This is a genomic window from Micromonospora sp. CNZ296 (assembly GCF_007827635.1).
Genome location: NZ_VISW01000024.1, coordinates 1 through 54,825 on the forward strand (window position 1 = coordinate 1; position 54,825 = coordinate 54,825).

Here is a 54,825-nt window from a genome sequence, read left to right on the forward strand (position 1 = left end):
GCTGGCATTTGAACAGGGCGAGGTTCATGACGTCCTGGTCGAGCCAGGGCCGCAGTTCCAGGTATCCGTCGCGGACCTCGATGACGCGGCGGTAGACCCGCCAGTCGTCGCCGGAGATGAGGGTGCGCAGCACCTCGCCTGCGGAGTCGGCTCCTCGGGGCCGGTCGAGGGCCAGGCCGGGGTTTCCGTCGAGGACGGCCTGCCACAGGGGCCGTAGTTTTTGGGCGGCTCGGGCGCGGCGGACGCGACGGACGCCGGCGGCGATCCTCGGTCCGGCGGTGGGGAGGACCGCGCCGACGGCGAACAGGGCGCAGGCAGTGAGGATCAGGGACTCGGTGGCGGCGAGCAGCTGCGAGCTCACCTCGAACAGGCCGAGTCCTTCGGCGGCGGCGTCGATACCGGACAGCAGCGCGAAGGGAAGGGCCAGCCAGCCCGCGACCGCGAACGCCGTCAGGCCCCACCAGCTGTACGGGTAGTCACGCAGCCAACGGCGGTAGATGCCGGACTGTACGGCCAGGTCTGTTGTGGCGGCGGCGAGGAGCAGCGCGTACACGCTCTCGTGGATCGCGACAGTTGGCGTCGCCCGGTAGTAGGCGCCCTCGGTCGCGGGGCGGGCGTCGGGGCCGCCGAGCAGGAACAAGCCGACCATGCCGACCGCGACGCCGAGGGCGAGGATGTAGCGCCACTGGCTTTCGCTCCGGGCCGCTTCCGGCGGCAGATGCCAGTGCAGCAGCATGACTTCCAGGGCGGTCAGCGAGGCGATGATGGCGAGGTGCTGGCTGAGTTCGGAGGTGCCGGTCCAGCCGGTGAGCCTGTTGAGAGCGTCGTCTGCCTGGTAGCCGGCCCACACGCCGATGGTGAGGAACGCCATGCCGAGGATGAGTGCTTGGCGGGCCGGTGACCGGCGGGGCGGCTCAGGTGTACTGCGCAGCGGCGCCCAAGCCACGTACGCGGTGGCGGCGCACAGCAGCAGGATCAGCAGTGTGGGCGGCACGGGCGGGTCCTATCGCGTTGAAGGTAGCGAGGATGGCCACGGCCTGCCGCGACGGCGGGGCTGGGCGTTTCTGGCCGGCTCGCTGGAGCACCTCGGTGGCGAACACCTCGGCCTGTTGTTCCTGGATGTCCGGGTAGCGGGAGCGGGAGCCGGTGTGGGCGAGGGTGCGGCCGTCGTGGCCGAACAGGATGTGTCCCAGCTCGTGCAGGATGATCAAGTCGCGGTGGGGGCCGGAGGTGCCGCGCTCGTAGGCGATGTAGTCGGCCTGGTCGGTGGCGACCCATAGGCCGCAGACGCCGCCGGCGGTGTCGGTCGGCAGCAGCTGGATGGGTCGTCCGCGTCGGGCGCTGATCGTCTCGACGTAGCGGGCGATGTCCCAGGGGGCCGGTGGTGAGAACCGGTCCACGAGGGGGGTGATCTGTCGGCGGAGCTGGTTGATCGGCATGGGGCGGGGCGCTCCGGTGGATCCAGTACCGGTGGGGGTCCACCACGCTGCATGAGGGAGGGCTTTCTGGCAAGGATCTTCACTCAGGGATGAAATTCCCGCCGATGAGTGCCAGCGTGGTCGATCCCGTTAACGGGACTTTAGCCCCGATCGGGTGTTGACTGCCACTATTCACCTCGGTGTTCGAGTCGGCGGACCTGTTCGAGGACGTTCAGGACCATCTGCTGGCTCTGCTCGGTGAGGCCGGCCGCGCGGGCGGCGATGTGCCGCACGCCGGCGTCGGCCATCGCGGCACGCAGCTCGGGGTCGATGGTGTCGTGCTCACCGAAGAAGTAGCCGGGCGTCACACCGAAGAAGCGGGCCAAGCCGTAGATGGTCTCCAGGGTGGGGTTGCTCGACTGGCCGGTGCGTAACGCCCAGACGGCGGTCTTGGAGATTCCGACGGCTATGGCGACCTCGGCGTCGCTGTAGCGGCGCCGGGTTGCTGGGTTCGGATGGGTGACGAAGAGATGTTCGAGGAGTTCGGCGAAGGTCTGCCGCGGGGGGGTCGACATTTCCACCATGCTTCCCTCGGCCATCCGGCCAGTCAAGTCAACCGGACGGCCTGGCGTTAGATTCGTTCACTGTAGTTGACGCGGGGGCGGGTGATCACCGTATGCTCGGGCATCACAGCAGCCAGCGACATCGACCGGTTTTCGCTGGTCATCGACATACTTCGCTACGCGAGCCGGGGAGGACGGCGGGCCGCAACCCTGCCCCAGATGTCGCCGAAACAAGCAGATCCCTCCCCTCGTGCTTGGAGGTCACCCCCTTGCCAGCAGCGGTCTTCAGCCCCGAACACCAGTGGTACGCGGCAGCAAACGTCACCATCGAACCCGAGTCCGCCGAACAGGCCCTCGAAGACGGGTACATCGTCCTGACCGCGGGGGTCAGGGTAGATGTGCTCGACCTGCGGTGCGCTCAGTGCCAGGGCTGGTACGACGCAGTGCGCGGACAGACATGCTCGGCCGCGACCGTCGGCACCGCTCACCTGCGCGGCGGCCCGGACGGGCGCCGCAAGCGCAAGTGCCCCACTCACCTGATGCCCTGGGACGCCTGCGAGCACCTGCACGAGGAGCCCCACAACTACGGCCGGCCTCCCATGCCCGCGATGGCGGTCGCCTGACCACGCGCCCGGGGGACGCTAGCCCTTCGGTGGGCCTACCGTCCCGGCCGTGAGCCGCCGACTTCTGACCAGCCGCCGCGCCCGCGACATCACCGGCGCCGTCCTGCTCGCCGCCGGGGTCCTGACCGTCGCGGCTGCCGCAGTGGTCGCCGCGTTCGGCTGGCATCCGCTCGCCGGTGCCGCGCTGGCCGGCGGCCTCACCGCCGGAGTCGGTTTCCTGCTGGGTAGGGAGTAACCGGGTGCCGCTGTTCCCCAGCCTCCGCCTCGGCCGCCGCGCCGACGACGTGGAGACCAAGACGGTCGATACGATCCGGTGGTCCACCGACAGCGGGCAGATGCCCGACTGGCTCGGCGGGAAACGCCGCCAGCAGAAGTGGGACGTCGAGCGGGCCGTCTACCAGGCGTATGAGCGGACCGTCTGGCTGTGGCGGGGCACCTCCCTGATGGCCGGGCACTTCTCCCGGCTGCCGTTCCGGTACAAGGTCGCCGGGACCGACGAGTACGTGGACGACCACCCCGTGGTCCGGCTGCTCCAGCCGCACGCTCAGACCAACCCGTTGGAGAAGGGCCGCGCGTTCAAGCGGCGCCTGTTCATCCAGGTCATGTACTCGCCGCGTGGCGCGTTCGTGGAGTTCACCCGTTCCCGTGGCGGGGACATCATCCGCCTGGACCTGCTGCCCCCAGGCCGCACCGTGCCGGTGCCCACCGAGAGCGCGAAGAGTGGGCGGGTCGTGGCCGGTGACCGGCTGATCTCCCACTTCGAGACGAAGATGCCCGACGGCTCGGTCCGGACCGTGCCGTTCGACCGGGTGTGGTGGATCCGCGAGCCGCACCCGCTGGACCCGTTCCGGGCGGACACGGTGATGTCGGCGCTCGGCGCGTCCGTCGAGATGGACGACCTGGCCCGGCAGATCAACGTGCACTGGATGCTCAACGACGGGCACGTACGCGCGATCGTCGGCATCAAGGGCGGCCTCAACGGCGAGGACACCACGAAGCTGGAGCGCCGCTTCGGTCGGGGTCCGGTCGACGCCGGCAAGGTCACCATCGTCAACTCCGACCAGGTGAGCTACGCCGACCTGTCGGCCCGGCCGAAGGACATGCTGTACGAGCAGCTGACCCGCAACGCGCGGGAGGAGATCCTCGGCGGCATCGGTGTACCCGAGAGCCTGCTCGGCATCTCCAAGGGCTCGACGTTCGACAACGCCGCGCAGGACAAGTACAACTTCTGGACCGAGACCATGCCGCCGCCGCTGGAGCTGATCGCAGCGGAGATGGTCGACCCGTTGGACGAGCGCGACCTCGAACCGGAGTTCGACCTGTCCGGTGTCGAAGCGCTGCGGCTACCTCAGCGGGCCGTCCGCGAGGAGGCCCGGCTGGAGGTGCAGCAGGGCCTCCGCACCATCGAGTCGTACGCGGAGCTGGCCGGCTACGAGGTGCACTCCACGCCCGAGACCCGGGCGCTGTGGCTGCCCAACACCGGGAAGGCACAGATCCCGCAGACACCGGAGGACGTCGAGGAGGCCGAGAAGCGCCGCGAGGAGATGGCCGCCCAGATGGCCCCTGCGGCCGACGGCGGCGACGAGGAGCAGCCCGGCGACAAGCCCCCCACCGGGAAGAAGCCGGACGAGAAGCCGGACAGCGAGACGAAGCCACCTGCCGGCAGGAAGCCACGCGACGCCGCCGACCGTGAGAAGCCAGCCGGCGAACCGGCCGGCAAAACCGCCCTCGGGGTAGCCCGGTACGGGCTGAAGGCCGCCGCCGCGCCAGCCCGCACGGTGAGCAGCGAGCAGGTGGGCGGCGAGGCAGCCGAGGCCGCGGTGACCGCGGCACTGACGGCTCTGACGGCCCGATGGGCGGCGCGGACGTCGGCGCGGCTGCGGTCCCCGAAGGCCCGCAAGGGCACCCGGCACTGGACGGCCGACCCCGATATGGAGGTGGACCGGCGGGTCGGGCTGAAGGCCCTCGACACCACGGCGGCCGTCGACCCCGACGTGTGGGCGCAGGACACCGAGGATGCCTTGAGCCCGCTGATCGCGGCCGCAGCTACGGGCGCCGCCGTCACCGCGGTGGGGCTGCTCGCCGGTCCGTCGGCAGGCACGGCCGCCGCAGGCCGGGAAGCGGCGGCCGTGGCCACCGCAGCGGTCACGGCCGCCGCTGACGCCGCCCGCGCGGCCGGCCTCAAGCTCGCCGCGTCCCTCGCCGCCGGGGAGGCCGCCGGAGAGACCATGGAGCAGCTCACCGCCCGGGTCGACGCCGGGTCGCTGCTCAGCTGGGCGAAGAGCGTCGCCGGTCACGCCGTCCGCACGGCTGTCACCGGCGGCATGTACGCCGCGGCGCGGGCTGCTGCCGCGCTCGGGCTGGAGGTGACCGCGACGTGGCGGGACCGCCGTGACAGCGCCGTCCGGACCACCCACCGCAACGCCAACGGGCAAGCCCGACCGGTCGGCAAGACGTTCTCCGTGGGCAAGGCGCAGCTGCGGTACCCGCGCGACCCGGACGGCCCGCTGGAGGAGACGATCGGCTGCCGGTGTCGGCTGACCCTCAGCGCCAAGCGGGCCACACGAGCGGGACGCTAACCCGGCGGCGGAGCGACCATGCCGGGCAGACTCTGCCCGCCCATCTGGAGGCACGCTCATGGGAGCATCTGCCGGCACCGCCGACCTCGACCTGTCGGCTCCGCCGCCGCAGCTGGAGTACAAGGCCGCCGGCGCGTCCGGTGTGCTGCTCGACCACGACGACGAGCACGGCATCGTGGAGTGCCTGGTGTCGATCACCGGCATCAAGGACGACCAGGGCGACATCATCACCCCCGGCGCGTACGCCGACACGCTCGCCAGGCGCAAGAGCAAGGGTGTCCGGCACCACGACTGGGCTCGGATGGCCGCGAAGACCCTCGTCCAGGAGGAGTGGCTGCCGGGTGACTCCCGGCTGCCGAAGACCCTGCCGGACGGCTCCCCGTGGCCGAAGGAAGCCGGGGCGCTGTACATCAAGGGCCAGTACAACCTGGACACGAAGGACGGCAAGGAGGGCTACTCGAACGCGAAGTTCTACGCGGACGAGGGCCAGTGGTCGATCGGCTACCGGGCGGTGCCGGGGCACGTCACCCGCCGCAAGGGCGACGGCGCGCGGGTGATGGCGAAGGTCGACTTCTTCGAGTGGTCCGATGTGCTGCACGGCGCGAACACCCAGACGTCCACCCTCGGCGTGAAGGACGCGACGGGCGGCGGGTTCGGTGCCGCCTTGGACCAGCCGGACGAGCTGGAGGCCAAGTTCGACCCGTCGCAGCCCCGCGACGCCTCCGGCCAGTGGACGGCCGGCGGGTCCGGCGGCGCGGCCCCGGCCGGGCCGGGCGGCGACCCGAACGCCAAGCTCGGCCCGGACTGGCTGAAGCGGGTCCTCGGCGGCGACCGCGCGCTCGTCGAGGGCAGCGGTGGTTCGGGCAGCTCCGGGTCGGGCGACGGGGCGGCGCGGAAGAAGGAACGCGACGCCGAGGCGGCCCGGCGGGACAAGGTGCAGGCCGCGTTCGACCGGGAGCGGGCCGCCGAGCGCATACGGCGCGCGGACGCCGACCGGACGGTCGAGGCCGCGACCGGCGAGACGAAGAAGGAACTCCAGGCGGCGGAGCGGGAACGGCGCCGCCAGTGGCAGGAGGCGTTCGACTCCGCGCGGGACGCCGAGCGGGAGCGGCGCCGCAAGTGGTCGGCCGCGCAGCGAGGGAAGAAGACCGCCGAGGTGTACCCGGAGCTCGATGGGGACCTGGAGCTGGCGGTGGACGACGATGCGCTCACCGACGAGGTGGGCGACGAGGAGACCGCCGGTGACACCGGCGAGAAGGGCGCTTCGGTGACGCTGGAAACCAAGGTCAGGGACGTGCTTCCCGGCTCGTACGAGGAGCGGCGGGACGCGCTGCGGGAGGCCGCCCGGCAGGCACTGGCCGGGCCGAGGGATCAGCACGGGCAGCCGGAGTGGTGGGTGTACGTCGTGGGTACCTGGGACGACCACGTGGTCGTCAACCGGTCGCCCCGCGACGACGGGGAGACGCAGACCTGGCAGATCCCCTACACCGTCGGCGAGGACGGGACGATCAGCTTCGGGGAGATGCTGCGGGTGCAGCTGGTCGCCCAGGTGGTGCCGGCCACCAAGTCCGGCGACGTGCCGGAGGTGTCGGGGGCGACGGTCGCGTCCGTGGCCGAGCTGCTGGCCGACGCGACCGCGCAGCTGTCCCTGGCGGTGGCCGCCGACGCGGCCGGGGTGAAGGGCGCCCAGGTTGCCGATGGAGGGTCTGAGCGGCTCGCCGCGTCGGTCGGTCAGCTGCTGGACGCACTCACCGAGGCGGGCGTGGATCTCGACGCGGTGCTCGACCCCAACAGCACGGCGGGTGAGAAGACCGGCGGCCAGGTGGAGGAGAAGACCGGCGAGCCGGACGACAGCATGGTGCTCGACTTCGAGCAGATGCAGGCCGACCTGGCGGCGCTGCGCGACTGACCGAACGGGTAACGGGCGGGCCGGGGACGTTAACCCCGGCCCGCCTCTACGTTTCCGGGCAGCCACGGGCGCACGGCCTGCGGGCGTTCCCGGCGGTGGCCGGGCCGACGCGACGCCTCCCGCCCGGGCACGACAACGAATCCGTGCCCATCTGGGAGACCACCATGACCACCAGCACGAAGGTGCGCGACGAGATCACCGGTCTCAAGAACGCGCTGAAGGAGAAGACCGCCGAGATCGACGCCATGACCGGCGCGTTCGAGGTGAAGGACGGCAAGGTCAGCCTCCACGGTGACCAGGCCAAGGCGTACCTCGCGGCCACCGAAGAGGCGAAGACGCTGAAGGCGCTGATCGACGCCAAGGCCAGCAACGCGGGCCTGCGGGAGTGGCTCGACGCCCCCGAAGGCGGGTCGGTCGCCGGTGCCGCGAGCGCCGCCCACCACGCCATGAACGGCGGGCAGAGCCTCGGCGAGCAGTTCCTCGCCTCGGAGTCGTGGGCCGAGTACAAGGGCCGCGGCTACCGCGGCCGGATGACCTTCGAGGTCGACGGCGAGTCGATGTTCCGCAAGGGCGTGGACGCCGGGGAGATCGGCGCGAAGGACGTCTTCTCCGCGATGGCCGGCAACCTGACCGGCGTGCAGGCCCTCGGCACTCACCAGCAGCGGCCCCTGGTGGAGAAGCTGCCCCGGCTGATGCACGTGCGGAACCTGTTCCCGCCGGACGAGACCACCGCCGCGATCCTCTACGGCATCCGGCAGACCGGCTTCGTGAACAACGCCGCCGCCGTGCGGGAGCGCGCCGCCGCTGACGGCGTGTCCGCGCCGACCGGCGCAGACACCGACGTGTTCGGGCGTGCGCCGCGCAGCAAGCTCACCCTCGCGGTGGTCACGTACCCGCTGGCCACGATCAGCCACGTCATGTACGCCCACCAGCAGACCCTGGACGACGAGCCGCGCATGCGCGGCCTGATCAACCGGCAGCTGATCGAGGGTGTGCGGCTGGAGGAGGACGACCAGATCCTCTTCGGCGACGGCCAGGGCGCCAACATGCGCGGCATCCTCAACACCGCCGGCGTGCAGACCTACAACCAGCCGCTGACCGGCGGCAACCCGACGGAGAAGAAGACCGTCACGCTGCGGCGGGCGATCACCCGTGTCCAGCTGGCGGAGATGGCCCCCACCGGGATCATCATCAACCCGCTGGACTGGGAGGACATGGAGCTGGAGACCGACGACAACGGTCGCCTGACCCTGGTCACCTCCATCGCCGTCGGCGCCGAGGAGCGGGTGTGGCGGCTGCCGGTCGTCGCGACCACCGCCATGCCGGAGGGCCGGTACATGCTCGGCGCGTTCGGGCTCGGCGCGCAGCTGTTCGACCGGCGCTCCGTTCAGGTCGACGTGTCGACCGAGAACCTGGACCTGTTCGAGCGGGACGGCGTGACCCTGAAGGGCCACGAGCGGGTCGGTCTGACCGTGGACCGGCCGGAGGCGTTCGTGCAGGGCTCTCTGCACGTCGGCTGACCAGGCGCGTAAGGCGGGGCCGCAGGACGTTTTCCTGCGGCCCCGCCTCATACCGGCCCTGTCCCCTGCCTCGGTGAGGAGCACCATGCTGTCGACGCGGGCCCGCTACCGGGTGGTGGCACCCCTACTCACACCGCTCGGCTACGCCCGGTACGCGGTGAAGGTGTGGCGGGCCGAGGATCACCCTCGTGACCCGCGCACCGGCCGGTTCATTCCGAAGCCGGGCGGCCCGAAGCGGCCCCGCCGGCCGTCGGCCCGTAACCATGTTGCGTCCACGCGGGCGTGGGAGGCGGCGCAGCGGGCCCGGCAGGCGATGCCCGCCGATGAGGCCGGGTGGCGGTCCGCGGTACGCAAGGAGATCCGCCCGGCGGAGCGGGCCATCGATCGGCGGGTCGCTGAGCTCGAAGCGGAGCTGACCGCCGTCCGGGACACTCTCGCGACGCGGCGCGCCGAGCTGGACGCCGAGTTCCGGCGCAAGCGCACCCCGAAGGCGAAGCGGGAGAGCATCGCCAACGAGCGGCTCGCCGACGAGATCCGGGACGTGGCCATGGCGGAGTCCCAGCTGGCCTGGATGCGTGGCATCGCCGACAACCCGGAGGAGCTGGCGAAGCCGTCCAACCGTGGTCTCGGCAGGATGCTCGCGCCGCAGGTCGAGATGACCTACCCGAAGGATCCGGTGGGTCGGGCGCTGCCGCCCGAGGAGTACCAGCGGGCACTCGACCATGTGCTGGAGGCCGGGAAGGCGCTGCACGACGATTTCTTGGACGCGAAGCGCCGCGACAAGGAGTACAACGACCTGCAACGCAAGCTCGACGGGGAGCTGGGCCCCGAGGCGATCCGGAAGGCGTTCGCCGCCCAGGACCCGGGCCGGCATGATCTGATGGCTCGCCGCAACGTCGCGCAGAAGGCGCAGACCCGCCGGGAGCATGAGCTGCTGAAGCAGCTGCTCGCCTCGGTGCGGCCGTTCGGCGGCGTGCGGCACACCGCGGCACCGGCCAGCGAGACCAGCCGCCGCGTGTATGGCGCCGAGGCTGCCCGCCCGGACTGGGAACAGCGGCTGCGGGAGGCGGAGGCGTACTTCCCGGATGACTGGCTGAGCCTGTCGTCCAAGGCGGAGCTGCGGGTCGCATCCAGCCAGCGGGCCTTCCACGCCGGTAGCCGGGGCGGCGACTCGTCCCTGCTGGCCATGCCGGTCACAGCCCGCGATCAGGACGTCTACATCGGGGCGTTCCGGGACTACACCCACGAGGTGACCGTCCACGAGATGGGCCACCGCATGGAGATGACGGTCCCGGGGTTGCAGGAGCTGGAATTCACGTTCGTGCGGCGACGGTCCATGCGCGGCACCAGTCTGGAGCCGCTGGCCCGGCTGAAGGACATGGTGCGGCACAGCGGCTACGACGAGCGGGAGGTGGCGTTCCCGGACGACTGGCGCAACCCTTACGCGGGCAAGTCGTACGAGCAGGTCGGACGCGTCAACGGTCGGCCGTTCGTGCAGGATCCCGACCCGGGCGCTCGGCCGTGGGAGGTGTTCCAGGTCGGGTTGCAGGACACCTTCGGCCGGAACCCTCGCTTCGGCGACGACGAGTTGCAGCACTTCACGCTGGGAGTGCTGGCTACCCTCGCGCGTACCGAGGCGAAGCCGAAGAGGAAGCGGAGGAGCCGGTGACCTGGCGTGTGGAAGGCCGAGACGGCCGGTGGGCGGCGCTCGGCGAGAACGGGCAGCTGGACTGCGACGACGCGACGTTCGCCGACCTGACCGCGTTCGAGGGGCGGGCGGTGCCGATCACCCCAACCGGGCCGGCGTACGCGCCGCTGAGCGCCACGGACCCCGTGTGGCAGTACCTGGTGGTGCTGCACGTCGTACCCGGGCCACTGACGATCACTGGTGACCCTCCCTCGGTGCCGCCGCCCGGCCCCACGCCAGAGGACGTGGTGTTCTAGCCGGGGACGTTAGCCGGTTGCGGCCGTACGGTGCGGGGCGATCCGTCACCCGTCAGCAGGAGATCCTGATGAGCCGCAGCACCGCCAGGAAGGCCACCGCGCCGGCCGCGCCCAAGGAGACCGCCGAGCCAAGCGGCCAGGCGGAGGGCGCCGCCCAGCCGTCCGCGCCGCTGGCCCCGCCGGCCGAGCAGCCCTCGACCAGCACGCAGACCCCGACCAGCACGCAGGCCCCGACGACCGCGCAGGCCCCGGCCGCCGAACAGGCCCCGAGCAGCACGTCGGGGCAGTCCGCGCCGCTGGCCCCGCCGGTCGCGCAGGCCCCGGCCGCCGCGCCTCAACCAGCCGCCGCTCCGCTGGCCCCGCCGGCGAGCCCGAACACCGCTCCCGCGGCACCGCTGGTCGCACCGGCCCCGGTGGCGCCCGCCGACGCGGACGCCTTCCTGGGCTACGTGGACGACGCCGGCGCCCCGATCGACCCCGACGACCTGTTCGACATGTCCGGGGTCGGCACGATCGTGGTGGCGAAGGTCCGCGCGAACGCGCTGATCCGGCGCGGCAACTCCCGGACCGAGCTGATGTCGCTGGCGTTCCCGCAGGGCACGGAGGTCAACCGGGCGACCGCGCTGGAGGCGATCGCGCTGGCCCGCGCCGCCGCCCCAACCGAGGGCTGATCGGTGACGTCGCCGCTTCCCCCGCTGATCGTGCCCGTCGACCAGGTGGCCCGGCTGGCCGGGCTCGACCCCACCGAGGAGCAGGTGCAGTTCGCGGTGGAAGCGGCGATCCGGGCCGCCACTGCGGCGGCCGAGGGCTACCTGCGGCGCATGGTGGTGCCGGTGCAGCTCACGCAGCGCGGGGTCCGGCCGCTCGACTCCGGATGGCCGCTGGAGCACCCGCCCGCCCGGATCGTGTCGGTGACGCCGGAGACCGACCCGACCGGGTGGGAGACCGGGTTTTTCACCGTCGTGTACGAGACGGGCCTCGACGGCCGGGAGCCGCAGTACGCGGCGATCCGGGAGTGGGTGACTGCGGCGGCGCAGGTTCACCCAGCGGTGCGCCGGCTCTCCGGGTCGGCCGGGCGCGAGGTGAGGTCGGTCAGCGCCGAGGGACAGTCCGTGTCGTACGAGCCGATCCCGGGGGCTAGTGCGGCGCCGACGGCGGGCGTGCCGCCGCTGACGTCGCTCGACTTCTGGCGGTCGGCCGACGGCCTGGCGTGGCAGCGGTCGGATCGCGTGGGAGCCGTTCCCGGCGCGGACTTGACCTGGCCATACGTCCTTTGATCTTGGCCGGGGACGCTATGCCCGCCAGGTCGATACTGTGCGCTCGCGATCCGGGGGGGTCGTTCCTCCGCTCGGGGGTGTTGGTGGCGGGTCCGGCGATCACGGGCGCCGGGCCCGTCGTCCAGCAGGCGCGTCCTACCGGTAGGTAGCGGCTTGGTGCCGGGGCGGGCGTCATGTGACGCAGGGCGCATCGTTTACGTCGTCCTAGGACACACCTTTGCCCAGGTGAGACCGTTTTCCCTGCTCAGGCGACTAAGACCCCAGCCGTTGGGTCGGGAATTTGGACTGCCCCCGGGGGTTCCGTGAACCGACACCCTGTGCCAAACTTCGCTCCTGTCAGGCTCCGCAAAACTCCGGAGTAACCTGCCGGGGTAAAACCGAGCCGTAACATGGCCCGTAAATAGGAACAAGCGGACCCGGTTCCACTGGGTGGCACCCCAGCGGGGATCCGCTTGCCCGCACTGCACGGAACCGTGACCCTGCCGTTTAGGTGGGGTCACACCCGTTTCGGGCTTCGGTGACCGTCACGGTCACATCAGCCCGGCGTCGCGAGCGACCTGGTGCGCCGCTCCGACGATCACGGCGAGCCTCGCGAGGAGGTTCGCCGCTCGCTCGGCGTTCCGCCACCGATCGGTGGCCTTCCGCCGAGCTGTGTTGCAGTGCCGGCAGCATCGCCGGCGGTTGGGTGTTCCCACCACAGTCCTCTCCGTCGTACTCCTGGTGGTTCGGGAGCGTCCTTGCCCCCCGGGGGACAGCAAGGCGAGACGGATCAGCGTGGTGCGACCCATAGCGTAGACCGTGACGCAGACCAAAGGTCCGCCGCTGTGGATCGGGGTACACCCTATGCCGCGTATGGTCATCCTCCGCAACCTTGCACGCGTAGTGTTCGGACCACGGAGGGTCACCAACCGGGTACCTAAGTGGATATATGCGGAGCAAAGTGGTTCGTTGAGCACGGAAAGTGCCAGAAAAGTCAGCCTTTCGCGTCGAACGGCTGTGCGAACAAGATGACATGCAGCGGTAAAAAGTCGCTTTTGGAGCCCCCCTCCAGGACGCAACTCCACCTCTCCCGGCACCATGCAGGCGGAGGTGGTGACTGTGGCGGTGCTGCTCGCGGACGGCTTGTACCTGCTCCTCCAGGAAGTCCACCCGCAACCTCGCGACGCGCACGGCACCCCCATGCCCGGACCGCCACCGACACCGGTCGGCCCGGCCGACGGGGCGGCGACGCGACAGGTCGACGGATCCTGGTCGCTGCGCCTCGACCCGGCACTCTGGCCGGTCGCGGCCGGGGACGTCATCACCCGGGTCGCCGACGATCGGCGGTGGGTGGTGACCGGCACTCCTCTGCGCCATCAGGTCGCCGGGCACTCGGACGTGGATTACGTGGCGGTGACCGCGGTGCAGGACCCGCCGGACGTCGACCGGGGCTACCCGGTGAGGAGCGTGACGTGACCCGGTACCGGCCCCGTCCGGGCCTGGAGGCGGCGATCGCGCGCCTGATCGCGCCCCGCGTGCAGCGCATCACCGATGACGTGGCCGACGCGGCGCAGCGCAACGCCCCGCCGACGAAGACGTGGGTGTCCAAGGGCGACGCGGTGGTCCGGCCCGAGCACCGGGAGGCCCACGGCCAGGAGCAGCCCGACAACCTGCGGTTCGTGCTCCAGTCCCCGGAGTACGACCAGCACCACTACGGCGCCGGTCCGCACCAGCAGCTGCGGGAGCCCCGCGACCGGGAGGGCACGCCGGGGCTGACGGAGAACTGCCGCTGCCAGGCGGTGAAGGACCCGGACGGCATCGCCCGGAACATCCACGCCCACCCGGTCCGGGTGGCCGGGTCGCGGGTGGAGGGAACGGTCACCTGCCACGGCCACCGGGTGGTGGAGTCGGAGTTCGGCACCGACAAGGACGAGGCAGCCCGCTTCATGGGCCGGGCCGTGTCCGAGGTGGCTCGCCGGCTGCGCGCCAAGTAGACGGGCGGTCCGGGACGCTACCGGCTCTGGCCGCCTATCGTGCGGGCCGTCGAGCACCTGGAGGCAGCGATGGCACGCAGCAACCCGGCACCAGCCGAGGAGACCCCGACCGAGACGCAGCAGGCCGCCGAAACGGGCGTCAAGGTGGTCCTGTCGCACTTCCACGACTACGACGGCAAGAGCTACAAGCCGGGCGACAAGTTGACCGTGCCGGTCGACGTGGCGCAGTCGTGGGTCTGGGCGGGGTACGCCCGCCTGGAAGAGCCGGACAGCGACACGCGGCCGTGACCGAGCCGGTGGTCGACGTCGACCCGGTGGCCATCGCGCTCGCCGAGCTGACCTCGGCCACCGAGATGCTTGCCGAGTACGGCTCCGGCGGCGCCGAACATGTGTCCGGGCTGAACGAGGGTCCGTATCCGCATCTTCAGGTCCGACCCTCCCCTGGCGGTGACGACGGCCGGCTGGTGTGGACGGTGACCGGCGAGGTCGTGTTGCTGACCTGGGCGGGCCCCGACGGGCGGCCCGGGTCGGCGGCGCTGCGCCGGCTGCTGTACCTGGCGGTGCACCACCTGGTGCGGGCGGCGGACCGGCCGCACGTGCCGGGCCGTCCGGTGGTCACGGACGCTTACACGGTGGGTTCCGGCCGCCTCCAGCCTGACCCGGCGACGGGGCAGCTGTGCTGGGCTCACACCGTCCGGATCGTCGCTCACCCGGACAACGCCTGACCGGCCTGGGACGTTAACTGTCGCCCGGCCCTAGCGTGCGGTCGTCCTGATCGACCAGCACCGCGAGGCGTGAGATGACGCAGCCCAACCAGCTTGTCCAGGCCAAGACCATCGCCCTCTACCTCGGTGTGGTCGGCTCCACCCTGCCGGCGGACCTGTCCGCGCCCGGGAGCGGGTTCTTCAACGTCGGCCTGACCAACCCGGAGTCGTGCCGGTTCCGGGTGTCGCCGGAGTTCGAGCGGGTGTTCGCGCACCAGTCGAACTACCCGGTGAAGATCCTCCAGACCTCGGACGCGGCCGGCATGGACGTCGACCTGCTCCAGTGGAACGGCGCGAACTTCAAGGCCGTGTATGGCGGCGGCAACATCACCGCCATCGAGGGGTCGCCGAACCTCTACAAGTTCGTGCCGCCGAGCTTCGGTAACCGGGACGAGCTGGCCGCGATCCTCGACGTCATGGACGGGGCCAAGAAGTACCGGTTCATCGCCGCCCGGGTGTTCAACGAGTCCGAGGTGGAGCTGGAGCTGAACAAGAACCCCGAGGCGAAGCTGCCGCTCCGCCTGTCGATCTTGGGCGGTGACTCCACGGACGCCTGGTACATGGTCACCAACGACGCGGCGTTCGACCCGGAGCCCACCCCCTGACCTGCGATCCCTTCCCTACCGAGAGAGGCGGCCCCCCTGTGGCCCGTGTGATCGACCTCGACGTCAACGCCCCGGCCCGCGAGGGGGCCGGGGAGCCGATCGTCGTCTTGCTCAACCGGCGGGAGTGGACGCTGCCGCCGGAGTTCCCGGCCAGCGTGCTGGACCCGCTGTTCGAGGGCGAGCTGGACGACCTGCTCGCCCTGCTCATCGAACTCATCGGCGACGGCGACACCGAGAAGGTCGACTTCGACCCGATGAAGCTGCTGCCGATCCTGGCCCGCAACCCTGCCCTGCTGTCGACCACCCTCCGGGCCATCCGGCGGGCGTTCTCCGAACTGCTCGGCGAAGAGCAGTGGGCGCAGTGGCTCGCCGGCCGGCCCGGCCTCGGTGACTACTTCCGGCTCGGCCGCGCCGCGTTCGGCGAGTACGGGGTGAGCCTGGGGGAAGCGTTGGGCTTGTCGCCCTCTGCCGACACCGGTGGGACGACCTCGAAGCCGACCTCGAAGCCCGCGGGTACGACGCGCGGCGGATCTGGCTCCCGGCGTGGCACCCGGAGCTGATCGGCGTACGCCGCGTCCGGGCGCTGATCCGCAGCCTGCCCCCGGACGCGGCGCTCCGCCGACGGCCCGGCGAAGCGCCGTGGAACGAGGGCAACGAGCTGCTCGCGCTGCTGCTGGAGGAGCTGTCGGTGCTGTCATCGGACCACCGGCGCAAGGAACCGCTCCGCATTCCCCGACCAGGTAAGAAATCCACGCCTCCCCCCGGCTCGGTCGGTATCGCGCAGATGGCCAAGGCAATGGCCGCTGCCGGCAGAGTGAGGGTGGTCAGGGACGGTGACGCAGCCGGGGCGGGGTGAAGACGCCGGCCAGCTCGACCTCTCGGTCGTAGCGGACCTACGCGGGTTCGTGACGGACCTTCGCCGCCGTGTCAACGCCGCGGCGGCGAAGGTCACGGCCAAGGTGCAGGTCAAGGTCAAGACGACTGGTCTGCGGACCGAGCTGCGGACGGCGGTCAAGGAGGCCGCCGAGAAGAGCAAGGTCACCGCGAAGATCGGCGTGCGGATCCCCGTCGCGGACTTCCGGCGCGCCGTCAAGGAAACCGCCGAGAAGGCCAAGGCCCTCGCGAAGATCGGCGTGCGGATCCCGGCCACCGAGCTGCGCCGGGCGGTCAAGGAAGCCGGCGACAAGGCCGCCGCGAAGGTCCGGGTCGACGCCGACACCAAGCCGGCCCGCCGCGCGATCGAAGGGCTGAAGCACCAGCGGGTCCAGCTCAACGTCGACACCCGTAGCTTCCAGGCCGGGCTGAAGAAGGCCGCAGCCAGCGCGCTGTCGTTCGGGGTGACCATCGCCAAGGGCGTCGGTCTGGCCGTGATCGCGGCAGGTGCGGCGTCGGCCGCCACGAACCTCCTCGGGTTCGCCGCAGCGGCGGGGACCGCCGCACAGTCGGCGGGGCTGCTGCCCGCCATCATCGGCGCGAGCGTCGGCATCCTCGCCACCTTCAAGCTGGCCTTGTCGGGCGTCAGCGATGCCATCTCGGAGACGTTCTCCGCCTACTCGAAGCTCGCTGCCGGCGGGAAACTGACCGCCGCTGAGCAGGAGAAACTGAACGAGGCGCTGGCGAAGCTGTCGCCGAACGCCCGCTCATTCGTGCAAGAGCTGGCCCGGATAGCGCCAGCTCTCAACGGCCTGCGCCTCGACGTGCAGGAGAAGTTCTTCCGCGGCCTCAACGGCGCGGTGCGGGATCTGGCCGACCGGTACCTGCCGTCCCTGAAGACCGGCCTCGGCGACATCGCCACGAACATCAACGGCGGGCTCCTTCAGTCGCTCACCTGGCTGGACAACGCCGCGTCGTCGTCGGCTCTGGCGGGCCTGCTCGCCAACACTGGGCAGGCGGCGTGGGATCTGTTCGCCGCGCTTGGTCCGATCGGGCAGGCGCTGCTTCAGATCGGCCAGGTTGGCAGCGCGTTCCTGCCCGGTCTCACGTCGGGGCTGGCCGAGTGGGCGACCACGTTCGCCGACAAGATCAGCGCGGCGGCGTCCGACGGCCGGCTGCACCAATGGATCTCCGACGGTCTGTCGATGCTCGGCGACCTGGCCCAGATGGGTCAGGACGTCATCGGGATCCTGCGCGGGGTGTTCGCCGCCGCGAACGAGGCCACCGGCGGCGGCGCGTTCACGCTCGTCAAGCAGGCCCTCGACACCCTGAACAAGGCGGCCAACAGCGCCGAGGGCCAGCAGGCCCTGATCGCCGTGTTCACCGCCCTGTCGCAGGTCGGATCGGCCCTGGCGCCGGTGCTCACTGCCGTAGTCGGTGGGCTCGGCCCCCTCGCCAAGATCGTCGGTGATCTGGCGGTCGCGCTGTCGCCTGGACTGACCGTGCTGGTCAACGCCCTCGCCGAGGGTCTGCGGCTGCTCGCGCCAGCCGCCGCGCCGGTCGGACGTGCGCTGTCGGACGTGGCCAAGGCCGTCGCGCCGCTGCTGCCACTGATCGGCGCGCAGCTGGCCAACGTCCTCACGATCGTCGCCGGTGCCCTGTCCGTCGTGGCCCGCCAGGCCGGGCCGCTGCTCGGCGTCTGGGCGCGGATGGGCGTCCAACTCGCCACGACCCTCCTGCCGGTCTTCCAGCAGCTCGTCGCCGGCGGCTTGGGCCCGGCCACGACCGCCGGCCTGGCGATCGCCAAGGCATTCATGCCGCTGGTCCCGGTGATCGTTCAGCTCGCCCAGGTCATCGCGTCTCAGCTACTGGAGCACCTGCCGGAGCTTCAGGCGCTGCTCACCGGGCAGCTGGTTCCCGCCGTCATCAAGATCGCCAAGGCGTTGTCCGGGGCGCTGCTGGAGGCGCTGCTGGCGCTCGCCCCGCAGCTTCCCGAACTGGTCGACGCGGGCCTCCAGCTGGCCCTGGCGATGACGCAGCTGCTCGTCGCCGCGATCCCGCTGGTGCCGTACCTGGTGCAGATGGGCTTGATCGCGGTCAAGCTCGCGGTCTGGGTGTTCCAGCTCTCCAAGCCGATCTCGATGCTGGCCGGCTGGCTCACCACCGCGCTGAACGCCAGCCAGGCGTTCGGGCGGATGCTGCTGGGGGCTGCGGTCGCCGTCGGGCGGTTCTTCGCCGACGCCTGGGGTGTGATCAAGGGCGTCGGCGCGTCCATCGGACAGTTCTTCACCGTCACCCTGCCCGGCTGGTTCTCCAGCGTGGTGACCTGGTTCCAGGAGCTGCCGGGCAAGATCCTCTCGTTCCTGGCTGCCTTGCCCGGCCAGCTCGCCTCGTTCTTCATGTTCCTGCTCACCCAGGCGGCCTACTGGGTGGGCTTCGGCATCGGGTCGATCATCAAGTTCTTCATCGACCTGCCGGGCCGGGTGATGGCTGCCGCGACCGCGCTGGGCGTGCTCGTCGGCAACGCGGTGTCCGCCGTGATCACCTGGTTCCAGCTGCTGCCGGGCCGGGTAGCCGCGATCGTCACAGACCTGTGGGCGCGCGCCCGGGCGCTGTTCTCCGCCGGAGTCGCCGCGGTGATCGCGTTCGCGTTGCAGCTGCCGGGCCGGCTGTCGGGCGCGGCGTCGGACGCGAAGTCGCGGGTGACGGGCGCATTCTCGGCGATGTGGTCGGCCGTGAAGACCGCCGTGTCCAACGGGGTGTCGAACACGGTCTCCACCGTCAAGGGCATCCCGGGCAAGCTCGGCGACCTCGGTTCCATGCTGGTCGGCGCCGGGAAGGATCTGGTCCGGGGCCTGATCAACGGCGTGAAGTCGATGGCCGGCGCCGCCGTCGGCGCGGTCAAGGACGTGATCAACTCCGGGATCCGCGGCGCGAAGGACGCCCTCGGCATCAAGAGTCCGTCCCGCGTGTTCATGGGGATCGCCCGCCAGCTGGTGGCCGGCTACACGGTGGGCCTCGACAAGAACGCCCCCACTGCGGTGAAGGCCGCCGAGCGGCTCGCCGCGGCCGTCACCGGCGGGGCGAGCGCCGGCAACCCGGTCGCGCCGATGGCCGGCGTCCCGGTCGGCGACGGTGTGGTGGGCGCGTCGCCGCTGATCGGGCAGGTCACGTTCCAGGGCAGCGAGGGCAGCTTCAACGACCAGCTGGACGAGCTGATGTTCCGGCTGCGGGTGATCCGGAGAGGTGGAGTCGTTGCAGGCACCTGACGAATGGACCCTGACCTACCCGGGCCGGTCGCTGACGTGGGGGCCACGCGCTTCCGGGGTCATGCTCGCCACGGAGCCGCAGATCGGGGCGGTGGAACTGCTCACCGACGACGCGCCCCGGCCGCGCGGCGACGGCCGGCTCTTCGGCCAGGACTTCCGGGGCGGGCAGACGATCACCTTCGAGTTGCTCGTGCTGGGCGACAGCGAGCTGGCGGTCCGGCAGCGGCAGACGGATTTGGCGTTGGCGTGGCGGGCCGACGCGGTGCGCTCCGTGCCGGGCATGGTCGCCGAGCTGTCCACGGTGATCGCCGGGCGGCCCCGGGTAGCGTACGGGCGGCCCCGCCGCTTCGCGCCCGCCGCGAAGCAGCCACGGCAGGGCGTGATTCCCGTGGTGTGTGACTTCGCCGCCGTGGACGACTGCTGGTACGACCCGGTGCTCGAGCAGGAAACGGTGTCGCTGGTGCCGCCGCCGTCCGGGGGCTTGGTGTCGCCGCTGATCACCCCGCTGACGACCGTGCCGACGGGCGCCGCGCCGGGCGGCATCGTGGTGGGCGGCGAGTTGCCGGCGTGGCCGGTCATTACGCTGCGGGCCGTGTCGGCGCCGCTGACCAACCCGGTCGTGCAGGTCACGGGCTTGTGGACGATGGCCCTGAACGTGACGATCCTGGCCAGCCAGCACCTGACGATCGACACCCGGCCGTGGCGGCGCAGCGTGCTGCGCGGTGACGGGGCGTCGTTCGCTGGGGCGCTGACCCGCACCGGGGTTCGCCTGGCCGACGCGGCTGTGCCGCCCGGCACGTACGAGGTGGTGATGCGCGGGCAGGACGTTAGCGGCACCGCTCAGATGCAATTCGCCTGGCAAAAGACGTACGGCGGGCTGTAGGAGGCACAGTGGGCTGGGACTCTCAACCCACAGAACTATGCTCGTCGGTGCCGTGGGTTATGATCAAGTCATGCCACCAAGCACTGGTAAGGGCTGCGACTTCGACGGCTGCCCCCGGCCGCACTACGGCCTCGGCTATTGCAGGCCGCACTACCGACAGCACCGCAGGGGCGTCAATCTGCACGAGGTTGGCCGCCAGAACAACCCAAACCCCCGAGGTCGCACACAGGCACCTGCTGGTCATCGCCGGTACAAGAGCGGCTACGTCATGGTCGCGCGTGGCGGCGGACTCTGGGACTTCGAGCACCGCGTCGTCATGGAGGCCAAGCTCGGACGCAAGCTCCTGCCGGGTGAGAACGTGCACCACGTCAACGGCATCAAGGACGACAACCGGCCCGAGAACCTTGAGCTGTGGGTCACCGGGCAACCGTACGGCCAGCGCGCTCAGGACCTTCTGGCATGGGCGAAGCAGATCGTGGCGACCTACGAGCCGATCGAGGATCGCCTATGACGTGAGGGTGGGTGGCTGAAACGTGCCGTGGGATGGTGTGCCGTGGATGGTGGGCGGTGGGGCGCAGCACTCCGCTGAGGTAGCCCGGATGCTCGCCTTCGTGGCCTTCCGAGGTAACGAAGGCGTCGTCGGGCCCGACGACCTGAAGGTCAAGGCGTTGACCGTGCCCGGCGCGGGCGTGACCGTCGATCCGGGTGCCTGCTCGATTCTCTGCCGGGCGGCCGGGCAACTGCACCAGGCGTACGCGGGCCGATGTGCCACCCAGGACACGGCGGGCATCGCGGCGACCGGCGCCGGCGCGGGCCGGTCCGACCTGGTGATCGCCCGGGTGGAAGACCCGTGGCTCGCTGGGGAGCCGTGGTCCGACCCGGCCGACCCGGCGGTCGGCCCGTACATCAACACCGTCGTCATCCCCGGCGTCCCGTCGACCACGAGGCGGCTCACCGACCTGGGCCTCGGCTACTCCGGAATCGCGTTGGCGCGCGTCGACATCCCGCCGTCCACGGCCACCATCACCCAGGCGATGATCACGGACCTGCGGCGGATCGCGAACCCGCGCCGCGAGCGGGACCTGCTGGTGAAGTACCCGGGGGGCGACAACAACATCTCCGGCACTGCGTACGGGGTGTGGCCGGCGGCGTCGCAGGTCAGCGTGGAGGTGCCGGCCTGGGCGACCCACGTGCGGGTCAACATCACCTTGCAGGGCATCGAGCACATCCCCGGCGCCACCACCCCGACGGTCGCTGGGCTGAAGACCGTCTACAACGGCAGCGACTACTCGTCGGAGAACGGCATCCTGGTGGAGACGGTCGCCGGCCGCGGCTACTACTCCGTGGCCGGTGAGCACGCGATCCCGGTCGGGCATCGCGGCACCACCCGCACCCTCGCCGCCGCCGGGGTCCGCTCCAGTGGCTCTGGCACCTTCCAGGCGGACTATCAGTCGATCATCACCATCGACTACGAGTTCGTGGAGAAGCCGACGTGACGTGGCGGTACATCGCCCGCCGCGCGGTCACCGGCGAGATCCTCGACTGGGACCTGCCGTTGCACCGCGATGAGCTGACCTGGGGGCTGCGCCGCTCCGGGTCGCTGCGCGGCAGCATCGACCCGGACGTCGGGCAGCTGCGCGCTCCTGATGGGCGGCTGCTGCTGGAGGAATGGGGCACCGAGCTGTTCGCCGAGGCGGACGGGCAGCTGCGCTGGGGCGGCATCATCGTGTCGTCCCGGTTCTCCGGCTCCCAGTGGAGCATCGAGGCTGCTGGTGTGTCCGCCTACCCGCGCGGCATCCCCTACCTCGGCGAATACTCCCGCGTCGGCGTCGACCCGTTGGACGCGGCGCGGGAGATCTGGGCGCACCTTCAGTCCTTTCCCAACGGCGACCTGGGTGTGGTGCTCGACGGCACGAAGAGCCCGGCCCGGCTCGGGAAGCCGGGCGTGGCCGCCTTCGAGGAGGTGTTCCTGGGCGGCAAGTGGGTGCGGAAGGACTCGGTGCCCGCGTCCTCGGTCGAGCCGTCAGCGTCGGCGAAGCTGAAGACCGGCATCGACTCCAACGACAGCAGTCTCACCCTCGCCGCGATGGGCCTGTACGACCAGCTGGCACCCCCGTATCTGATCACGGTGGGCGCGGAGACGATGCGGGTGACCGGCCGGACCGGCACGAAGCTGACCGGCCTGGAACGCGGCTACGGCACCAGTTCGGCGACGTCGCACCGGGAGGGCACCCTCGTCAAGCACGCGGGTACGCAGACCCGCACCGTGGCGGCGCAGCCCGCCGAGCCGTACCTGCTGGCCTGGTGGGACGCGAAGGACTGCGGGGGCGAGTTCGAGCAGCTGGCCAACCAGACGCCGTTCGATTGGGCGGAAGACGTCGCCTGGGGTGCCGGGGACAGCATCGTGCACCGGATTCGGCTCGGCTATCCGCGGCTCGGCCGCCGCCGCGACGACCTGGCGTTCGTGCAGGACGACAACGTGGTGTCCGTGGTGCCGGTGCAGATCGACGGGGACGACTACGCCAACGAGGTGTTCGGGCTCGGCTCGGGCGAGGGCCGGACGCTGGTGCACACCCGCCTACCGATCATCGACGGGCGGCTACGCCGGGTGGCGGTGGTGTCGAACAAGGCGGTCACGTCCGGGTCGCGGCTGGACATGATCTGCCGGGACGAACTGGTCCGCCGGCGTGGCCTGGTCGAGATCACGGAGATCGAGGTCGTCGACCACCCGAACGCGCGGATCGGGTCGTGGCAGGTCGGTGACGACATCCTCGTGCAGGCCCGGGTGCCGTGGCTGGGTGACGTGCCGCTGTGGTCGCGGGTGATCGGCTGGTCCCTGACCGGTGAGCACCGGGCGAAGCTGGCGCTCCAACGCGCCGACAGGTACACGTACGGGAGCACGGCATGACGACGGCGGTCGATCAGGCGATCACGCAGCTCGCGAAGCGGCTCGCCGAGACGGAGGCCCGGCTGGCCGCTGTGGAGCGGGGTTCGCAGCTGGGGCACTCCTCCATCGAGGGCGGGCAGCTGACCGTCTCCGACGCGGACGGCAACCCGGTGCTGGTGATCGGCGACCAGGGCGACGGCACCTACGCGGTGGCCGGCGTCAACGGCGGTGTCGTCGTCGCCGGTGACCTGGACCTGCCAGCCGGCACGATCACCGAGACGGACATCTCCGACGACGCGATCAGCACGCCGAAGCTGACGGCGAACGCGGTCACCGCCGACAAGATCGAAGCCGGGTCGGTCACAGCAGACAAGATCGCCGCGAACGCGGTCACCGCCGGAAAGATCGCCGCCGGCTCGATCAGCACCGACAAGCTCACCGTCGGCAGCCAGGGCGCGATCGCCGCCCGGGTGTACGACGCATGCGGGGACCTGGCCGATTGGGCGGCGGCCGGTGTGGCGGGGACGCTGACCGTGCAGCAGGTGGTGGACTCGGTGACCGGCGGCACGGTGTTCCGGGCCGCCGGAGCGGTCACCGGTCTGGTCCGGACGCCGGTGATCCCGTTCGACCCAACCGCCCTGTACCGCATCAAGATCCGGGTCCGGCAGACCGTCGCTCCGACCGGTGACACCACCGCGTCCAAGGTGTCCGCCGGGTTCGCCGCGGTGATGGCCGACGGCGCGACGTACGTGGACGTCACCGGCACCGCGACGCCCGGGCCGACGAACGCCCACTACGTCGCCGCCGCGAACGCGGTCCTGGTGGCCGGGGCCGGGTGGCAGGAGTTCACCGGTTACCTGCGCGGCACCGCCACCACCGGCACGAGTACGGCCCGCCCGGACCCGAACAACCCGGGCGCCGCCGTCACCGGCACCCGCTACCTGCGGCCGGTGCTGAACCTCAACGCCGTGGCCGGCAACGGCACCGCCGAGGTGGACCTGGTGGCGGTCGACGTCATCCCGGCAGGGGCGATCAGCGCGGTCAGCATCGCCGACGGTGCGATCACCGCGGACAAGCTGTCCGCGAACGCCATCACCGGCAAGGTCATCACCGGCGGCACGTTCTTCACCCGGTCGGCCGCGCCCCGGGTCGAGATGGGCGAGACCGCGTACGAGGGCGGCGCGGTCGCCTCCATCAAGTGGGACCTGCTCGGCCGGGGCTGGGACGAGCCGGTCATCCAGGCCAACCAGATCGGCACCGGCTCCAACCGTCGGTTCACGATCCGAGGCCCGGCCGGCACCCTCGGCGCCGCCGGCACCAGCATGGTCGCGGAGGACACCGACTACGCGTGGCAGATTTCCTGCTGGACCGACCCGATCACCGCGATCTCGGTCTACCGGTTCACGCCGTCCGGCGGGCTGGAGCTGTCCCTGCCCCACTCGGCGGCGTCGAAGGCAATCACGTTCAACGAGGGCTACTCGATCTACGTGGACAACGCCGGCGCGGGCGGGTCGAACAACCGGTGGTGGCTGGACACCCCCGGCAACGGCGAGGTGATCCTCGGTCCACGCGCCGGCAGCGCGTTCATCGGATCCCTGCGGCTGCGGACGAACGCCACTACCACGTCGGCGCCGAACTGCTTCATCGACTCCGCGACCCACAAGATCAGCCGGTCGACGTCCTCCCTGCGGTACAAGCAGGACGTGGAAGACCTGACCTACGACCCGGCGGTGCTGCGGCGGCTGCGCCCGCGCCGGTTCAGGGACCGCGCCGAGGTCGCCGAATTCGGAGACGACGCCCGCTGGTACGCGGGGCTCGTTGCCGAAGAGGTCCACGACCTGGGCCTGTGGGAGCTGGTGTCATACCTCGACGGCGAGCCTGACGCCTTGCAGTACGACCGGTTCTGCGCTGCTCTGCTGCTGCTGATCCGCGACCAGGATCAGCAGCTGGCCGACCTGTCCCGCCAGCTCACCGAGCTGACGCGGCGTACCGCCGGCTAGCCGTCCCACTGGCATGAGGCGACCGACGACGGCCCAGACTGGTCGACCACCTTGCCGTCGATGACGATCGCGCAGTACGCGGCGGTCGCGCGAAGCGGCAGGTCCACACCCGGCTGCGACACCTCGACTCCACCCTCCGGCGCTCGAAGGAACACCTGCACCCCGACTGGACGGCCGCTCAGCTGGATCTCCCGGCCGATGGGCGCTGGGGTGACGGTGCTGCCGTCAGCGCGGTGGATGGCGGCCGCGGCGCTGACGGTGGGCTGCGCAATCAGCAGGACGGTGGTCGGGCGGGCGGTCGCCCGCACCGGTTCGGGAGCGACGGCCACGAGCGCGACGGCGCCGGCGGCCAACACGGCTGCGGTCACGCCGTGCCAGGACCGCCCGGGCCGGGTCGGAGGGTTGGTTGCCACCGGGCGATTATGCGGGGTGCCGGCCCGCCATACGGTCCGTGAGGACGCAAGGGACGGAACGGCCCTACGGTGGCGCGGTCCGGGTTGCGGGGGTAGCGGGGGGATCGGGTGGACACGTCACAGCTGGAGACGCTGATCCCCGGCTTGGGCGCGTTCGGCACCTTCGGCACCGCTGTGATCATCCTCGCCAGGATGATTGGCCACGACCGTGGGCAGCTGGTGGCCGCCGACGAGCGGTACAAGCAAGAGGTGAAGGACCACGCCGAGACGCAGGCGGAGCTGGACCGGGAACGGGATCTGCGGCGCAAGGCGGAGGACTCGGTGGCCGAGCTGGGCCGCAAGGTCGAGGCGCTTACCGAGCAGGTCAGCAAACAGACGAACCAGATCGCCCACCTTGAGCAAGAGGTGGCCAGGCTGAACGGAGCGGCGGCATGAGGCACGGTGAGCAGGCGACGACGCTGCGGCGGTGGCCACGCGGCCGGGCGGTCGCCCTGGCGGCTCTGATCGCGCTGACCGGCGTGATGATGGGCTGGGCGTTGCGAGCCGCGACGGTACGCACGGAGACGGCGGAGCGGCGTGCCACCACGGCGGTGTCGGTGGCGCAGCAACTGTGCGACCAGGTGCGGCAGGCCGGCATGACGTGTGTCGAGGACCCCGAGCAGTTGCGCGGCGATCCGGGGCCGGCGGGTGCCGACGGCAAGGCCGGTCCGAGCGGCCCGCCCGGCCCGCGCGGGTGGCCGGGTGAGCCGGGTCCGTCTGGACCGCCTGGTGAGGACGGCGCGGATGGTGCTGGCCGGAACGGCCCCGCCGGCGTTGCAGGGCCGGTCGGCCCGCCGGGCCCGGCGGGTCCGGCGGGGGCTCGTGGACCGGAAGGCCCGGTGGGCCCGCCGGGTCCATCGGGCCCGTCCGGACCGCCCGGTGAGGACGGGCCGGCCTGCCCAGACGGCTATCACCCGCAGGAGGCGACGGTGCTCACCACCGGCGGCACCCGGCAGGCGACCCTGTGCGCCCGCGACGAGGAGTAGCTGCCACGGGACGCTAACCCCTCGCGGGGCCGATCGTGGCGGGCATGGACACCACTCTCTTCGCTTGGGTGCTCGACACCCCGTCGTGGGCGCTGCTGCTCGGCGTCATCAACCCGCTGCTCGTCTCGATCGTCAACCAGCCGCAGTGGTCGAAGTCGACCCGGCAGGCGGTGGCCATCGCGGTCGCCGTCGCGCTGGGCGTCGTCGGCTGCCTCGCCGACGGTTCGATCAGTGACGGCCAGACCGTGCTCCAGGTGGTCGCCGTCGTGGCGGTCGCGTCGCACGCCGCCTACAAGACCATCTTCTCCAAGGTCGCCCCGGTGGTGGAGGAGAAGACCAGCCGGCGCCAGGACTACGACCTGGCGTCCTGATCGCCGCTGGACTCGCCGCGCGTCCGCTCCTCCCGCAGCAGCTCGATCATGCGGACGGGGTGACGCGCGGCGATCTGTTCGAGGAGGCTGCGGCGTGCGTTCTTGGCGACCGGGCCGGCGCGAAGTGCCTTCAGCTCGTCTGGGTGTTCCTGGCCGAGGCGTTCCAACGCTCGCCGGCGCGGCCCGGCGCCCTCGGGTGGCAGGGCCTGGAGGGCTTCTCGCTCGGCGCGGGCGGCGGTCCGTACTGCTCGCCACTTCGCGCGGGTCTGCTCGGGGGCGCCCTTGCGGTCGTGTTGGTCGGCCATCTTCAGTAGCTCGCCGACGGCGGCGCGGGTACGGCGGCGGAGTACGTCGCCGCGGAACATGGCGATCGTGTCGGGGGTGGGCCGGTCCAGGTGCCGCAGCAGCTCCATGAGGAATCCGCTGTCGTCGGCGGCGGCGATCTCGGCGAGGCGCCTGGGGTCGCTCAACCCGGGCACGTCCTTTCGTCGGCGTTCGCAGGTCCGATCAGCGTAGTTGTGTCGGTGGGGGTGCCGTAGCATGGGTGGTGGATAGGCCAACTGGCGTGGGAAACGCGTCCGTCTGCGGCACCTTTGAGCCCTTCGGGCAACGGGGTCTCCACCGTGACGGCGTGCGAGGTCTGAGCGGTTCGCTCCCGCGATGACGATCTCAGCTCGCGGGGTTGGCCTTCCGTTTTGCAGGGCCGCGCACCAGGTGCGCGGCCCTGCTCCATGTCTGCTACACTTTGGGGTGTCAGGACGTTATGGTCCTGGCCGCGTTCCGCTTGGCCCGTGAGCGACGGGCCGGACGAGGAGACCCCTGACGATGACTGCTGTCATCCCTGATCGTGATGCGGGTGCCGGTCCACCGGCCGATCCCGCGCCTCCTTCCAGACCGTGGTGGGCATCTGGCCCTGCCGTGGAGGTGCTGCCGTACGGCGCGCCGATGCCGGACTGGCACGCCATCCGCTTGACGGGCCTCGGCGGGAGTGATGCTCTCGCGGCGCTGAACCTGTCCCCCTGGTCGACGCCGTACAAGCTGTGGCTGGACAAGTCCGGACGGCTGCCGCCGACACCGGCGAAGGGACGGCTGGCATGGGGGCACCGGCTGGAGCCGGTCGCAGCCGATTGGTTCGCCGAGCTGCACGGCAAGCAGCTCGGGGTGACCGGTACCTGGCGGCACCCGATTCCGCTGTTCGAGGTGGACGGCTTCGCCCGTTACATGCTGTGCAACCCGGACCGGTTCGTCGTCGGCGAGCCGGCCGGGGTTGAGATCAAGACGGTGGACGACCATTCCCCGGACGTGAAGCTGTGGCTGGGTGGCTCCGTGCCGGACTATCCGCAGGCCCAGGCGCAGTGGTGCATGGGAGTGACCGGGGCGCTCGGCTGGTACGTCGTGGCGGTGGTCGACGGCTGCGACGAGCCGGTCGTGGAGTACGTCGCCCGCGACGACGACCTGATCGGTGAGCTGCGCGAGGCCGCCGCCCAGTTCTGCCGCGACCACCTGTGGCCGGACGTGGCACCGCCCGCCGACGCGCGAGCGGCCACATCGGAGGCGCTCGCCGTCGCCGCGCTGGCGAGCATCACCGAGGCCAAGGAAGTCGACCTGGCCGAGCACACCGCGGACCTTCTCGCCCGCCGCCGGGACCTGAAGGCCCGGCGCAAGGCGCTGAAGGTCGAGCTGGACGAGGTGGAGAACGAGATCAAGGCGCAGCTGGTGGAGGCGGGCGCCGAGTACGGACGGATCGGCGGGCGCCGCGCGGTCCGGCTCGCCCGCCGATCCCGCGCCGGTTACACCGTCAACCCCTGTGAGTACGTCGAGTTGCGAGAGGTGAAGAGATGAGCTTGCGAGACCGAGTGAGCGCGGCCCGCGCCGGACAGACCGCCGGACAGCCCGGCCCGGCCGTCGAGGGCACCGTCATGCCCGCACAGCCGGACCAGCGTGCCGTCGTCCAGGTGTCCGGGTACGGCAGTGCCGTCGAGGCGCTGAGGCAGCGTGAGGAGCTGTTCAACCGGGCGGCTCCGGACGGCGGGCCGACCGGCGTGCAGCTGATCACCGATACCGTCACTGCGCTGTCGACGGTCAAGGGGCTGGACGAGTGCGACCCCCGCACGATCGTCGGGGCGGTCATGACCTGCGCGCAGCTGGGCCTTCGAGTCGGCGGGGCGACCGGGCAGGCGTACGTGCTGCCGTTCTGGAACACCGACCGTGGCCGCCGGGAGGCGACGTTCGTGCTCGGCTACAAGGGCCTGGTCAAGCTGGCAATGCAGTCGGGCCTGGTGCGTGGCATCGTCGCCCGGACGGTGTACGAGAAGGAGCTGCCGTCCTTCCGGTTGAGCTGGCACGAGGACCGTGACGAGCTGGTCCACGAGCCGTGGCTGCTGGACGACAAGCCGGGCGCGCCGGTGCTCTACTACGCTCGGGCGCTGCTCAACGGGGGCGGCTACCAGCTGACCCGGCCGGTGCACCGGGCTGCGATGAAGGCGCACCGGGCCCGCTACGTCCGGATCAAGTCGGGCCCCTGGTTCGATGACCGGGGTGTGGCTGGTGACGGCTTCGAGGCGATGGCGCACAAGACGGTCGGGAAGCAGCTGGGTAAGTGGCTGCCGCTGTCGGCGACCGCTCGGCAGGCCATCGCGGCTGACGGCGGGGTGCGGCACAACGACTCGCCGGACGCTCCGGTGGACGAGGTGACCGAGCACGCTGGTGACAGCGAGGCGGACGTCGAGCCCGGCCAGACGGTGGGCAACCCGGATGCGGCGTACGACGAGGCTGGCTGGCCGGCCGGGGCGCAGCCGCGCGGTTAGGCCAGACCGGCTGAGACGGCGTCGGAGGGGGCGTCTGGTCCGCTCACCCGGGCGTACCAGGCGTCCAGCTCCTCGGCGAGGCGGGGCGGGTCGATCGCTGCGGCGCGGGCACGTTGGTTCGCCAGGCGCATCTCGACCTGTTCTACGGGCAGCGCGAGCCAGGCGGCGATCTCCGCAGCGGTCGCCCCTGCCTCGGCCTCGACGGCGATCGCCGCGTCGATGACCCGCTCGGCGCAGAGCCGCAGCCGGCGGGCCGCTTGGAGGTGCTCGCCGAACTCGGCGTGCTGGTCGGCGTACGTCGGGACGAGGCTGGTCGCCAGTTCGGCGGTCAGCTGGAGCGCCTGCGACATGACGAGGCGAGGCCGGGCGCCGTCGCTGATCTGGGGCTGATGTGTCACGGGCCCGCCTTCCGCGGGGCTTGGGTACCAACCGGCTACCCGATCATGATGCGGCTGTGCCGGCTCGCGCATCCCCTTGCGAGTCACGTTGCACCGTTTGTACTGTCACACATACACACCACTCAGTTACTTGACTGGGTGGCCAGCCCTCAACGTCGGGGGCAGACCAGCGGGTGAGCGACCCGCCGCACGAACGGAGACCCCTGTGGTTCTACTTCAACCTCTCCCGGGTCAGGTTCCTGACCCGATCCTGACGGATCTCTCGCTGGCCATCGTAGCCACCAGTCGGCCGATCAGCCCTGGACCTTCCGGTCATCGCCGCACGTCGACTGTCCTGCCGCACAGTGGAGCGGGGGTACAGCGGTGAGGGTCAAGGATCTGCGGCCGTGGATCAGCGCCGGGGTGCTGGTGTGGGCCAACGTGGCCGGCTGGCTGCCCGGCCGCTGGGTCAAGGAAGCGGTGTGCGCCGAGACCGACCCGGAGGCGTTCTTCCCCGAGGGCAAGGGCCAGTCGTGGCGGGCCGCAGCGAAGGTGTGTGACGGCTGCCCGGTCAAGGAGATGTGCCTCAGCTACGCCGTGATCACGGACGAGCGGATCGGCGTCTGGGGCGGGCTCAGCCAGAAGCAGCGGTTCCGTCTCACGTCGATCCGGGTGCCCGGCACGAACGTGGAGGTGCGGCTGCCGGAGCGTAAGCCGGGGCCGGTGTCCGGCCTGGACGGCCAGGTGCTGGAGCTGACCGCTGGCGGTGCGAGCGCGGCGAGCATCGCGCGGGTCGCGGGAGTCAGCGAACGGTCAGTGCAGCGGGCCCGGCGTCGGGCTCGCGAGGCTGGCATGCAGGTCGAAGCGGCGGCGTGACGGGTGAGCCGGCACGCGCCGGCTCCTCGGATCACGACACGCCGACCGGGTGCGTGAATCTGAATCAGCAATGGAGTAGAACCGTGGCATGGCTGGCACCAAACCTGGGCGAGCGCCGAAGGGCGGCAAGCGCCGCCCCGTGCGCTTCCCGGACGAGCACCTCGACCGGTACGAGCGCGAGGCCAAGGAACTCGGCATCGCGTTCTCCGATTACGTCGCCAACCTCGCGGCACGCGCCTCGGGTCTCCCCGAGCCGTACCCGGCAGCAGCGCCCGCGCCGACGCTCCCCTTGGAGCTGGCAGCGGCCTAGAGACGAGAGCACAACCCAAAAAGCCGCAAAGGCCGCCTCCCGGATCCCACACCCAGAAGCGGCCCTCGCAACATCACCGAGGAGCCACATGCGTGACCCCTTGGGTCGTACTCGTGTGCCCATTTTGGCATACGAGTCGCCCACTCGCACACACCTCCGTCCCGCGGTTCGTCACATCGGCGAGGACGTTAACGTCGCGGTGCCGGTAGACACCCCGCTCATGAGTTCCCCCCGGATCCCTGGCGGTGTGGCATGACCTCCGACAACCCGCGCGGTGGCCTGCGCAAGCGTCGCCGCGACCCCTTCGTCCAGGTGCCGTCGAGCACGGTGGACGACTTCACCGTCCCGTTCCGCAGTCTGGGCGTGCTCACCTGGCTCCTGAACAAGCCCGAGGGCTGGGACGTCAACTCCATCCAGATCGCGAACGAGGGCAAGGGCAAGACCCTCCGCGGCCGTGAAGCCGCCCGCGAGGGCAGGGAGGCCGTCCGTACGGCGCTCCGCGAGCTGGCCCTGGCCGGCTACTACCGGCTGGAGAAGCGGCGGATGCTCGACCGCACCTTCGTCATGGGCACGGCTGTGTCGGAGACGCCGGTGGCGTCCTGGGCGGCGCAGGCCGAGTTCTTCGGCGGGAAGGCTGTCCCTCTGGTGGAGCAGCCGGACGGCTCGTTCAAGGTGAAGTACCCCGACGGCACGCTGCTAGACGACGAGTTCCCCCCGCCGCCGCGGCCGGACGCGGACAGCACCGCCGAGGAGGAAGACCCCGGAGACGGGTTTTCGGGCTCCGAGGATTCCGACACCCCCGGGGACGGGTTTCCGGGCTCCGGGAACCCGGGGTCCGGAAACCCGGGGCCCGGAGCGGCAGAGTCCGGAAACCCGGCGCCTATACAAGAGGAGTTACACCAGAGGGGTTACACAGATTCCGATCATCCTGCGGATGATCGGCGCGACGAGCGGTCTGCTGCCGTTCAGCCGACCCTCGACGGCGCCGTGCCGCCGCCCCGGACCCCAGCCGAGCCGAAGCGGCAACCGACAAACCACGACGTCGCTATGGGCATCGCCCGGAAGTGGATCGACCACCGGGCCAACCTCGGCGTGCCCGTCGTCGGCGGCCGGCCCCTGCACCAGCTCGCCTCGCTGATCCGCCCGTTCCTCGATGCCGACTACACCGAGGACGAGATCAAGCGCGCCCTCAACGGCCTCGGCGAGGGCATCCCGTCGAAGGCCCAGATGGAGCGGGCGCTCGTTCGGATCCGTGGACGGGCACCCCGCCCACCGGCCGGTGTGGCCGGTCGGCCCTCCCCCGGCGTCATGCAGGTCAACGACGCCTGGGCTGAGGACGTCCGCCCGGTCGGCGCGGGTGCTGCTGCGGGAGGTGCCTGGTGACCACGCAGGAAGTGACGGGTTCGGTCGGCAAGGCCATCGCCCGGCAGCGCCGCCCCGACACCCAGCAGGCCAGCTGGCTCGCGAAGGGTCTCCTCGGCGCGCTCCCGGAGCACCTACGCGACCAGGTGGGCGCCCTCGCAGCGGAACGTGCCGAGGCCGCGCGGCAGGCCCGCGAGGCGGGTCTCCCGGCCCCCGTAACGGGAACCGACGACGACGTTCCGGCCAGCGAGCTGGTGCTACGCCACCAATCCGCGATGCGGGAACGGGCGTTGCAGGCGTGCCTGCCCGACGACCGGGTGGCCGCCGACGTGGGACTCGCGTCCCTCGACACGGACCAGCACCCGGACGCGATCGCCGCGTGGCTGGCCGACCCGGACGCACGGACGGCGATCTTCGCCGGGAAGACCGGCTCCGGGAAGACCCAGGCCGCATACGCGACGGCCGCCGAAGCCGCCCGGCGCGGCGCCGCGACTCGGCTGCGGTCCGGTGAGGTCGTCACCAAGCAGCTCCTCGTACGGTCCTGGACGATGCACGGCTACCTCGCCGAGCTGCGCCCGGAGGGCTCGAAGCACCCGGTGTGGGAGATCCGCGACCGGGCGCGCACCGCTGAGCTGCTCATCCTCGATGACCTCGGCGCGGAGATGGACATCGAGGCGCGGGAGTTCGTACGGCGGGAGCTGCTGGAGCTGATCGAGTACCGGCTCAACGCGCGGCTCCGCACGATCGTGACCACGAACCTGCGGGCCCGCGACGTTGAGCGCCGCGACGGCACCCGGGTCGCGGGCCTGGAGACCATGCTCGGCGACCGGCTGTTCTCCCGGCTCCAGGACCGGGCCACCGCCTTCACGTTCCTCGGTCCGGACCGCCGCCAGCTGACGGGCCTCGACTGGTGACCGGCGGCGACGCTGAGGCCGAGGTGCGGTTCTGGGCGCAGGTCATCGAGGACGAGCGGAGGACCGTCTACTGCGAGCCCGGCCGGGTGACGGAGGTACGGCAGCTGCTCACCGAGCACGACATGGGCGATCAGTTCGACGTGCACGAGTCGCCGGCGTGTCTGCCCGGCCAGATCCTGATGGTCGACCACAACGCCCTCGACGCGGCGATGCGGCAGAGCAGCCAGCAAGCCCGACGGAGGCTCCGATGATCTTGCCCCAAGACGGTAGCCGGCCGGATGCCGTACAACGTGAGGACGGCCACGGGACCGGGTGAGCGAACCGGTGCCTGGCCGCTGAAACGCGCGGAGGGCGCCAGCAGAAGTGCTGGCGCCCTCCTTGCTGTCCCGCATAAACCCGCATACCCTGCCGGTAGCTCAACCCGAGGAGAACCCGTGTCGGACCCGCTTCGCTCTGCTCTCCGGCTCCGCCTGGGGGCACAGCTGCGCGTGGCCCGACGCACCCGCGGCCTGTCCGGCAAGCAGCTGGCCGAGCGGATCGGTGTCAGCCAGTCCAAGGTCTCGCGGATCGAGAGCGGCGAGCTGTGGCCGCCGATCGCCGACATCACCGCTTGGCTGGACGCCTGCTACGTCGACCAGCCCACGCGGGATCGGGCCCTCGCCCTGGCCGAGGCTATCGAGCACGGCGTCACCACCCTGCGGGACCTCCACCGGGGCTCCCTCGAAGTGCGCCAGCTGGAACTGACCAATCTCGACGGCCGGGCGACCCTCGTGCGCCACTTCCAGCCGCTGGTCGTCCCCGGGCTGTTCCACACCGCCGACTACGCCCGCGCCTGCATCACCGCCGCGAACCTGCACGGCGAGCGGGACGTGACCGCCGCCGTGCAGGCCCGAGTCGAGCGGGTCACCCGCATGCGGGCACCCGGCGCGCCGACCTACCACGCCGTCCTCACCGAAGCGGCACTGCGGTGGCGGCCCGCCGGCGACGTCGACCCCCGCCCCGGCGTGTGGCAAAGCATCCTCGACACCGCCGACGTGGACACCATCACCGTGCAGGTCATCCCCACCGGCACGCCGATGACGGCGCTGCCCACCAGCGGGTTCACGCTCCACTCGTTCCCCGACGACGACCCGCTGGTGATCGTGGAGACCGCCGCCGCCGAGATCACCTTCGCCGGCGATACGGAGACCAGCGACTTCGCCACCGTGTTCGACCGGATGACGGCCGCCGCGCTTCCGCCGGCCGAGTCCCTGACCTTCATCGAGCAGATGGCCACAACCGCCTCGTAGCACCACGCTGCGGGGCGTCGACCGTAGAGGAGATTCGATGGACCGCACGGACAAGACCCCGCCGCCGCTGAACGAGTTCGGCCCGTTCGACACCAGCAGCAACGAGGGCAGCTGCGTCACCGTGGCGAAGCACCCGACCGGATGGCGCGCCATCCGCGACAGCAAGAACCCCGACGGCGGCACCCAGTTCTACAACCCGCGCGAGTGGGACACCTTCGTGGCCGCGATCCGGTCCGGCTACCACGACTGATGACCGTGACGAACCCCCGCCCGGCTGAGCACACCGCCCGGCCGGGCGGCCGCGGTCTACGGGCCATCCTCGCCTCCGTCGGCGTCTCCAGCGTCGGCGACGGCATGTTCCTCGCCGCCGTGCCGCTGACCGCCGCCGCCCTCACCCGCTCACCCACGGCCGTCGCCGCCGTCACCGCCATCGGCTACCTGCCGTGGGTGGTCGTCGCGCCGTTCGCCGGCGCGCTGGTCGACCGGTGGCCGTACCGGGCGACCGTCCTGACGGCCGACATCACCCGCGCTGTCGCCGTCGCCGCGCTCGCCGCGGCGGTCGCCCTGGACGTGGCCACCGTGTGGATCCTGGCCGTCATCGCCGCCGTCGTGGTCACCGGGCAGGTGTTCCACGACATCGCCCTCCAGGCCGCCGTCGCCGAGCTGGCCCACCGCGACCCGGACACCCTGCACCACGTCAACGGCCGCATGTTCTCTCTCGACACCGCCGGGAAGAGCCTGATCGGGCCGCCGGTCGGCGCCGCCGCGTTCACCGCGGCCCGAGTCGTCCCGTACGCGGTCGACGCGGCCAGCTTCGCCGCGAGCGCCGCACTGCTGACCAGGCTCCCCCGAGGGCTACGCGCCGCCGGTGACCACACCGCCCCGATCGGCCGGGCCGTGAAGGACGGGCTGCTGTGGCTCGCCCGGCACCGCCGGCTGCGTACGCTCGCGCTCCTCGCCGCCGCCGCGAACCTCGCCTACAACGCGGCCTGGGCGACGTTCGTCCTCTACGCCACCTCCGAGCAGGGACTGCGGGTCACCGACGCCGGGTTCGGGCTGCTCGTCGCGGCCCTCGCGGCCGGCGGCGTGGTCATCGGGCCACTCGCCCACCGGATCACCCGTGCCGTCGGCGCCGAACCGGCCCTGCTGATCGGCGTGGTCGCCCACGCCGCCGCCTGGCCGGTCATCGCCGTGGTCGACAGCCCGTGGGTGGCGGCGCCGCTGCTCGCCGCCATCGGCGCGTCGCAGACGCTCATCACCACCGTCAACGCGGGACTGCGGCAGCTGCTCGTCCCGGCGGACATGCTCGGCCGCGTCATCGCCGGGTTCCGCACCGTCGCCAACAGCGCGTCACCGGCCGGCGCGGTCCTCGGTGGACTCATCGCCGCCAGTGCCGGCCTGCGAGCACCGATGGTGGCCGGAGGCGTCATCCTCGCCATGTCCGTCGCCGCGACCATCCCCACCCTGCTGCGAAAGCCCTGACTCGGCCGCGCAGCCAAGCCCCCGACCTGCACCAGGTCGGGGGCTTTTCGCCATCTGCGCGACGTCCATGCCGACCCACCCGGTTCGCGCCTTGCCTCCCCGCATGGATCCGCATACGCTAACTGCGCACGCCAATGCGCAACTATGCGTAAGCGTTCATGCGAAGGAGACCCCATGCCCGAGATCGGTCGGGCCCCGGCAACCATGCCGGGGCCCGGGCGCACCCAGCGCCCCACCAGCACCATCAACCCGTTCAGCGTCGCCACGATCCTCGCCTTCGGCGCGATGGTGACCCTGCTCGCCGTGGCGCTCGTGCAGCGCCACACCCCCGGCGGCAACCCCGACGGCGCGTTCGCCGGCGCCGTCGGCGCCCTGCTCATCGCCGTCGTCGCCGGGATCATCAGCGACCGGCGCACGAAGGTCACCCGCTGACCCGTGAGCCCCTACCGGTACACGTTGCGCCTCCACCGCGGCCTCTTCGTCAGGGCCGAGGTGGAGGCCAACATCGACCCCGCCGACAACGCCGCCCTCCGGGCCCAGTTCGAGGCGATGGTCAAGGCCAAGACCGGCACCCTCAACACCGACCTGACGAAGTGGACCCTGCGGGTGCACCGGCTCGGCGGCGGCATGGTCATCGCCACCGTCACCGTCGCCCGCTCCGGCGCGACGGTGGTGACCCGGTGAACATCCTCAACCGCAAGCCGGGCCGCCCGGTCAAGTCGACCCGCAAGAGCCGCCGGGAACAGCGCGAAGACGCGACCTGGAGACGCAAGTGGGCCGAGGCCGGCGACGACCCGGCCGCCCAGGCCGCCGTGCGCTACGACCAGGTGCGCGCGGCCGTCATGCGTCTCCGGCCGGCGCAGCGCGCCGCCGCCTGGCGGAAGGTCCACGTCGGTCTCGACGACCTGCTCCGCGACATCCAGACACTCTCGCAGTAAGGACCCCCCATGAAGCCCGAGGCCACCTACGCGGTGTCCGCCGGGGCCGGCCTCGCCTGCCTCGTCATCGCCACTCTGCTCTGGACGGTCGGCAACCGGATGCTGCCGCGCGTCACCACAGTCCTCGTCATGACCGGGGTGTCCGGCCTCATCACCACCTGGGCCGGCGAGCAGGCGGACGGCGCGGTCGGTTCCATCACCAAGCTGATCGACAAGCTCACCATGGACAAGCTCGACGCGAAGGTCTCCGGCCTCATCGCCCTGGCGGCCTTCTTCGTGGTTGCCGTGCACATGTGGCGCAAGCAGGTCGACTGGATCACCCTCGCCGCCGCCGCGCTGCTCCCCCTCGCTGTCCGGTCCGCCACCGGCGACTTCGGTGACGGCCTGGAGCAGCTGGTCAAGGGCATCACCGAGTTCGTCGGCAGCATCGTCGGCTCCTTCACCGGCACCGGAAAGAAGTAACGATGGAGATCACGTGGATCGGCCTGATCTGGATCGCCGTCATCGCGACCGTGATCTATAAGGCCGGAGGGAAAGGCAAGGCCGCCGTCGCCGGCTTCTACCGGGGCCGCGTCGAGGCGTGGAAGGGCTCCAGCCCCGAACCGGCCCCCGCAGGCGTCAAGGTGGGCGCCGCGATCGCCACCGGCGCCGTCGGCGGTTTCCTCTACCTGCGCGGCTTCGCCAAGGGCATGAAGGAGGGCTGGCCCACCGGATCCGCGACCGCCCGGAAGTGGTACGAGCAGCGCACCAAGAAGGAGGCGGGCACGGACGAACCGGGCCTATGCCCGCAGGCCGACTGCCGCGCCAACCTCGCCAAGATGGGCTGGCCCGCGCAGCACCAGAACCGCAAGCGGGAGCTGTGCCAGTACGACTGGAAGACCGACTCCCGCTGGCAGCGCTGCCCCGACTGCAAGACCATCCTCCTGCCCGGAGACAAGTGCGTCGACTGCAACACCACCGCCGACCGCAAGGCCAAGCCGGTGCCCACAGCCGCACCGGAAACGAAGCCGGCCGCCCCGGCCGAGCAGCAGGACGACACGTGCCAGAGGTTCCCGCTGCCGTGGCCGAGCACCCAGCAGTGCACCAACCCGAAGGCCCCCGGCGAGCCGTACTGCCAGACCTGCATCGACACCATCGAGAAGCAGCAGACCCTCACCGAGGAGCTCAAGAAGGTCGCCCGCGACGAACCTCACCGCCTGTGCCGCTACAACACCGGCCGCTCGAACTGCACCGACCTGCGCGACGAGCAGCTCGGCAACGGCTACTGCACCCGCCACGACGCGCTGGTCGCCGCCGAGAACGCCCGGACCAGCCAGTGCCGGCACGTGTCGCCCCCGATCGGCGGTCAGGGTCCGGGCGAGCGGTGCACCGACGAGGCCACCGAGGTCGGCGACCTGTGCAAGCGGCACGCCAAGACAGCCGACGAGCAGGAGCGGACCAACCGCCGCCACCTGCGACTGGCCAGCGACAACACCACGACGACCGAAGGGGGCACCACGGTGCCGATCGAGACCGCGACCGGCGGTGACGTGCGGAACCTGGAGCAGGTCCGCGCCGAGCTGGACAGCATCATCCGCGAGCAGGAAGCCGAGCGGGAGGACGCCCAGTCCTACCTCCAGCGGGTCATGGAGGAAGCCAAGTGGCACACCGATCTCAAGCACTGGGTGGAGGGCTACAACTTCCCCGATGACGTGATCGGCGCTGTCCGCGACCTCGCCGACCACACGAACGGCCGCGTCAACGCCGCCGCCGCCCGGATCGCCGCGGCCGACGGCACCCTCTCCGACGCCCGGCAGGCCCTCTCCGAGGTCGACCCGCACCGGCAGGTCAAGGCCGCCGTCGACCAGGCCGGCGGCATGGCCGTCACCGACGCCTACGCCATCTGAACAGGAGCATCCAGATGAACCTCACCGACGCGAAGCGGTACGCCGGAGACCTCCAGGTGACGGCCTCCCGGGACGTCGAGGACGCCCGCGCCGCCCGCCAGCTCGCAGACGAGGACCTCGCCCGGTTCGACCGCTTCCACGGCAACATGATCCGGCTGTTCGGCCCGACCGGGGCCGGTGTCGCGGCCGTCGGTCGTCTCCGCGACCGCGCGCAGCAGCGCGCCCAGGCCGCCACCGACCGCGCTAAGCACGCCGACGCCAGCCGCGGCATCGCCAGCACGATCCTCGGCCTGATCGACCAGCACCTGTCCATCCGCGAACGCGGCCAGGCCGCCGGTGGCCTCGCCCAACGCGAGACGTACGGCGCCGGACCGAACACCACCACCCGCACCAACTGATCAACCCGGCGGCCCCGGACCACTCCGGCCCGGGGCCGCCCCCACGAAGAAGGAGGAAGCCGTGTTCGGCAAGACCCAGCAGCAACCCGCGCCGCGCCGCCGCGTGTGGTGGCCGCTGCGCGCGCTCGGCGCCCTCATCAGCGGCCTCGTCCGCGCGATCACCTGGGTCATCCGGCTGTCGCTGCGCTACGGCTGGCGGTACCGGCAGCTGCTCGCCCCGCTCTACGCCTCCCTCTGGCTGGCCATCGCCGCGGTGCTGCTCCACGGCACCCACAAGCCATGGCAGACCGTCACCGCCGGCACCGCGATCGCCGCCGTCTACCTCGCCCTCTGGATCCGCCGCCGCAGCAGGCAGAGCCGCAAGCTCCGCCGCGCGAAGCAGGTCTACGCCTGGGCGTGCCTCACCACCGCCGCCGTCTGGTCCCTGATCCTCACCACCTGGACCCTGCCGCTGACCTGGACCGCCGGCATCCACGCCGCGCTCACCATCGCCGCCGCCGGCCCGTGGATCTGGGACCGGCGGGTACGCCGCCCGAAGCCGCTGACCCCGCAGCAGGTCATCTGGGCGGAGAAGCTGGGTGCCCCGAACCGGAGGCTCGCCGGCACCGAGCTGATCGACGTGAAGCCCGGCAAGGGCAACATCGAGTGGGAAGGCGTGATCGTCGGGGAGCCGGGCCTGTTCACCACCGGCCAGGCCGTCGCCGCTCAGGAGTTCATCGGCTCCGCATACCGGTGCTCGCGCGGTGAGTTCGTGGTCGAGCCGGAGGCGTCGGAGCGTCTCGACACCGCCCGCGTTATGAAGGTCAACGCCAACAAGACGTACGCGAAGACCGACTACGACGACAGCTGGAAGGGCCTGGAGCACGGCTCCGTAGCCCTCACCACCTACCCCGACGGGGCGCGGGGCCGGTTCGCGATCTACGTGCCGCAGGCCGGCACCGTCAACTCGGTGTTCGCCGGCGACTCGGGGTCCGGGAAGAGTAAGGGCTTCTCCACCGCCTGCACCCAGGTCACCGACACCGGCCTGGTCGTGCCGTGGGCGGCGTGCCCGCAGGGCGGCCAGTCCTTCCCGGCCTGGGCTGGCAAGGAGGGCCAGGCCGACTACATCGCCCGCGACCCGGAGCAGTGCATCGAGCTGCTGGAGGCGTTCCGCAACGCCCTGTTCGCCCGGTCCGCGGTCCTCGGTGAGCTGCCGTTCCAGACCAGCAAGGGCAAGATCCGCCACGGCATCGCCCGCTACGACCCGGACATCATGGTGCTGGTCGACGGGCAGCCCATGCGCCTCGGCGAGTACATGCCGATCCTGTGGGTCGCCGCCGACGAGATTCCCGTCCTGTTCCGCTACGACCCCGACAGCCGGTCCCTCGTCGCCGAGATCGTCAAGCTCGACGGCAAGGTCGGCGGCTGCCTGGCCGTCGGCGTGCAGATGCCGTCCATCCCCGAGCTGGGCAACAACGACACCATCCGGCAGAACACCAAGGGCAACGTCGTCGCGTTCCGGAACAACGAGCCCGTCGGCAAGGGCATGATCCTCTCGGCGCACATGCCGTCACCGGACCAGATCCCGCTGCACCCGCCGGGCCAGCCGTACGAGCACACCAAGGGCACCTGCGTGCTGGAGTCCATCGCCCCCGGCAGCGCCCGCGCCACGTTCTCCCGCACGCCGTCGGTCGCGGACGAGGACGACTTCGAGCACGCGGAGGCGGCAGCCGCCCGCCGCCCGGCGCTGGACGAGATCACCGCCCGCGGCGCGGGCCGCGACTACTACGAGCAGTGGAAGCGGTCGCCGCTGGCACCGAAGGCGGTCCGCCCCGGCTACAACCGGGCCACCGAACCCACGATGCCCGTAGAGGCCCCGGCCCGTGAGGTCATCACCGTTCAGGCAGCCAACCCGGCCCCTGCCCCTTCCCCGGCTCCCGTCCCGGCCGCTGCGCCTGCCGCGGCGGCGCAGCCCAGGGCGCGCGGCACGGTCGTGGACAAGGCGGTCGACTTCCTCACCGAGCACGGCCCGGCCACCACCTCCGTCATCGCCACCGCCATCAACGCGACCCGCAGCACCGTCTCCACCTCCCTCGGCCGGGAGGTGTCCCGACCCGGCGCCCGCGTGCGCCGCACCGACCGCGACGGCGAATGGGCGCTCGCCACCCGTACCGCCCGGCAGCTTCAGGAGGTAGCGTGACCATCACCGGCCGCCGCTGGACCCGCCCACCGAAGACCCACCCCGAATGGTGCGACGTCCCCCGTTGCCAGGCCCTCAGCCTGTCCGGCGAGCACCGCAGCGAACCGATCCGTCGGCACGTTCCGGACCTCGGCGTCGTTGTCGCCACCCTCACCCAGATCCCCGGTCGGCGGGTCCGGCTCGACGTGACTCTCTCCGCGCCGCTGCCGAGCGACCACCGCGCCGCGCTGCGCGCCGAGGTGGTCGCCGATCAGCTCGCCGCCGCGCTCACGCAGATCACCGGCACGCCCCGCCGCGCGCCGGAACTCCCCGCCAGCGCGCCCCGGCGCGCGAACCCCCTCCCCTCCTACGCGCGCCCGGCGCGCGCCATCGCCCGCTAGGAGCGCGCCGATGCATCTGCGACACGCTCACCCCGCCCCGACCGCGCACACCAGTGCGCGCCCGACGGTACGGTGCTCCGACATGGAGACCCTGCCCCCCGACGCGCGCGCCGACCTCGACGCGGCACGCGCCGCGAAAGCAGAGATCGAGCAGCTGGAGGCGCGCGTCGCCGAGCTGCGCGGCACCCTCGGCGCGCGCCTGCTCCGCCTGGTGCGCGTTCACCGCGTGCCCAAGCGCGCGCTGGCCCGCCACCTCGACTACGCCTCCGACAACTCCGTACGCCAGAAGATCAGCGGCTGAGCGAGCCCCGACACTAGGAGACCCCCGTGGACCAGTTCGACCCGGCGCAGTGGGCGCCGGCCCTCGACCAGGCTGGCGCGATGATCGTGCCAACCGGTGCCGCCCTGGCCGCCGTACTTATCGGTCTGCTGTGGTGGCAGGTGCGGCGCCGCTCCCTGGCCAAGGTCGGCCGCGCCGTCACCACCCCGCTCGTGCTGCTGTGGGAGGCGCAGGGTCTCCACCACCTCGCCGTCATCAGCGGCGCGAAGGGCGTAGCGGCGTGGGTGCTGGCCGGCGTCACCAGCGCCGTGCTGATCACCCTCGCCGCCTACGCCGACGACCACCACAAGAAGCACGGGAACCTCGGCTGGCCCGGCCGGCTCGTGTGGATCGTGGCCGTCCCGATGGGCTTCGTCGTCGCCCTGACCGCCGCCACCACGGCCGAGTTCGCGCTGCGGATCGTTCTGCCGCTGCTCGTCGCCGTCGTCTGGTGGATCCCCTACGCCCCGGACGTCGTGAAGCGGGCCGCAGCGGCCGGGGAGGCGGTCCGCAAGAGCGGAGCGTTCCGCCTTTCCCCGCGCCGCATCCTGGTGTGGGCGGGCCTGGTCGACCCCACCGACGCCGACCTGAGCGTCGTCCACGAGGAGCGGCAGATCCGCCGGCTGACGACCGCCGCCCACAAGCTGCACCACGGCTGGCCGCTGTGGAAGCCGTTCCGCGCGGCCCGGCTGCGTCGCCTCGGTCTGGTCGCGACCCCGACGATGGTGGAGGAGGTGGCGCGGCGGGTCCGTCTCGTGCACGACATCGAGCGCCTCACCTCTCCGGTGGCGGGCGACAACGCCCACGCGCCGAGCGCGCCCGGCGCGCGAGCCGACAGCGAGCCCGCCGGATCCGGCACGCGCGCTGACGACCCCGCGCCGACGACCGGCACGCGCGCCGACGACAGCGCGCCGACGACCGGCACGCGCGCCGAGCCCACCGAGCCGGTTTCGGGCGCGTCGGCGCGGCCCGCGCCGCGTCCGAAGACGACCCGCGCCAAGACGGCCGGCGGGTCCACCGACTCGGCCGAGCCCGCCGCCGCTGGCGCGCGCTCGGGTGCCGCCCGGGCGGAGATCTCAGCGCGCGCCGAAGCCGCATATGCGCAGTACACGGCGTGGGTGGAGAAGAACGGAAGCGAGCCGGACGGGTCGACCGTCGCGGGTTGGATCGGCTACCGCAACGCGGCGAACGGGCGGAAGGCTCGCGAGCCGTGGCGCGTGCGGATCGCCCAGGAGATCGCGTCCGGCGCGCGTGCCCGCCCCGCGAACCTGCCCGGTGAGGTCGCCGCGCTGCTGCCCCCGGAGACGCGGGCGCGCGTGCCGGAGCAGAGCGCGCCGACTCCGGCTCGCGAGCCGAAGGTGGCCGAGCCGACGGGTGACGACATCCTCGGCGCGCTGGCTCTAGACGCCGTTGAGGTGACGGCAGGGCCTGCGAAGGACGCGCAGTCGCCGGTCCCGGTGGCCACCGCGTAGAGCAGGGAACCCGCAGAGGGGCCGACCGTGTGACCGGTCGGCCCCTCTTGCATGTTCACATGTTCTCAGGTATCGCGCGCGCCTGCGCGCATGCGCGCACCTAACGTGTAGGGCCGCCGGGCGGGGTGACAGCCAGTGTGAACGTCGGCCTGTGAACCCCGCTCCCCCGCCGTCGCGCCGTCATGCGTTCATGACGGTCGTCATGCCGTCATGCGCTCATGACGACGGGCTGATGTGGAGGCTCCCCCGCCACCCCCTACGCCCGGGCGCCCGTCGGGCGAACCGGTCGACGTCTCAGCCGACGGCGGATCGACCGCCTGGTGGGCAGACCCGTAGCCGGTCTACCTATCGGGTCAGTGAGGGGTCGGGTGATCACGCACATCGGCGCTTATGCCATCTGAGCTGCCCCTCTGCGGGTGGACTTCGCCACTGGCCCGACCGTCAGGGCGCGCGCCTACTGCCCCCTCGGGCGTCGCGCTGCCAGAATGCGCGGAGGTATCCCACACCCATCGCAAGGAGGACTCATCTTGTGGCCGGATCGCACAGAAGGAGCGGGGAGCGCGTGATCCTCGCCGTGATCAACGAGAAGGGCGGCAGCACCAAGACGACCACCACGGTCAACACCGCCGCCGCTCTCGCGGCCGAGGGGAAGCGCGTGCGCATCATCGACGCCGACCCGCAGGCCGGCAGCGCTACCTACTGGCTGCCCCCGAAGGACAACGTGGGGGAGGGGCTTGTAGACGTCTTCAGGGACAAATCGACCATAGACGATGTAACGTCACGAACCGCCGTCGACAACCTCTACATCGTCCCGTCGTGGACCACCCTCCGCGAGGTCGAACGTACCCGCGAGCCCGGCAGCGAACTCGTGCTCCGCTCGGCCCTCGCGACCAGCGAGGCGCCCATCGACGTCGACATCATCGACAGCCCGCACACCCTCGACGTCCTGGCCGTCGCCGCGGTCGCCGCCGCCGAGGGCCTCATCGTCCCCGTGCAGGCGTCCGGCCTTGACGTGGTGGGCATGGAGGAGTTGCTGGAGATGGTCAAGACCGTCCGACGGCGCATCAACCCGGACCTGCGGATCAGCGCGATCGTCGTCGGCCGCGCCAAAGCCATCGGACCCGGCCGCTACACCGCGTTCGACCAGCAGCTCATCGACTCGTTCCGGGCCCAGTACCCGGACAGCCTCGTCGCGCCGATCGCCGACAGCGTGCGGATGCGCGAGGCCACCGAGGCGCACATCCCGATCAACCTGTACGAGCCCAACGGGCGGTGCGCCGGCGACTTCGCCTCGCTCGCCAGCGGCCTGATCCAGAGAGAGGAGGCAGTCTGATGCCGAAGCCCCAGCGCCCCACCATCTCCGCCCCGGGCGGAGGCAGCATTCTGGACGAGGTGACCGCCGCGACCGCGGCCCGCCCCGCCGGCCGGCCGCCGTTCGCCCGCGACCCGCAGCCCGATCCGGAGCCCGCGCCCACCCCGGCCGCGGAGACCACCGAAGCGAAGGCGACCGCGCCCGCCGCAGCTGCTCCGGCCGCACCTCGCCGGCGTGCTTCGGCCCCACCCCGCTTGCCAGCCGCTCCCGCCCGCTCCGCGCCGCTTCCGCCGGCGCCGGGCATCCCGCAGCCCCCACCGGGCTACGTCGACAGCACCAAGCCCCTCCAGGTCTACCTGCCGGGCGGAGACCACTGGCTGCTGAAGTACGGCGTCCTCATCCGTGGCACCGACATGACCTCGGTCGTGGCCGCGCTGGTGAGCGCCTACAACCACGACCCGGACGCATGGCACGCCCTGATCGCCCGGGCCGACGAGGAGCGGGTGCCCCTCGGGGAACTGCTCAGCCCGGCGCTCGCCCAGGCCGTCGAGGACGCCGGGTGACCAAGGGGTCCGCCGTCTACCTCCAGGTGCGGCTGTAGCCCGCATCGGCCCAAGAGGGGCGCGGCCAGATTCGGCCGCGCCCCTCTTGCGCACCCAGTTAATCGCCGCTACAGTTTGGGGTGTAGGCGGGTGAGCGACCCGCCCCAACGGGAGGAGACCCCCGATGACTGCGACGACTATCACCCCCGGCATCCAGGCCATCATCGACGCCACCGTCGCCTTCAATGCCCAGCACGGCCCTGAGGCCGCCGCCGAGATCGCCTCCGCCACTCCCGTCGTGGACGTCACCTGGTCGGCCGACAGCACCGGCCGCCGCGTCACCATCACCGTCACCCCGGGCGTCCTGTTCGACAACGGCGAGGTCGCGTTCGGTGCGGAGGGCACCGTCTTCGGGCCGGTCCGGGTCTTCGACGGCCGCGACACGCTCGGCACCGCCCGCTGGGCCGCCCGTAAGGCGTACGACATCCCCGCCGGCGTGCTGGTCCGCTACTTCGCCCCCCGCCGCACCGCCCCGGTCCACACCGAGACCGCCTGACCAACCACTCCTGGAGAGCCGCCCGGCGAAGGGCGGCTCTCCAGAGCCGTCTACCAGTGCTGAGGGGTGGGTCAGTGGCCGCCGCCGCGCTGGCCCTACACGTAGGTGTAGCCGTTGGCCACGGTCACGTTGCCGGCGTCGTCGGCCACCACGACCGCCACCGCCCCGGCCGCCTTCGCCGGAGTGGTCACCTTGATCTGCGACTGGCTGATCACCTGGAGGTTCGTGCCGGCAGTCCCGCCGAACGTCACCCCCGACACCCCGGACAGGTTCGTGCCGGTGATGGTGACGACCGTGCCGCCGGCCGCCGGGCCCGTCGCCGGGGTCACCTGCGTCACCGTGGCCGCCGGGTAGTGGGCGTCGATCTCGGACTGAGGGATTCGGGTGCCGGCCGGGTACGCCAGCACCAGCTGGGTGCCGTCCACGGCCACGTCGGTCGGCCCGTACGGCACTCGCTTGTAGACCGGGGCCGTGACCTCACGGATCTGCGGGTCCGGCACGTTGGTGGCCGGGAAGGACGACTTGGGGATGCGCGCGCCGCTGGCGTCGAAGAGAGCAGTCATGGCCCGGATGATGAGTCCGCGACCCGGGTAGCGTCCCCGCTCGGGGGAGCGGCCGACCTGCTGTCCTAGGACGCGCTGCCGGTAGTGACGTGTCCAGCGCGGCACCTTCCCACGGCGGTTAAGGACTGCTACAGTATGGGTGTGCGGGTGAGCGACCCGCCGGAAACGGAGACCCCCGTGTTGACTCTCCCGATCGTGTGCGCCGGCGAGTACGAGGACGACAAGCCGATCGCGGTGTTCGCCCGCGTCCAGGACGCCGAGGAGTTCGTCCGCCGCTACAACGCCGAGCGCGGCCACGGCATCCACGACGGCGCCCGCGCCCGCGTCGAGTCGATCCCCGCGTACCCGGAGGGCGACCCGGGCCGCTCCGGCCACAACACGGCCGTCCGCCCGGACGGCGGCTGGGGCTGCTCGTGCGGCGCCGGGTCGCCGTACACGGACGAGCCGACCTCCCGCGAGCAGATGGACGCGCACCTGGAGCACTGGGCGGCCGAGACCGGCCAGCCCGCCATCGAGCCGCGCTGACCAGCTCCCGCCACCCTGGCGGGACCAGTCCCTGTCCCTACAACCACCAGTCCCTGTCCCTACAACCAGACGCATCCCCGCGAACGAGGAGACCCCATGCCTTTCGGCATCACGTACGACAACCGGATCACGTTCTTCCTGCGCGACGTCGACGGCGCGGTGCTGCGCGTGCACCCCGCCACCCAGGCGCAGGTCATCGAGGCCCGCTCGAAGGTCGGCGACCCGACCGCCGTCATCGAGACCACCACCGGCGGCATGACCCGGATGCTGCCGATGCGGTCGGTGCTCTACACCGAGATCGACCAGGTGTCGAACCTCGACAAGGCGACGGTGGAGCTGTACCAGGACGCGGCCGGCTGCCTGTACCTGCGCGACCCGGAGGAGCCGACCGCCCGCTACATCGGTGAGCCCGCACCCAACCAGTTCATCCCCGACGCCCGGGCGCTGATCGAAGGCGACTGGGAGTTCGACGTGGAGTCGAACCCGCACCGCGGCCTCGACGGCCTGACGCTGATCGCCACCTACCGCAAGGGCATCCACTTCGCCGACGTGGTGTTCACCCCCGGCGACGACCCGACCCCCGTGGCCGGGGAGATGGGCGCGAAGTACATCGGCAAGCAGTGGCTGCGGCCCCGGCCGACTCTGGCCTGACCCTTCCCCGTGCGGCCCGGTGAGCGACCGGGCCGCACCGGTGGCGTCAGGAAGGAGACCCCGAATGAGGATCTTGACAGCCTTCACGGGGCGGACCGTCCGCCCCACCACCGCCGGACCGCGGCAGGCACACGCCGCCCTGGATCGGCAGGCGTACCGCACCTACGCCGAACTGAACCACCCGATGTCCGGCCTCGTCCGCGCCGGTCTACTCAGCCAGCTGGCCGCCCTGCACGAGCAGATGGGCCGGCTGCGGCCCGAGGCGTTCGGCCCGTCACCGATCGCCGACGAGGGCGGCCGGGACATGGCCGAGGCGGACCTGCACGCCGCGACGCTGCTGGACCTGCTCGCCGACGTCGAATACGCCGCCACCATCAACGGCCCCCGCACCATCACCGACACGTGGTTGGAAGCGCACGCCGGGCCGGTCCTCACCCGGATGGCCGCCACCCGCGACCCGGTAGCCCGGGGCCGGATGCTGGACAACCTGTACGACGCGGTGGTCGACGTCGTGGGCCCGCACGCCGCCGAGGTGATCAACGCGGTGCCGATGCCCGGCCACGAGCGGCCCGTCACCCTCCTGCAGCACCTCGCGACCCTCCCGTGGCAGGGCCTGGCGCGGGAGCTGCTGTGGGTCCTGATCGTCGTCTCCACGGCCGTCGTGACCGCCGCCGTGGTGTTCCCGCCGCCGGCACCGCAGTTCGGGCCTCCCGACGAGATGGCGGCCGTCATCACGATCCTGGCGGCCGCCGCAGCCGGTGTGGGCGCCACGCTCCTGCCGATCCTGCGCCCGCTCCGCCTGCCCACGATCCCCGCGCTGCTGTGGTCCACCGCGCTCGGGCTGATCATCGCCGACATGTGGCACGACATCGGCCCGAAGTCGGCCGTGACCGCCGTGTCCCTCACCCTCGCGGTCGGCGGCACCCTGCTCGCGCGACTGCGACACCGCTGATCCCATCCACACAGACCGGCCCGGGTGAGCGACCCGGGCCGGTCCCGCCCCCCGGGAGACCCCCCTTGCACCACAACGATCTTGGCCAGGACGTAAACCCCGCGCGGCTCCTACCGTCCGCCGACATGACGACGTTCCCCCCGACGCCGGCCGACGCGGACGCCACAGACGCCCTGCTCGGCCCCACCCGGATGCTGCCGCTGCGGATCCCCGGCGCCACCCTGCGCTCCGACCCGGACCTCCTCCTCCCGGTCCCCGCCGACGCACTCCTCGATGAGGCCGACGCGATCGTGTGGGCCGACCTCGTCGCCCGCCTCGGCGACCCCACCACCGGCCCCCTCAGCCACACCGGCTGCCGCTGCGGCCAGCCCCAGCCCGGCGTCCGCGCCGTCGGCCGCGCCCGCGCCCGCACCGCCAAGGCCAAGATTCGCGGCCAGCGCCGACGCAACCGCCGCCGGTGAGCCACACCGACACCGGCCGCCGCTGGACCGAGCTGATGGACATCGACCAGCTGCCCGGCGCCCACCGGAACCCCCGCCGCCACAACATCCCCGAACTGCGCGCCTCCATCGCCCGGTTCGGCTACGCCGACGCGATGATCCTGGATGAGCGCACCGGCCGCCTCGTCGCCGGACACGGCCGCCGTGACACCCTCCGCGGCCTCCGCGACTCCGGTGAGCCCCCACCGAAGGGCATCGTCGTCGGTGAGCGCGGCGAGTGGCTCGCACCCGTACAGCGCGGCTGGGCCTCCCCGAATGATGTGGAGGCAGCAGGCTTCCTCGCCTCCCACAACCGTCAGGGCGAACTCGCCGGCTGGGACCTCGACGGCCTCGTAGACATCCTCGGCGACCAGGACGACTACACCGGCCTCGGCTGGACCCCCGAGGAAATCGACCGGCTCCTCGACGGCCCCGACCCCGCCAGCAGCGGTGACAGCGACGACGCCACCGACGGGGACGACGACCAGCAGGACCAGGCCGACGCCCCCACCCCCGCCGCCGGCGTCCAGTACGGCGTCCTCGTCATCTGCGCCGACGAAGCCGAACAAGCCGCCGTCCACACCCAGCTCCAGCTCGACGGCTACGACTGCCGGCCCATCAGCCGCTGACCCCGCGCCCCGGGACGTAAGCCACCACCCCGACCTACCGTCCGGCCGTCCAGCAACACCCGCAGACCAGCAGGAGGAGAGCGTGGGCAGACACCGCAACCACGCCCCCCAGCGCACCCTCAACCCCCGCTGGACCACCCTCAACCTCCGCGTGGTCTCCATCAGCGCCAGCCCCATCTTCTGGGCACTCCTCGCCGGAGCCGCCACCTGGACATGCATCGTCGGCGCCTTCCTCGCCCTCGGAACAGGCAGGTGACCTCGTGACCGTCACCGACCAGCCCGGCCGGCACGTCGCCCGCACCGTCGGCCGCCGATCCAAACTCACCCCCGAAACCGCCGACCGCATCATCAAAGCCGTCCGCCTCGGCAACTTCCTCGACACCGCCGCCAAGGCCGCAGGCGTCCACCCCGCCACCGTCTACCGCTGGATCCAAGACGGCGAAGCACCCGGAGCACCGAAGGCCAAGCGCGAGTTCTGCGAGGCGTTGACGCGGGCGCGTGCGGAGGCCGAGCAGCGGATGGTCGGCGCGGTGATCAAGGACGCCAGCGGCGGCTACGTGACGAAGAGGGTCACCCGGGTGCTGCGCAACGGCGACACCGAGACCGAGGAGACGATCGCCGGCCCCAACGGCAAGGTCGCCCTGGAGTTCCTGTCCCGGGCGTTCCCGGACCGGTGGGCGTCCCGCAAGGCCCTCGAAGTGACCGGCGCTGGTGGCGGCCCCATCCAGGTGTCCGCCGAGCGGATCAACGGCCTCGCCGACCGGGTGCAGGCCGCGCTGTCGTCCGCCGTGGTGGACGCCGAAATCGTGGACGACGAAGAGGAGGCGGCGGCCTGATGGACGCCTACGAGTTGCAGCTGCTCCACGAGGCCGAGGAGACCGCTGCCCGGGAGCTGGCGGTGTGGGATGCGCTCGCCGTGCATGTGGGCGGGCCGCTGGTGGCCTGGCATCGGGGTGCCGCCGTGTACCGGCTGGATGCCGTCAACGCGGCGCAGGTGCGGCATCTGGCGCTCGGTGTGCTGGCCGCCGCGGTCGCGTTGTACGACGAGCCGGCGGCGGCGGTCCTCGGCGACGTGATTTCGCCACGTCGGCGCGCCGACCTGGCGGCCGTCGGTGCCGCCTTCGTGCCGGTTCCCGCCGGTAGAATCGACCTGCGTGCCGGTGAGCGACCGGCCCGCGTGAAGGAGACCCCGTGGTGACCACCGGTCGCCGGCCGTACCGCCTCGTGCTGGTGAAGGCCGGTCTGGAGTTCCGCACCCGCAACGAGTACCGCAACGAGCACGCCGCCGTCGCTGATGGGCGGCACTTCGTGGCGTCCGGGTGGGACCTGGCGTGGGTGCGCACCGCCGCAGGGGTCGACCTGTACCGCATCGAGATGACCCCTCGGAAGGAGGCCGGCCGTGGCCGGTGACACCACCCTGACGATCGTCGGGAACCTCACGGACGACCCGGAGCTTCGGTTCACCCCTGGTGGGGCGGCGGTGGCGAAGTTCCGTGTCGCCTCGACGCCCCGCTACCTGGACAAGGCGTCCGGGCAGTGGAAGGACGGCGAGCCGCTGTTCATGGCCTGCGTGCTGTGGAACCAGCCGGCGGAGCACCTGGCCGAGTCGTTGCAGCGCGGCGCCCGGGTGATCGTGACCGGCCGGTTGCGGCAGCGGTCCTACGAAGCCCGGGACGGGTCCGGGAAGCGGACCGTCATCGAGCTGGAGGTAGACGAGATCGGGCCGTCGCTGCGGTACGCCACAGCGAAGGTGCAGAAGATGGGCCGCGGTTCGGGTACCCCGACGGCGCAGCAGCGGCCGGCGGGCGGGTTCGACCCGGACGACCCGTGGTCCACGCCTGCGGTGAGCGGCGGCCCGGAGACGCGGCCGTGACCGCCCCGGCGCCGGTGCGCCGCTACGGCGGCAGCCGCGTGGCCGACGTGCATCCCGACGACACCACGGCGCGGCTGCGCGTCGGTGAGCAGCTGCTCGCCGTCCGTACGAGCCTGGGCCTGTCGCGGCAGGCGGCTGCGGCCCGGGGCGGCCGGTCGAAGGCGTCGATCCAGTCGATGGAGCTGCGCGGCTACTGGACCGTCGGAACGCTTCAGCGGTGGGCGCGGTGGCTCGACCACCGGTTCACGTGGACGCTGCATCTGCCGTTCGAGCTGGAGCCGGACGCCCTGGCCGTCATGTACGCGGCGAAGACGATCGGCGCGCCGGAGACGGTCGACGCTTACGCCCGCGCCGGTCTGGTCAACGACATGCGGCGCGCCCGGGAAGCGGCCGGGCTCACCCAGAAGCAGCTGGGGCAGCGTCTCGGTGTCAGCCTGGACACGATCAACCGGGCCGAGCGGATCGAGGACAACCTCGACCTGGCCGCGGCGCAGCGGCACCTGCGGGGCTGCGGCGGCTGGCTGGAGCCCCGCATCGAGCCGCTGGCCGGTGTCCGGTGAGCGCCCCGTACGCGGCCCGGTTCTGGGACCTGCACCCCGACGATGCCCTGGCACGCCGGGACCTGATCGCCGGGATCCGCGGGCTGCGGGAGGAGGCCGGCCTGACCGGCCGGGACGTCGCCGCCCGGATGGGCTGGAAGAGCCCTCACGGCGCCCTGTGGCGGGTTGAGCGGGCCGACAACTGGCAGCTGCGGACCCTCCAAGCCCTGGCGCGCCTGTACGGGCGGCGGCTGGCTGTTGAGATCGCCGCTCCGCTGCCCGACGACGGTGACCCCCTCGCTGCGGTGTACGCGGCGATGCGCCCGGCCAGCCCGGCCGCGGCCGACGAACTCACCCGCGCGGTGCTGGTCCGTGACCTGGTTCGGATCCGTATCGACGCCGGTTTGCGGCAGGAAGATGTCGCCGCGGTGATGGGTGTCAGCGACAAGGCCGTGCAGCTGTGGGAGCAAGGCGCCGACGGGGTGATGGTCGCCCCGGCTCAGCGGTACGCCCGCGCCGTCGGTACCCGGCTGACATTCCGGCTCACCGCGGTTGACGCGCCCGCCGAGGTGACGGCATGACGGCGGGCTCCTTCACCGTGTTCGTGTCCTGGCAGGGAAGCAGCACTGTCGCTGCGGTCGAGACGCGGGAGCCGCTCCTCGACTGGCCGTCCGCGCGGTCCCTCGCGCTTCGTCTCGCCTGCTGCAACGGTGCCCGCTACGTGACCGTGCAGGGCCCGGGCGCCGTGGTGGTCGGCGACTGGGACCGCTACACCAACCGGTGGCGGGAGTACGCCCTGCACGTCGGCGTCTGCGACAACGATCTGGAGCCCGACGGGGAGCCGTGCGGCGGGCAGCTCTACGCCAAGCCGAGCGACGTGCAGGTCCGCTGCCCCCGCTGCGGCGGCTGGACCGGCTACCGGGCGCGCGGCATGCGCCAGCCGTTCGAGGCGGCAGCATGAGCGCGCTGGTCACCGACGCGGAGACTCCCGCCCTGGGGGAGACGGCCACCGCCGTGTTCGGGCCCGCCCAGCCGTGCCGCCGTCACCCCGGCCGGCCAACGACGGTGTGCGCCGGCTGCCACCCCTACCGGTACGAGCTGACCCGCACCTGGGACCGTCGCCGCCCACCGGCCACGTTCCTGATGCTCAACCCCAGCACGGCCGACGCGCTCACCGACGACCCCACCATCCGCCGCTGCATCGGCTACGCCCGCACCTGGGCCTGCGGCGGCCTGGTCGTCATCAACACGTTCGCTCTCCGGTCCACAGACCCGCGCGCCCTCTACGGCCACGCGGACCCGATCGGCCCGGACAACGACCGGGTGATCGGCCAGCGCCTCACCCGGATCGCAGCCAACGGTGGGCCGCTGATCGCCGCGTGGGGCGCCCACGGCGTCCACCTCGACCGCCACCGGCAGGTCGCCGCGCTCACCGCGCAGCGGGGCGTGCAGATGGCCGCGCTGGCCATCACCAAGGGCGGCCACCCCGGCCACCCGCTCTACCTGCCCCGCACCGCCCGTCCTGTTCCGTACGAGCCCCTGGAGACCCGATGAGCCACGCCGGAGACGAGTCGACCGCTTCCCCGGACAGCGCAACCTGGGGCGAGCGTGAGGTCATCGCCGGCCTGCGCACCGGCGCCGCCCACCCGACCCTGCAGAAGGGCGCAGCGAACCTGATCGAGCGGCTGCTCCGCGAGCGCGGCCACGCGCAGCCCACCGTCCTTCGGGATGCGCCCTTGACGGACGAGTACCACACCGCCGGCGTCTACTGCGGCGAGTCGGCGCACTGCACCCCGCCCTACCCGGGTGCGCTGCCCGGCACCCCCTATCAGCGCGGGGAGCTGCTCACCGAGCTGGAGCACAAGGCGATGGGGCTCACCGCTGAGCTGTGGGAGACGCTGTGCCACGTCGTCGGCACCGCGGCGTCGGCCGGGCAGGATCTCGCCGAGCTGGCCGCGCCGATCAACGCCCTCCAGCACGCGATCCTCGCCCAGGCGGCCGCCCGTGCCTACCCGGATCGGTACCGGCTTCTCGGCGGCGCCATCACCCGCACCTCGGCGGCCGGCCAGTGAAGCGGTCCTGGCGGGCTGGGTGGCTCGGGCGTCTCCTCGGCGTCCACTCGCCGACCGCGGAGCAGCTCGGCTGGTGCTGGTGTCAGCGGTGATCGTGCTTCGGGCGGACACGCGAAAGGCGTGCCTGCTCAGCCTTGCGGCTGGCGGGCACGCCTGGGGCCCGGTTGCCCGGGCCCGGGGGTTGTCTCAGGCGGTGGCCTGCCAGTCGGCGTTGGCCTCCGCGTTGCGCCGCCGGGTGGCCTCGGCC

General features: G+C 71.8%; 70 protein-coding genes (1 of these 70 only partly in view). 62 read left to right on the forward strand and 8 right to left on the reverse strand.

Annotated elements, in window-relative coordinates; all coding sequences use genetic code 11:
- From FB455_RS29260 to FB455_RS29270, 3 genes are all read right to left on the reverse strand, one after another.
- Positions 1 to 994 (reverse strand): MAB_1171c family putative transporter (locus FB455_RS29260; RefSeq protein ID WP_145755432.1); only part of this gene is annotated, 994 nt, incomplete at its 3' end.
- A complete protein-coding gene (locus FB455_RS29265) occupies positions 915 to 1,439 on the reverse strand; it encodes an ImmA/IrrE family metallo-endopeptidase (RefSeq protein WP_145755433.1) in 525 nt (174 codons plus the stop codon). The genes FB455_RS29260 and FB455_RS29265, both read right to left, overlap by 80 nt.
- A 167-nt stretch (positions 1,440 to 1,606) precedes the next feature.
- Positions 1,607 to 2,017: a helix-turn-helix domain-containing protein gene (locus FB455_RS29270; RefSeq protein WP_145755434.1), complete on the reverse strand. Its 411-nt coding sequence runs from the start codon at positions 2,015 to 2,017 to the stop codon at positions 1,607 to 1,609.
- A gap of 233 nt (positions 2,018 to 2,250) precedes the next feature.
- Between FB455_RS29270 and FB455_RS29275 the strand changes: the two genes are divergently transcribed.
- The 21 genes from FB455_RS29275 (at position 2,251) to FB455_RS29370 (ending at position 25,087) form a co-directional block, all read left to right on the forward strand.
- Complete coding sequence (locus FB455_RS29275; protein WP_145755435.1) at positions 2,251 to 2,604, forward strand: hypothetical protein; 354 nt, start codon at positions 2,251 to 2,253, stop codon at positions 2,602 to 2,604.
- A gap of 49 nt (positions 2,605 to 2,653) precedes the next feature.
- Positions 2,654 to 2,839 (forward strand): hypothetical protein, encoded by a 186-nt coding sequence (locus FB455_RS29280; RefSeq protein ID WP_145755436.1) that lies wholly within the window; start codon positions 2,654 to 2,656, stop codon positions 2,837 to 2,839.
- A gap of 4 nt (positions 2,840 to 2,843) precedes the next feature.
- Positions 2,844 to 5,183, forward strand: a complete 2,340-nt coding sequence (locus tag FB455_RS29285; protein ID WP_145755437.1) for a phage portal protein — start codon at positions 2,844 to 2,846, stop codon at positions 5,181 to 5,183.
- A 58-nt stretch (positions 5,184 to 5,241) separates the two neighbouring features.
- On the forward strand, positions 5,242 to 7,092 hold the full coding sequence (locus FB455_RS29290; RefSeq protein ID WP_145755438.1) for an HK97 family phage prohead protease: 1,851 nt from the start codon (positions 5,242 to 5,244) through the stop codon (positions 7,090 to 7,092).
- A 164-nt stretch (positions 7,093 to 7,256) separates the two neighbouring features.
- A complete protein-coding gene (locus FB455_RS29295) occupies positions 7,257 to 8,612 on the forward strand; it encodes a phage major capsid protein (protein WP_145755439.1) in 1,356 nt (451 codons plus the stop codon).
- 73 nt (positions 8,613 to 8,685) lie between these two features.
- Positions 8,686 to 10,281: a flagellar biosynthesis protein FlhF gene (locus FB455_RS29300; protein ID WP_145755440.1), complete on the forward strand. Its 1,596-nt coding sequence runs from the start codon at positions 8,686 to 8,688 to the stop codon at positions 10,279 to 10,281.
- Complete coding sequence (locus FB455_RS29305) at positions 10,278 to 10,556, forward strand: hypothetical protein (RefSeq protein WP_145755441.1); 279 nt, start codon at positions 10,278 to 10,280, stop codon at positions 10,554 to 10,556. The genes FB455_RS29300 and FB455_RS29305 overlap by 4 nt, the downstream gene beginning before the upstream one ends.
- A 68-nt stretch (positions 10,557 to 10,624) precedes the next feature.
- The gene (locus FB455_RS34415; protein WP_186466457.1) at positions 10,625 to 11,227 is read left to right on the forward strand and encodes a hypothetical protein; all 603 of its coding nucleotides are present in this window, start codon (positions 10,625 to 10,627) and stop codon (positions 11,225 to 11,227) included.
- A 3-nt stretch (positions 11,228 to 11,230) separates the two neighbouring features.
- The gene (locus FB455_RS29310) at positions 11,231 to 11,833 is read left to right on the forward strand and encodes a hypothetical protein (RefSeq protein ID WP_145755442.1); all 603 of its coding nucleotides are present in this window, start codon (positions 11,231 to 11,233) and stop codon (positions 11,831 to 11,833) included.
- Between the two features lie 1,077 nt (positions 11,834 to 12,910).
- Positions 12,911 to 13,288, forward strand: a complete 378-nt coding sequence (locus tag FB455_RS29315) for a hypothetical protein (RefSeq protein WP_222433946.1) — start codon at positions 12,911 to 12,913, stop codon at positions 13,286 to 13,288.
- The gene (locus FB455_RS29320; protein WP_145755443.1) at positions 13,285 to 13,806 is read left to right on the forward strand and encodes a structural protein; all 522 of its coding nucleotides are present in this window, start codon (positions 13,285 to 13,287) and stop codon (positions 13,804 to 13,806) included. Before FB455_RS29315 ends, FB455_RS29320 begins: the two co-directional genes overlap by 4 nt.
- Positions 13,807 to 13,875: 69 nt before the next feature.
- Positions 13,876 to 14,094, forward strand: coding sequence for a DUF7210 family protein (locus FB455_RS29325; protein WP_145755444.1), 219 nt, complete (start codon positions 13,876 to 13,878; stop codon positions 14,092 to 14,094).
- The gene (locus FB455_RS29330; RefSeq protein ID WP_145755445.1) at positions 14,091 to 14,531 is read left to right on the forward strand and encodes a hypothetical protein; all 441 of its coding nucleotides are present in this window, start codon (positions 14,091 to 14,093) and stop codon (positions 14,529 to 14,531) included. The genes FB455_RS29325 and FB455_RS29330 overlap by 4 nt, the downstream gene beginning before the upstream one ends.
- A gap of 74 nt (positions 14,532 to 14,605) precedes the next feature.
- Positions 14,606 to 15,175 (forward strand): phage tail tube protein, encoded by a 570-nt coding sequence (locus tag FB455_RS29335; protein ID WP_145755446.1) that lies wholly within the window; start codon positions 14,606 to 14,608, stop codon positions 15,173 to 15,175.
- Between the two features lie 38 nt (positions 15,176 to 15,213).
- Positions 15,214 to 15,735, forward strand: coding sequence for a hypothetical protein (locus FB455_RS29340; RefSeq protein ID WP_145755447.1), 522 nt, complete (start codon positions 15,214 to 15,216; stop codon positions 15,733 to 15,735).
- Positions 15,736 to 16,080: 345 nt separating this feature from the next.
- Positions 16,081 to 19,317: a hypothetical protein gene (locus FB455_RS29345; protein WP_145755448.1), complete on the forward strand. Its 3,237-nt coding sequence runs from the start codon at positions 16,081 to 16,083 to the stop codon at positions 19,315 to 19,317.
- Between the two features lie 61 nt (positions 19,318 to 19,378).
- Entirely contained in the window at positions 19,379 to 20,200 is an 822-nt protein-coding gene (locus FB455_RS29350; protein ID WP_145755449.1) for a hypothetical protein, read from the forward strand.
- A 70-nt stretch (positions 20,201 to 20,270) separates the two neighbouring features.
- Entirely contained in the window at positions 20,271 to 20,711 is a 441-nt protein-coding gene (locus FB455_RS34595; RefSeq protein WP_222434156.1) for an HNH endonuclease, read from the forward strand.
- Between the two features lie 88 nt (positions 20,712 to 20,799).
- Positions 20,800 to 21,696: a hypothetical protein gene (locus FB455_RS29360; RefSeq protein WP_145755450.1), complete on the forward strand. Its 897-nt coding sequence runs from the start codon at positions 20,800 to 20,802 to the stop codon at positions 21,694 to 21,696.
- Positions 21,693 to 23,108: a hypothetical protein gene (locus FB455_RS29365; RefSeq protein WP_145755451.1), complete on the forward strand. Its 1,416-nt coding sequence runs from the start codon at positions 21,693 to 21,695 to the stop codon at positions 23,106 to 23,108. Before FB455_RS29360 ends, FB455_RS29365 begins: the two co-directional genes overlap by 4 nt.
- Complete coding sequence (locus FB455_RS29370; protein WP_186466458.1) at positions 23,105 to 25,087, forward strand: hypothetical protein; 1,983 nt, start codon at positions 23,105 to 23,107, stop codon at positions 25,085 to 25,087. Before FB455_RS29365 ends, FB455_RS29370 begins: the two co-directional genes overlap by 4 nt.
- Here the strand turns inward: FB455_RS29370 and FB455_RS29375 are convergent.
- On the reverse strand, positions 25,084 to 25,500 hold the full coding sequence (locus FB455_RS29375; RefSeq protein WP_145755453.1) for a hypothetical protein: 417 nt from the start codon (positions 25,498 to 25,500) through the stop codon (positions 25,084 to 25,086). The genes FB455_RS29370 and FB455_RS29375 overlap by 4 nt on opposite strands.
- Before the next feature lie 108 nt (positions 25,501 to 25,608).
- Between FB455_RS29375 and FB455_RS29380 the strand changes: the two genes are divergently transcribed.
- The 3 genes from FB455_RS29380 to FB455_RS29390 are packed head-to-tail and all read left to right on the forward strand — an operon-like array spanning position 25,609 to position 26,896.
- Entirely contained in the window at positions 25,609 to 25,935 is a 327-nt protein-coding gene (locus FB455_RS29380) for a hypothetical protein (RefSeq protein ID WP_145755454.1), read from the forward strand.
- Positions 25,932 to 26,525 (forward strand): collagen-like protein, encoded by a 594-nt coding sequence (locus FB455_RS29385; RefSeq protein WP_145755455.1) that lies wholly within the window; start codon positions 25,932 to 25,934, stop codon positions 26,523 to 26,525. The genes FB455_RS29380 and FB455_RS29385 overlap by 4 nt, the downstream gene beginning before the upstream one ends.
- A gap of 44 nt (positions 26,526 to 26,569) precedes the next feature.
- On the forward strand, positions 26,570 to 26,896 hold the full coding sequence (locus FB455_RS29390; protein ID WP_145755456.1) for a hypothetical protein: 327 nt from the start codon (positions 26,570 to 26,572) through the stop codon (positions 26,894 to 26,896).
- On the opposite strand, the gene FB455_RS29395 is transcribed toward FB455_RS29390, so the two are convergent.
- Positions 26,878 to 27,366, reverse strand: coding sequence for a hypothetical protein (locus FB455_RS29395; RefSeq protein WP_145755457.1), 489 nt, complete (start codon positions 27,364 to 27,366; stop codon positions 26,878 to 26,880). The two genes, FB455_RS29390 and FB455_RS29395, sit on opposite strands and share 19 nt — an antisense overlap.
- Before the next feature lie 448 nt (positions 27,367 to 27,814).
- On the opposite strand from FB455_RS29395, the gene FB455_RS29400 reads away from it, so the two are divergent.
- Positions 27,815 to 28,738, forward strand: a complete 924-nt coding sequence (locus FB455_RS29400; RefSeq protein WP_186466459.1) for a lambda-exonuclease family protein — start codon at positions 27,815 to 27,817, stop codon at positions 28,736 to 28,738.
- Complete coding sequence (locus FB455_RS29405; protein ID WP_145755459.1) at positions 28,735 to 29,703, forward strand: recombinase RecT; 969 nt, start codon at positions 28,735 to 28,737, stop codon at positions 29,701 to 29,703. Before FB455_RS29400 ends, FB455_RS29405 begins: the two co-directional genes overlap by 4 nt.
- On the opposite strand, the gene FB455_RS29410 is transcribed toward FB455_RS29405, so the two are convergent.
- Complete coding sequence (locus FB455_RS29410; protein ID WP_145755460.1) at positions 29,700 to 30,101, reverse strand: hypothetical protein; 402 nt, start codon at positions 30,099 to 30,101, stop codon at positions 29,700 to 29,702. The two genes, FB455_RS29405 and FB455_RS29410, sit on opposite strands and share 4 nt — an antisense overlap.
- Positions 30,102 to 30,464: 363 nt before the next feature.
- Here FB455_RS29410 and FB455_RS29415 point away from each other — a divergent pair, with 363 nt between their 5' ends.
- The 21 genes from FB455_RS29415 to FB455_RS29515 all read left to right on the forward strand — a co-directional run bounded on the left by FB455_RS29415 (position 30,465) and on the right by FB455_RS29515 (position 46,295).
- A complete protein-coding gene (locus tag FB455_RS29415) occupies positions 30,465 to 30,956 on the forward strand; it encodes a WhiB family transcriptional regulator (RefSeq protein ID WP_486481611.1) in 492 nt (163 codons plus the stop codon).
- Positions 30,957 to 31,044: 88 nt separating this feature from the next.
- Positions 31,045 to 31,266 (forward strand): hypothetical protein, encoded by a 222-nt coding sequence (locus tag FB455_RS29420; RefSeq protein WP_145755461.1) that lies wholly within the window; start codon positions 31,045 to 31,047, stop codon positions 31,264 to 31,266.
- Between the two features lie 327 nt (positions 31,267 to 31,593).
- Positions 31,594 to 32,649 (forward strand): hypothetical protein, encoded by a 1,056-nt coding sequence (locus tag FB455_RS29425; RefSeq protein WP_145755462.1) that lies wholly within the window; start codon positions 31,594 to 31,596, stop codon positions 32,647 to 32,649.
- The gene (locus tag FB455_RS29430; RefSeq protein ID WP_145755463.1) at positions 32,646 to 33,542 is read left to right on the forward strand and encodes a P-loop NTPase family protein; all 897 of its coding nucleotides are present in this window, start codon (positions 32,646 to 32,648) and stop codon (positions 33,540 to 33,542) included. Before FB455_RS29425 ends, FB455_RS29430 begins: the two co-directional genes overlap by 4 nt.
- On the forward strand, positions 33,539 to 33,793 hold the full coding sequence (locus tag FB455_RS29435) for a hypothetical protein (protein WP_145755464.1): 255 nt from the start codon (positions 33,539 to 33,541) through the stop codon (positions 33,791 to 33,793). Before FB455_RS29430 ends, FB455_RS29435 begins: the two co-directional genes overlap by 4 nt.
- Before the next feature lie 27 nt (positions 33,794 to 33,820).
- Positions 33,821 to 34,831, forward strand: a complete 1,011-nt coding sequence (locus FB455_RS29440) for a helix-turn-helix domain-containing protein (protein ID WP_145755465.1) — start codon at positions 33,821 to 33,823, stop codon at positions 34,829 to 34,831.
- Positions 34,832 to 34,868: 37 nt separating this feature from the next.
- Positions 34,869 to 35,081: a DUF397 domain-containing protein gene (locus tag FB455_RS29445; protein ID WP_145755466.1), complete on the forward strand. Its 213-nt coding sequence runs from the start codon at positions 34,869 to 34,871 to the stop codon at positions 35,079 to 35,081.
- Positions 35,081 to 36,313 (forward strand): MFS transporter, encoded by a 1,233-nt coding sequence (locus FB455_RS29450; RefSeq protein ID WP_186461691.1) that lies wholly within the window; start codon positions 35,081 to 35,083, stop codon positions 36,311 to 36,313. Before FB455_RS29445 ends, FB455_RS29450 begins: the two co-directional genes overlap by 1 nt.
- Positions 36,314 to 36,487: 174 nt before the next feature.
- The gene (locus FB455_RS29455) at positions 36,488 to 36,745 is read left to right on the forward strand and encodes a hypothetical protein (RefSeq protein WP_145755468.1); all 258 of its coding nucleotides are present in this window, start codon (positions 36,488 to 36,490) and stop codon (positions 36,743 to 36,745) included.
- A gap of 3 nt (positions 36,746 to 36,748) precedes the next feature.
- On the forward strand, positions 36,749 to 36,997 hold the full coding sequence (locus FB455_RS29460; RefSeq protein ID WP_145755469.1) for a hypothetical protein: 249 nt from the start codon (positions 36,749 to 36,751) through the stop codon (positions 36,995 to 36,997).
- Entirely contained in the window at positions 36,994 to 37,251 is a 258-nt protein-coding gene (locus tag FB455_RS29465; protein ID WP_145755470.1) for a hypothetical protein, read from the forward strand. Before FB455_RS29460 ends, FB455_RS29465 begins: the two co-directional genes overlap by 4 nt.
- A 9-nt stretch (positions 37,252 to 37,260) precedes the next feature.
- Entirely contained in the window at positions 37,261 to 37,713 is a 453-nt protein-coding gene (locus FB455_RS29470; RefSeq protein ID WP_145755471.1) for a hypothetical protein, read from the forward strand.
- 2 nt (positions 37,714 to 37,715) lie between these two features.
- On the forward strand, positions 37,716 to 39,137 hold the full coding sequence (locus FB455_RS29475; RefSeq protein ID WP_145755472.1) for a hypothetical protein: 1,422 nt from the start codon (positions 37,716 to 37,718) through the stop codon (positions 39,135 to 39,137).
- Positions 39,138 to 39,151: 14 nt separating this feature from the next.
- Positions 39,152 to 39,535 carry a hypothetical protein gene (locus tag FB455_RS29480; RefSeq protein ID WP_145755473.1) on the forward strand — a complete coding sequence of 128 codons (384 nt, stop codon included), beginning with the start codon at positions 39,152 to 39,154 and terminating at the stop codon, positions 39,533 to 39,535.
- A 61-nt stretch (positions 39,536 to 39,596) separates the two neighbouring features.
- Positions 39,597 to 41,714, forward strand: coding sequence for a hypothetical protein (locus FB455_RS29485; RefSeq protein ID WP_145755474.1), 2,118 nt, complete (start codon positions 39,597 to 39,599; stop codon positions 41,712 to 41,714).
- Positions 41,711 to 42,094, forward strand: a complete 384-nt coding sequence (locus FB455_RS29490; RefSeq protein ID WP_145755475.1) for a hypothetical protein — start codon at positions 41,711 to 41,713, stop codon at positions 42,092 to 42,094. The genes FB455_RS29485 and FB455_RS29490 overlap by 4 nt, the downstream gene beginning before the upstream one ends.
- 82 nt (positions 42,095 to 42,176) lie before the next feature.
- A complete protein-coding gene (locus tag FB455_RS29495) occupies positions 42,177 to 42,395 on the forward strand; it encodes a hypothetical protein (protein WP_145755476.1) in 219 nt (72 codons plus the stop codon).
- 26 nt (positions 42,396 to 42,421) lie between these two features.
- A complete protein-coding gene (locus FB455_RS29500) occupies positions 42,422 to 43,885 on the forward strand; it encodes a hypothetical protein (protein WP_145755477.1) in 1,464 nt (487 codons plus the stop codon).
- A 562-nt stretch (positions 43,886 to 44,447) separates the two neighbouring features.
- Positions 44,448 to 45,218, forward strand: a complete 771-nt coding sequence (locus tag FB455_RS29505; protein ID WP_186461692.1) for a ParA family protein — start codon at positions 44,448 to 44,450, stop codon at positions 45,216 to 45,218.
- On the forward strand, positions 45,218 to 45,760 hold the full coding sequence (locus tag FB455_RS29510; protein WP_145755479.1) for a hypothetical protein: 543 nt from the start codon (positions 45,218 to 45,220) through the stop codon (positions 45,758 to 45,760). Before FB455_RS29505 ends, FB455_RS29510 begins: the two co-directional genes overlap by 1 nt.
- A 163-nt stretch (positions 45,761 to 45,923) precedes the next feature.
- Positions 45,924 to 46,295, forward strand: a complete 372-nt coding sequence (locus FB455_RS29515; RefSeq protein ID WP_145755480.1) for a hypothetical protein — start codon at positions 45,924 to 45,926, stop codon at positions 46,293 to 46,295.
- Positions 46,296 to 46,390: 95 nt separating this feature from the next.
- Here the strand turns inward: FB455_RS29515 and FB455_RS29520 are convergent, their stop codons facing one another.
- Positions 46,391 to 46,858, reverse strand: coding sequence for an IPT/TIG domain-containing protein (locus FB455_RS29520; protein ID WP_145755481.1), 468 nt, complete (start codon positions 46,856 to 46,858; stop codon positions 46,391 to 46,393).
- 177 nt (positions 46,859 to 47,035) lie between these two features.
- On the opposite strand from FB455_RS29520, the gene FB455_RS29525 reads away from it, so the two are divergent.
- From FB455_RS29525 to FB455_RS29590, 15 genes are all read left to right on the forward strand, one after another.
- Positions 47,036 to 47,383: a hypothetical protein gene (locus tag FB455_RS29525; protein WP_145755482.1), complete on the forward strand. Its 348-nt coding sequence runs from the start codon at positions 47,036 to 47,038 to the stop codon at positions 47,381 to 47,383.
- A 96-nt stretch (positions 47,384 to 47,479) separates the two neighbouring features.
- Positions 47,480 to 48,034 carry a hypothetical protein gene (locus tag FB455_RS29530; RefSeq protein ID WP_145755483.1) on the forward strand — a complete coding sequence of 185 codons (555 nt, stop codon included), beginning with the start codon at positions 47,480 to 47,482 and terminating at the stop codon, positions 48,032 to 48,034.
- Between the two features lie 64 nt (positions 48,035 to 48,098).
- Positions 48,099 to 48,986, forward strand: coding sequence for a hypothetical protein (locus FB455_RS29535; RefSeq protein WP_145755484.1), 888 nt, complete (start codon positions 48,099 to 48,101; stop codon positions 48,984 to 48,986).
- Positions 48,987 to 49,111: 125 nt separating this feature from the next.
- On the forward strand, positions 49,112 to 49,447 hold the full coding sequence (locus tag FB455_RS29540; protein WP_145755485.1) for a hypothetical protein: 336 nt from the start codon (positions 49,112 to 49,114) through the stop codon (positions 49,445 to 49,447).
- A complete protein-coding gene (locus tag FB455_RS29545) occupies positions 49,444 to 50,094 on the forward strand; it encodes a ParB N-terminal domain-containing protein (RefSeq protein WP_145755486.1) in 651 nt (216 codons plus the stop codon). The genes FB455_RS29540 and FB455_RS29545 overlap by 4 nt, the downstream gene beginning before the upstream one ends.
- Positions 50,095 to 50,176: 82 nt before the next feature.
- Positions 50,177 to 50,350 (forward strand): hypothetical protein, encoded by a 174-nt coding sequence (locus FB455_RS34420; RefSeq protein WP_186461693.1) that lies wholly within the window; start codon positions 50,177 to 50,179, stop codon positions 50,348 to 50,350.
- A 4-nt stretch (positions 50,351 to 50,354) separates the two neighbouring features.
- On the forward strand, positions 50,355 to 50,930 hold the full coding sequence (locus tag FB455_RS29550; RefSeq protein WP_145755489.1) for a helix-turn-helix domain-containing protein: 576 nt from the start codon (positions 50,355 to 50,357) through the stop codon (positions 50,928 to 50,930).
- The gene (locus FB455_RS29555) at positions 50,930 to 51,292 is read left to right on the forward strand and encodes a hypothetical protein (RefSeq protein WP_145755490.1); all 363 of its coding nucleotides are present in this window, start codon (positions 50,930 to 50,932) and stop codon (positions 51,290 to 51,292) included. Before FB455_RS29550 ends, FB455_RS29555 begins: the two co-directional genes overlap by 1 nt.
- Complete coding sequence (locus FB455_RS29560) at positions 51,286 to 51,504, forward strand: hypothetical protein (RefSeq protein WP_145755491.1); 219 nt, start codon at positions 51,286 to 51,288, stop codon at positions 51,502 to 51,504. Before FB455_RS29555 ends, FB455_RS29560 begins: the two co-directional genes overlap by 7 nt.
- Positions 51,494 to 51,967 carry a single-stranded DNA-binding protein gene (locus tag FB455_RS29565; protein WP_145755492.1) on the forward strand — a complete coding sequence of 158 codons (474 nt, stop codon included), beginning with the start codon at positions 51,494 to 51,496 and terminating at the stop codon, positions 51,965 to 51,967. The genes FB455_RS29560 and FB455_RS29565 overlap by 11 nt, the downstream gene beginning before the upstream one ends.
- On the forward strand, positions 51,964 to 52,527 hold the full coding sequence (locus tag FB455_RS34935; RefSeq protein WP_316250340.1) for a helix-turn-helix domain-containing protein: 564 nt from the start codon (positions 51,964 to 51,966) through the stop codon (positions 52,525 to 52,527). The genes FB455_RS29565 and FB455_RS34935 overlap by 4 nt, the downstream gene beginning before the upstream one ends.
- Entirely contained in the window at positions 52,524 to 53,087 is a 564-nt protein-coding gene (locus FB455_RS29575; protein WP_145755493.1) for a helix-turn-helix transcriptional regulator, read from the forward strand. The genes FB455_RS34935 and FB455_RS29575 overlap by 4 nt, the downstream gene beginning before the upstream one ends.
- The gene (locus tag FB455_RS29580; RefSeq protein ID WP_145755494.1) at positions 53,084 to 53,467 is read left to right on the forward strand and encodes a hypothetical protein; all 384 of its coding nucleotides are present in this window, start codon (positions 53,084 to 53,086) and stop codon (positions 53,465 to 53,467) included. The genes FB455_RS29575 and FB455_RS29580 overlap by 4 nt, the downstream gene beginning before the upstream one ends.
- On the forward strand, positions 53,464 to 54,060 hold the full coding sequence (locus tag FB455_RS29585) for a DUF1643 domain-containing protein (protein WP_145755495.1): 597 nt from the start codon (positions 53,464 to 53,466) through the stop codon (positions 54,058 to 54,060). The genes FB455_RS29580 and FB455_RS29585 overlap by 4 nt, the downstream gene beginning before the upstream one ends.
- On the forward strand, positions 54,057 to 54,578 hold the full coding sequence (locus FB455_RS29590) for a hypothetical protein (RefSeq protein WP_145755496.1): 522 nt from the start codon (positions 54,057 to 54,059) through the stop codon (positions 54,576 to 54,578). The genes FB455_RS29585 and FB455_RS29590 overlap by 4 nt, the downstream gene beginning before the upstream one ends.
- A gap of 186 nt (positions 54,579 to 54,764) precedes the next feature.
- Here the strand turns inward: FB455_RS29590 and FB455_RS29595 are convergent, their stop codons facing one another.
- Positions 54,765 to 54,825, reverse strand: the end of a protein-coding gene (locus tag FB455_RS29595) for a hypothetical protein (protein ID WP_145755497.1). Its footprint extends 149 nt past the window's final position; only the last 61 of its 210 coding nucleotides appear in the window; its start codon lies beyond the right edge, outside the window — the gene reads right to left on this strand; the stop codon is at positions 54,765 to 54,767.

Bases quoted from the DNA above. Each gene is read 5' to 3' on its own strand.
- FB455_RS29265 (WP_145755433.1), bottom strand. From the start codon at position 1,439: ATGCCGATCAACCAGCTCCGCCGACAGATCACCCCCCTCGTGGACCGG.
- FB455_RS29270 (WP_145755434.1), bottom strand. From the start codon at position 2,017: ATGGCCGAGGGAAGCATGGTGGAAATGTCGACCCCCCCGCGGCAGACC.
- FB455_RS29290 (WP_145755438.1), top strand. From the start codon at position 5,242: ATGGGAGCATCTGCCGGCACCGCCGACCTCGACCTGTCGGCTCCGCCG.
- FB455_RS29295 (WP_145755439.1), top strand. From the start codon at position 7,257: ATGACCACCAGCACGAAGGTGCGCGACGAGATCACCGGTCTCAAGAAC.
- FB455_RS34415 (WP_186466457.1), top strand. From the start codon at position 10,625: ATGAGCCGCAGCACCGCCAGGAAGGCCACCGCGCCGGCCGCGCCCAAG.
- FB455_RS29315 (WP_222433946.1), top strand. From the start codon at position 12,911: ATGCAGGCGGAGGTGGTGACTGTGGCGGTGCTGCTCGCGGACGGCTTG.
- FB455_RS29325 (WP_145755444.1), top strand. From the start codon at position 13,876: ATGGCACGCAGCAACCCGGCACCAGCCGAGGAGACCCCGACCGAGACG.
- FB455_RS29335 (WP_145755446.1), top strand. From the start codon at position 14,606: ATGACGCAGCCCAACCAGCTTGTCCAGGCCAAGACCATCGCCCTCTAC.
- FB455_RS29350 (WP_145755449.1), top strand. From the start codon at position 19,379: ATGCTCGCCACGGAGCCGCAGATCGGGGCGGTGGAACTGCTCACCGAC.
- FB455_RS34595 (WP_222434156.1), top strand. From the start codon at position 20,271: ATGCCACCAAGCACTGGTAAGGGCTGCGACTTCGACGGCTGCCCCCGG.
- FB455_RS29360 (WP_145755450.1), top strand. From the start codon at position 20,800: ATGCTCGCCTTCGTGGCCTTCCGAGGTAACGAAGGCGTCGTCGGGCCC.
- FB455_RS29370 (WP_186466458.1), top strand. From the start codon at position 23,105: ATGACGACGGCGGTCGATCAGGCGATCACGCAGCTCGCGAAGCGGCTC.
- FB455_RS29385 (WP_145755455.1), top strand. From the start codon at position 25,932: ATGAGGCACGGTGAGCAGGCGACGACGCTGCGGCGGTGGCCACGCGGC.
- FB455_RS29390 (WP_145755456.1), top strand. From the start codon at position 26,570: ATGGACACCACTCTCTTCGCTTGGGTGCTCGACACCCCGTCGTGGGCG.
- FB455_RS29405 (WP_145755459.1), top strand. From the start codon at position 28,735: ATGAGCTTGCGAGACCGAGTGAGCGCGGCCCGCGCCGGACAGACCGCC.
- FB455_RS29420 (WP_145755461.1), top strand. From the start codon at position 31,045: ATGGCTGGCACCAAACCTGGGCGAGCGCCGAAGGGCGGCAAGCGCCGC.
- FB455_RS29440 (WP_145755465.1), top strand. From the start codon at position 33,821: ATGCCGTACAACGTGAGGACGGCCACGGGACCGGGTGAGCGAACCGGT.
- FB455_RS29445 (WP_145755466.1), top strand. From the start codon at position 34,869: ATGGACCGCACGGACAAGACCCCGCCGCCGCTGAACGAGTTCGGCCCG.
- FB455_RS29450 (WP_186461691.1), top strand. From the start codon at position 35,081: ATGACCGTGACGAACCCCCGCCCGGCTGAGCACACCGCCCGGCCGGGC.
- FB455_RS29455 (WP_145755468.1), top strand. From the start codon at position 36,488: ATGCCCGAGATCGGTCGGGCCCCGGCAACCATGCCGGGGCCCGGGCGC.
- FB455_RS29470 (WP_145755471.1), top strand. From the start codon at position 37,261: ATGAAGCCCGAGGCCACCTACGCGGTGTCCGCCGGGGCCGGCCTCGCC.
- FB455_RS29475 (WP_145755472.1), top strand. From the start codon at position 37,716: ATGGAGATCACGTGGATCGGCCTGATCTGGATCGCCGTCATCGCGACC.
- FB455_RS29480 (WP_145755473.1), top strand. From the start codon at position 39,152: ATGAACCTCACCGACGCGAAGCGGTACGCCGGAGACCTCCAGGTGACG.
- FB455_RS29495 (WP_145755476.1), top strand. From the start codon at position 42,177: ATGGAGACCCTGCCCCCCGACGCGCGCGCCGACCTCGACGCGGCACGC.
- FB455_RS29510 (WP_145755479.1), top strand. From the start codon at position 45,218: ATGCCGAAGCCCCAGCGCCCCACCATCTCCGCCCCGGGCGGAGGCAGC.
- FB455_RS29515 (WP_145755480.1), top strand. From the start codon at position 45,924: ATGACTGCGACGACTATCACCCCCGGCATCCAGGCCATCATCGACGCC.
- FB455_RS29520 (WP_145755481.1), bottom strand. From the start codon at position 46,858: ATGACTGCTCTCTTCGACGCCAGCGGCGCGCGCATCCCCAAGTCGTCC.
- FB455_RS29530 (WP_145755483.1), top strand. From the start codon at position 47,480: ATGCCTTTCGGCATCACGTACGACAACCGGATCACGTTCTTCCTGCGC.
- FB455_RS29535 (WP_145755484.1), top strand. From the start codon at position 48,099: ATGAGGATCTTGACAGCCTTCACGGGGCGGACCGTCCGCCCCACCACC.
- FB455_RS29540 (WP_145755485.1), top strand. From the start codon at position 49,112: ATGACGACGTTCCCCCCGACGCCGGCCGACGCGGACGCCACAGACGCC.
- FB455_RS29555 (WP_145755490.1), top strand. From the start codon at position 50,930: ATGGACGCCTACGAGTTGCAGCTGCTCCACGAGGCCGAGGAGACCGCT.
- FB455_RS29580 (WP_145755494.1), top strand. From the start codon at position 53,084: ATGACGGCGGGCTCCTTCACCGTGTTCGTGTCCTGGCAGGGAAGCAGC.
- FB455_RS29585 (WP_145755495.1), top strand. From the start codon at position 53,464: ATGAGCGCGCTGGTCACCGACGCGGAGACTCCCGCCCTGGGGGAGACG.
- FB455_RS29590 (WP_145755496.1), top strand. From the start codon at position 54,057: ATGAGCCACGCCGGAGACGAGTCGACCGCTTCCCCGGACAGCGCAACC.